Origin of the sequence: Sphingomonas sp. Leaf30 (genome assembly GCF_001422525.1) — a bacterium.
GTDB classification, from domain to species: Bacteria; Pseudomonadota; Alphaproteobacteria; order Sphingomonadales; family Sphingomonadaceae; genus Sphingomonas; species Sphingomonas aerolata.
Genome location: NZ_LMKZ01000018.1, coordinates 991,090 through 1,039,912, shown reverse-complemented (window position 1 = coordinate 1,039,912; position 48,823 = coordinate 991,090). Strand labels below are relative to the sequence as shown.

The following is a 48,823-nucleotide window of genomic DNA, read 5'->3' as shown; positions in this document are numbered from 1 at the left end:
CCTCAGTCTCCTCACGGAGCCTGAATCAGATCGCGCCTTTAACATCAATGGGTCCTGACCCTACTACGACTCCCGCTGCTGCGGATGGGAGGTTCGTAGCGTCCATCCGCGGTGACTTTCGAGGTATATCCAATGACGTCGATCCTTCGGGCAGCCGCGTGTGCGGCGGTGAGTATGGCTGCGCTCGTGGCAGGCGGCGGGGCAGCGCAGGCACAGGTACCGGTCGGTGCTGGTGGCCAGCTGCAGCAGATCCCGCCCGTGCCGCTGACCGATACGCCCGATCCCGAGCTCGGCCTGACGCGCAAGACGCCGGTCGCGATCCCGGCCGCGGGCGGACCCTCGGCCCGCGTGGATGCGATCCGCGTCACCGGCGCGACGTTGTTCCCCGAAGCGACGCTGGTCGCCGCAACGGGGTTCGCGCCTGGCGCGACGCTCGATCTCGCGGGCCTGAAGACGCTCGCGGCGCGGATCACCGACTATTATACCAGCCGAGGCTATTTCGTCGCGCAGGCCTATCTGCCCGCACAGGACGTGCAGAGCGGGACGGTGACGATCGCGGTCGTCGAGGGCCGCTTCGGCGCGGTCGGGCTGCGCAACGAATCCCGCCTCGCCGACAGCGTCGCGAACGGCATGCTCGACGGGCTCGAGGTCGGTGATCCGGTCGCGGTCGCGCCGATCGAACGCCGGCTGCTGATGCTGTCCGACCTGCCCGGCGTGCGCGTGCGCTCGACGCTGAGCCCCGGCACCGCGGTCGGCACGTCGGACCTGCTGGTCGACATCACCCCGGGCCGCAGCATCACGGGCAGCGTCGAGGCCGACAATGCGGGCAACCGCTATACCGGCGCCTACCGCGTCGGCGGGTCGGTCAACTGGAACAACCCGACCGGCTCGGGCGACGTGCTCGGCTTGCGCGCGCTGACGTCCTTCTCGGGGCTCGCCTATGGCCGCGCCTCCTATCAGGCGCCGATCGGCAAGGTCACGCTCGGCGTCGCCTATGCGCATCTCGACTATGAACTCGGCAAGGAATTCGACAGCCTCGACGGCAGCGGCAATGCCGAGATCGCCAGCGTTTATGCCAGCTATCCGCTGATCCGGTCGCGCGACAGCAACCTGTACGTGACGGTGGCGGGCGATGCGAAATGGTTCGACGACCGTTTCGGGATCGTCGACACGGTCACCTATCGCCGTGCGCAGGTCGTCACCGGCGGCCTCAGCGGCGACTCGTACGACACGCTGCTCGGCGGCGGCTGGAACGCCTATTCGCTGAGCGTCTCGGTCGGCACGCTCGATATTCGCGGCGCCTATGAGCGGTCGGTCGACGCGCTGACCGCGCGCACCGACGGTCGCTACGGCAAGATGCAGTTCAGCCTGGCGCGGCTGCAGACGATCAGCGGGCCGGTCTCGGTGTTCGGCTCGGTCCGCGGGCAGGTCGCGTTCAACAATCTCGACATCTCCGAGAAGATGGAGCTGGGCGGCGCCTATGCGGTGCGCGCCTATCCCGAGGGCGAGGCCTATGGCGATCAGGGCTATGTCGCAACCGCCGAGGCGCGGCTCGCACTGCCGCGGGTCATCCCGGGCGCGCTGCAGCTGTTCGCCTTCGTCGATGTCGGCGAGGTCGATTATGTGAAGCGACGCTATTTCGACGGATCGAACCATGCGGTGCGCAGCGCCTATGGCGCCGGCGCGACCTGGACCACGCCATACGACATCGTGCTGCGCGCGACCTATGCGCGCAAGCTGGGCAGCGCCGACGCGACCGCCGCCCCCGACCGGTCCGGCCGCGCCTGGTTCCAGATCGCCAAGAGCTTCTGACGCCCGCGCGCGCGCCAGCGACCAGCACCGACATTTCGCGGCCATCCGCCGCCACCCGAGGATACCGCCCATGACCCCGATCCCCGCATCGATCCGCCATCGCCCCGCCGCCGCCGCTCCCTCCACCGCACCGACGCGTCAGCGCCGCGGCGGGCTGTTCGGCACGACCGGGCTCGCGCGGTTCGCGTGGCTGATCGGCATCAGCCTTGCCGGCACGGTCGCCGCGCGCCCCGCCACGGCGCAGACGCTGCCGACCGGGGGCGAGGTGGCCGCGGGCCAGGCGAGCATCGCGACGCGCGGGCCGGCGATGACGGTCACCCAGACCAGCGACCGCGCGGTGCTGAACTGGCAGTCGTTCTCGATCGGCAAGGGGGCCAGCGTGACCTTCGACCAGCCGGGCACAAGCTCGGTCGCGCTCAACCGCGTGGTCGGATCGGATCCGTCGTCGATCCTCGGCAACCTGTCGTCCAACGGCAAGGTCTTCCTGGTCAACGGCAACGGCATCGTGTTCGGCAAGACCGCCAGCGTGAACGTCGGCGGGCTGGTCGCATCGACGCTGAACATCAGCGATGCGGATTTCATGGCCGGCCAGTCGCGCTTTGCCGGGACCAGCACCGCGGGCGTCCAGAATGACGGCACGATCACCGCCAAGGGCGGCTATGTCGCGCTGCTCGGCGCGCAGGTCGGCAACAGCGGCGTGATCCGCGCCAATTTCGGCACGGTCGTGCTGGCGGCGGGCGAGGCGATCACGCTCGACGTCGCGGGCGACGGGCTGCTCAACGTCGCGGTCGACAAGGGCGCGGTGGGCGCGCTGGTCCGCAACGGCGGGCTGATCCGCGCGGATGGCGGCAAGGTCGTGATGACCGCGCAGGGCGCAGGCGACCTGCTCCACACCGCGGTCAACAATAGCGGCATCATCGAGGCGCGGACGCTGCAGAACCGCAGCGGCACCATCCTGCTGCTCGGCGACATGCAGACCGGCACCACCAATCTCAGCGGCACGCTCGACGCGAGCGCACCGGTCGGCGGCAATGGGGGCTTCGTCGAGACGTCGGCGGCGACCGTCAACATCGCCGACGGTTCCAGGGTCTCGACGCTGGCCCGATCGGGCATGACCGGCACGTGGCTGATCGATCCGCAGGATTATGTGATCGGCGCAGGCGGCAACATCTCGGGCTCGACGCTGTCGGCGCAGCTCGTGACGACCAGCATCACGATCAGCACGCTGCCCACGGCGGGCGACACGACGACGGGCAATGGCGACATCTTCGTCAACGACGCGGTCGCCTGGACCGCGTCGGGCGTGCCGACGACGCTGACCTTGAACGCGTTTCGCGACGTCGTCATCAACGCGCCGATCAGCGCGACCAACGGCAACATCGTCGCCTGCTGCGGCCGCGACGTGAACGTCAACGCCGACCTGACGACGGTCAATGGCAGCATCCTGCTCAACGCCGGGCGCAACGTGAACGTCTATCATGCGATCACGACGACCGACGGCAACATCGCGCTGTGCGCGGGGCATGACGTGATGATCGACGCCGCCGTCACGCTGACGCGCGGCACGACGATCCCGGCGCAGAGCCTGGGCCTGCCGGTCGGACTGACGCTGATCGCAGGTGCGGACGGGACCGGGCCGGGCGTCAACGGCGGCACGATCGTGTTCTCCGCGCTGTCGCCGCCGACGACGGTGACCGCGGCGCCGGTGTCGATCAACTACAACCCGGTTTCGTATACGACGCCGACCGACTTCTCGAGCGAGTTCGTGCTGACCGAAGGTGCGGCGATCGCGCAGCGGATGCTGGTCTTCCCGTCCGCGCAGAAGGTCGCGGACGGCACCAATGCGGCGGTGCTGAGCGGGTTCAACGCCTCGGATACGTCGGGGCTGCCGAGTGGCGTCGCCCTGGTCGCGGGGACGGACGCGACGGCGACGTTCGACAGCGCGGACGCCGGAGCGGGGATCGGCGTCAGCTATAGCGGCTATACGCTGACCGGCGCGAACGCGGACCAATATGCGCTGGCCGGGTCCTGCTGCACCGCGGGCTTCCGGACTACGGGGACGATCACGGCGGCGCCTGCGCCGGCGCCTGCGCCTGCACCAGCTCCGGCTCCGGCTCCTGCACCAGCACCGGCTCCTGCCCCTGCTCCCGCACCAGCACCAGCACCTGCTCCTGCACCCGCTCCCGCACCTTCGCCAGCACCGGCACCGGCACCGGCACCCGCACCCACACCTGCTCCTTCCCCGGCTCCAGCCCCAGCGCCTGCGCCTGCGCCGGCTCCTGCACCGGCCCCTGCTCCCGCTCCAGCTCCAGCTCCAGCGCCAGCGCCAGCGCCAGCGCCAGCGCCAGCGCCGATCCTGACGCCGACGCCGACGCCGACACCGACACCGACGCCGGTGATCGTCACCGTCCTGCCGACCGCGACGCGGCCGTTCCTCGAGGTGCCACCAGCCCAGGTCCGGCGGCCGAACGTGCCGGTCGGGACGGTGGTCGACGGCGGCGTGAGCGTGCCGCCGGAGGGTCCGGGACCGTTCCCGATCCCCCCGGCCCCCGTGACGCCGGTCCCCGTGACGCCGCCGACCCAGTCGTCGCTGGGGGAACTGACGCAGCCCGTGCCGCGCACCCCCGTGGTCCCGGTCTATCCGCGCAAGCAGGCGCGCCACTGATATGGCAGGCTTCGGGTCGCGAGCAGCGCGGCACGGCGTGCTGGTCGCGGTCGCCCTGGCGGCTGGGGTCGCGTCCGCCGCCGTCGCGCAGCCAGTCGCGGCCGGCACATCGGCGACCGCGCGGTTCGGGACGGCCGCGGTCTCCAACGATGCCCGCGACACGGTCGACTGGGTGATGCGGTCGCGCGACAACCAGGCCTTGCCGTTCGTCGTGATCGACAAGGTGAACGCGGTGGTCTTCGCGTTCGATGGCGCGGGGGTGCTGCGCGGCACCGCGCCCGCGTTGCTCGGGCTCGCCCGCGGTGACGACAGCGTGCCGGGGATCGGCCAGCGCAAGCTCGCGACGATCACGCCGGCCGAGCGGACCACGCCCGCCGGACGGTTCCAGGCGTCGATCGGCGCTGATTTCGAGCAGGATATCCTGTGGATCGACTATGCCGCCGCGCTGTCGCTCCACCCTGTTATCGCCGGCCGCCGGATCGACGACCGCGCCGGCCGGCTGGCCTCGGCGACGCCGGGCGACAACCGGATCTCCTATGGCTGCGTCAACGTGCCCGCGCGCTTCTATGACGGGGTGATCAAGCCGTTGTTCACGGGCACCGTCGGGATCGTCTATATCCTGCCCGAGACCCGGCTGCTGCGCAGCGTCTTTGCGATGACGACGGCATCCTCAGCGCCGGACGCCGTGCCTCACTGACCCCAGGGGCGCTCGCGATACCATTTGGTCAGCACGTACTTGACCCCCTGCTCGACCGGCATGCCCTGGTGTACCGACCCCGGATTGGGCGCGCCATAGTCGTCCATGTTGTTCCAGATGACGAGGTTGCCTGCCTTGGGCGCGATGATCACGTCCGCTGTCGGAAAATTGGTCCGGCCTCCCGCCTCCGGTTCGTTCAGGAAGGTCATCGCCGACCAGGTCCGCTGTCCGCCGACCGCGACCTGATCCTGCCAGTAGAGCTGGCCGGTATCGAAGAAGTCGTGATGCGGCTTGAACTCCTGCCCGACCGCATAACGCTGGCCCTGCAGTGCCTCGCCGTAGCGCGGTTCCAGTCCGGTCAGCGCGTCCAGCCGGGTCTCGACCGCCGTCACCGCGTCGGGCCCGGCGTAGAGGTAACAGGTCTCGCTGGTCCGGTAGGCGGGACGCGGATCGTCGGCGACGACCGGCGACGGCACGCGATCCGCATCGATCAGTGCGATCAGCGTCGCGCACACGTCGAGCGGCAGGAAATCGCGAACGACGTACAGCTCGATACCGGATGCCGGAATGCGGACCGCGCCGGGATAGCACAGGATCTGCTCACGGACGTGTGCCGCGGACTCGGCGCGCGCGAGCGCCTCGACCGGGCCGTCGCGTCGGTCGGCGGCGGAAAGTGGCGATGCGGCGGACGGAACGGCGACCATGGGCACTCCAGACTGTCGGGCGCGTCGGTGGCGGACCGGCGGTCCGGCCCCGTGGCCAGACCATCACATAGATCAAGCCGTACATGCGCAAAAGCCGTTTCACCGCCGAATTCGGCCGCAATGCTCGATACTTGTCCGCGGAGAAGGCGAAATCCGGGTGCGACTTAATCGCGTGACGATCGTTGAGCCGCCAATCCCAAAGGAGACGAATGATGAGCAACGACACCGATGTGTCCGTCCTGAACGGCCTGATCAAGACGACCCTCGACAGCATGAAGGGCTATGAGGACGCGGCCAAGGACGCCGAGAGCACGCAGTATGCGACGATGTTCGCCGACTTCGCGCGCGATCGCGCCCAGGTCGCGACGAACCTGCAGGCGCAGGTCCGCGCACTCGGCAGCGAGCCCGAGATGGATTCGAGCATGCTCGCCGCAGCGCATCGCACCTTCATGGACCTGAAGCAGGCGCTGACCGGCAAGGACGACAAGGCGATCATCCTTGAGGTCGAGCGTGGCGAGGACCACATCAAGGCCAAGTATGAGGACGCGATGAAGGACGGCCAGCTGTCGCCCGCATCGCTCGACGCGGTCACCAAGGGCTATGCCTCGGTCCGCGAAGGCCATGACAAGATGAGCGCGCTCAAGCACAGCCTCACCTGATCCGAAGGGGCGACCGGTTTCGGCCGGTCGCCCCTTTTCCTGCGCGCTATCCTGCCGCCTTGCGCAGGATGCGCGACAGGTCCTCGACCGAATAGGGTTTGTGCAGCAGCTCGAACCCGTCCGTGCCATCCTGCGCCAGCACGTTGCTGTAGCCCGACGTCAGCACCACCGGCAGTCCGGGATGCGACGCCCGGATCGCCTTGGCCAGGTCGATGCCGTTCATGCCCGGCATCACGACATCCGAGAACACGATGTCGAAGCGCGCCGCGTCCTCGCCCAGCACCGCCAGCGCCTCCTGCGCATCCGCCGCCCAGACCGTCACATAACCAAGCTCGGCAAGCGACTGGGTCGTGAACGTGCCGACGTCCTTGTTGTCCTCGACCACCAGCACACAGGTGCCATGGCCGTCCGCCAGCCCCTCCGGGACCGCCCCCGGCAGGTTCGCGGTGCGCTCCTCCGCGCGCGGCAGATAGAGCGTGAAGACCGTGCCGCAGCCGACTTCGCTCTCTACGATGATGTCGCCATCGGACTGTTTGGCAAAGCCGAACACCTGGCTGAGCCCAAGGCCGGTGCCCTGCCCGACCCCCTTGGTCGTGAAGAACGGCTCGAAGATCCGCTCGAGCTTTTCGGGCGGGATGCCCGACCCGGTGTCGCGCATCGAGATCGCGACGAACTGCCCCTCGACCGCCGGATGCGAGCGCACCGCCGGGATCATCGTGGCGGTCCGCAGCGCGATGTCGATCCGCCCGGCGCCGTCCATCGCGTCGCGCGCATTGACCGCCATGTTGACCAGGGCGGTGTCGAGCTGGCTCGGGTCGACATTGGTGAAGCAGGGCGTGTCGGGCACGTCGATCGCGATCGTGATGCGCGATCCGGTCAGCGTGCCGAGCATGTCGGCGATGCTGCCCAGACTCTGGCCGACATCGATCACCTCGGGCTGGAGCGCCTGCCGCCGCGCGAAGGCGAGCAACTGCCCGGTCAGCTTGGCGGCGCGATCGGCGGTGTCCGAGATCGCGTCGATATAACGCTCTCGCCGTTCGGGCGGGAGGTCGGGGCGCTTGAGCAGGTCGGTCGCCGACCGGATCACGGTGAGCAGGTTGTTGAAGTCGTGCGCGACACCACCGGTCAGCTGGCCCACCGCCTCCATCTTCTGCGACTGGCGCAGCGCGTCCTCGGCGGTCTGCAGCTCGCTCGTCCGCGCGATGACCTGCTGCTCGAGCGAGGCAGCAAGGGCGGCGAGCGCCTGTTCGGTGCGACGGCGCTCGGTAGCGATGCGGGTCCGATCCGCGACCTCGCGCGCGAACGCGACCTCGTCCGCGCGCCAATGCCGCGCCCAGCCGCTGGCGAGATACAGCATCGCCACGATCCGGCCGTTTTCGGTGATCGGCATGTTGATGATCGCACGGGCCTGCAACGCCTCGAGCGCGGCGCTCGTCGCATAGGTCCGCGGATCGGTGCGCGCATCGGTCACGCAGACTTCCTCGCCGCGCTTGAGGTCGTCGATATAGGTGCCGAAGTCGCGCAGCCTGAACGTGCCCGAAAGCTGGTCGACCCCTGGCGCGGTCCAGTCGCTGTGCACCGTCACGGTCTCGGCGTCCGGATCGATCTCGCCATAGCCGGTCCGGCTGAGGTCGATCGTCCGGCCGATGATCTGGACGGCCTGATAGGAAATGTCGTCGGGGCAGTCGGTGTCGCGGAACATGTCCCCCAGCTCGACCAGCGCCGCGCGCATCATCTCGCCGCGGCGCTGGTCGGTGATGTCGGTCGACACGCCGGCGATCCGCAACGCCTCGCCGGTGGCTGAATAGAAGGGCTGTCCGCGCGATCCGATCCACCGCAATTCCCCGTCTTGGCGGTAGATGCGGTAGACGACCTCGTAATCGGTCCCCTCCTCGACGCAGCGCCGGACCTCGGCGACGCTCAGCGCGCGGTCGTCGGGATGGATCGCGGCCAGCCGGTCGTCATAGGAAAACGGCGCGTCCGTAGGCCGGCCGAAGATCTCCTTGCAGGTATCCGATGCGGTCAGCCGCTTCGTCGCGATCTCGAGGCTCCAGGTCCCGAACCGCGCCGCCTTGAGCGTGAAGGCAAGCTCGCGCTCATGCTCCTGTTGCTGCCGCAACCGGTCGGTCAGTTCCGCCATCAGCGAGGCGTTGCTGCTCTCGAGTCCCTTCAGCCGCTCACGCTCGAGCGTCACGTCGACCTGGCTGGCGAAGAAATAGGCGAGCACGCCATGCGTGTCGAAGACCGGCGCCATCAGCAGCCGGTTCCAGAACGTCTCACCGTCCCTGCGGTGGTTCTGGATCTCGATCTCGATCGATTCGACCCGGCGGACCGCGTCGCGGATCCGGTCGATCGTCGCGGGATCGGTTTCCGGCCCCTGGAGGAACCGGCAGTTGCGCCCGAGTATGTCCTCGCGCGGATAGCCGGTGAGCCGGCAGAACGCGTCGTTGGTGAACACGATCGGATTGTCCGGCAGGCGCGGATCCGTGATGATCATCGGCATCCGCGTCGCCCGCACCGCCGCGACGAACGGGTCGGTGCCAAGGTCCTGCCCGATCAGTTCGGCGGCGATTCGCTCGGCGTCGGCCGTCAACGGACGAGCGCCAGGGTCGGCGCGGTCGGGTGTATCGTTCAAGACCGTTTACTCGCCCTTTGCACTAAGTCGCTGATATCTAGGCTACGCGCAAAGACACCGCAACGCCGGGCTGGCGTGACGAATAATCGAGATCAATATGCGACGAAGGGCGGCCGCGTGGTGCGGCCGCCCCTCCCCTCATCAGCGCACCGAACCGCGGCGCACCATGTTGACGATCGCGAGCAGGATCACCGCACCGACCAGCGAGATCAGGATCGACTGGAGGTTGAGCGCGCCGTCCATGATCGACGCGCCACCGATGAGCGGCGTGATCAGGAAGCCTGCGAGCAACGCGCCGACGATGCCGACGACGATGTTGAGGAAAAAGCCCTGCTGTGCGTCGGTCCGCATGATCATGCTGGCGACCCAGCCGATGAGTCCGCCGACGACGAGAAGGATGATGAGGTTCATGATGAGGCTCCTGTTGATACTGGTACAGGCTGCTCAACGGACCGGGTGCGGCGAACGTTCAGTTCCGCCGCTTATAGTGCTTTGCGACATTGGTGCAGGGATACTAGTCCGGTTGGTAGGTCGGGTCTGACCGTGCCGGAACCGGTCGTGCGCTCCAGCGCTGAGGAGGCATGACCAGTACCCCCGGCAAGCCGCTGCATGCGCCCACCCTGCACCATCTCGAACAGCTCATGGCCGGATTGCTCGAAGGGGTGATCCTGATCGACCCGACCGGCGTGATCCTGAGCGCCAACCCCGCTGCGCTCAAGATGCACGGCGTCCGCGGCGTCGGCGAGCTGGGTGCGACCGCGGACGATTATGCCGCGCGGTTCGCCCTGCGCTACCGCGACGGGCGCAAGGTGCCGCGGCGCGAATATCCGCTGCTCCGGCTGCTCGCGGGCGAGAGCTTCCCCGACCTGATCGTCGAGGTCACGCCGCGCGACGCGGACGAACCATGCTGGGTCCATCAGGTCCGCGACATCGTCATGGACGAGGATGGCGGCGAGCCCGACTGCCTCGCGCTGGTGATCAGCGACGTGTCCGAGCGGTTCGACGCGGAGGACCGGTTCGAGGCGATGTTCCATGCCAATCCCGCCCCCGCGCTGATCATCCGCATCGCCGACCAGCGTTTCGTCCTGGTCAATCAGGGGTTTCTCGACCTGTCGGGCTATGACCGCGACGCGATCATCGGCAAGACGCTGTTCGATTTCGACTTTCTCGCCGATGTCGAGCGCAAGGCGTTCGTCAAGGCGTGTGTCGCGCGCGGCGAGGTCGTGCCACAGCTCGAGGCGGAGCTGCCGCTCGCGGGCGGCGACACCACGCTGGTCATCCTGGCGGGGCAGCCGATCGAGGTCGGCAACCGCGACTGCCTGTTGTTCACCTTCGCCGACCTCGAACCGCGTCGGCGCGCGGAACATGCGCTGAAGGCGAGCGAGCGGCATTTCGCCGCGGTCTTCGAGATGGCGCCGGTGGCGATGGTCGTGACCCAGACCGACGACAATCGCATCCTGCAGGTGAACGCGGCGTTCAAGACACTGACGGGCTATGACGATCGCGCGGTGATCGGCCGGGTCGCCGACGACCTGCAATTGTGGAATGATGCGGGCCAGCGCGAACAGCTGGAAACCGAGATCCGCGCGCAGGGCGGGTTCCGCGGACAGGACGTCCGCCTGCTCCACAAGAATGGCGAGGCGCTCGACTGTCTCGCCTCTGCCGAAAACATGCGGATCGACGGCGATGCCTGCGTGCTCTGGCTCTATCAGGATATTACCGCGCGGCGGCGCGGCGAGCTCGAGCTGGTCGAGGCGATCGAGGCGGTGATGAAGGACGCCAACTGGCTCGGCCGCTCAATCATGGACAAGCTGGCGACGCTGCGGAACCCGCGCCCCGGCGCCGCCTCGGACGCGCCGCTGCTCGATCTCAGCAAGCGCGAGCGCGAGGTGCTCGAGCTGATCTGCCAGGATCTCGACGATGCCGCGATCGCCGAGCGGCTCGAACTGTCACGCAACACGGTGCGCAACCATGTCGCGCGACTTTATGCCAAGATCGGCGTCAACCGGCGCAGCGCCGCGGTGGTCTGGGCGCATGAACGCGGGGTCGGCGCCTGAGACGGCGCGCGCCGCCCCGAAGGGCGGCGCGGCCGGAGGTCAGGCGGACTGCGGAATGATGCTGATCATCGCGTCCTCGCTCGGCTCCTTGGCGGGCTTGAGCTTGAGCGCCTGATCCGCGGTCACATGCCGCGTGCGCGTCGCCGGCTCGAGCGTCACGGTCTCGCCCGTCTCGAGCGACCGCTCGACCGCTGCCAGCACGCGCATGTCGAACAGGCCCTCCTGCCCGTCGGCTTCGGGATGACGGTCGTTGAGGATGCAGTCGGAGAAATACTGCGTCTCGTTGCCGAACTGCTCGACCGGATCGAAGGCATGCGTCTTCTCCTTGCCGTCCGCGGTCCGCTCGACATAGGTGATGCTCGTCGTCGGGCCGAACATGAAGGCAGGCGCGGCATGGATGCTCGCCTTCGTGCCGACCAGCTCGAACCCCTCGGACGAGGCGGTCGCATAGCTGACGGTGAACTGCGCGATACGATCGTCGGCGAACTTCAGCGTCACCGCGACGGTGTCGTGGAAGTTGAAGCCGCGACCCGGCGTCTTCGTCCCGACCGCATGCACCGCGATCGGCTCCTGCCCGAACAGGTTGCGCACCGCGTTCAGCGGATAGGTGCCCATGTCGGGGACGGGCCCGCCCCAATAGCCGTTATGCCCGCGCGAATTCTCCTCGCGGACATTCTGCATGAAGGTCGACGAGAAGGCGCGCAGGTCGCCGAATTCGCCCGCCCGTGCGCGCGTGATCATCTCGACCGTGCCGGGTTCGTGATGCAGCCGGTAGGCAATCATCAGCTTGGCGCCGCCCTTCTTCTCGGCGGCGATGATCTGCTCGGCCTCCGCGACGCTCGACGCCATCGGCTTTTCGAGCAGGACATGAATGCCCGCCTCGAGCGCGGGGACGGCATATTGCATATGGAGGAAATTGGGCGTCGCGATATAGACCGCGTCGATCTCGCCCGAGGCCAGCAGCTCGCCATATTGCGCATAGGAATAGGCCTTGAGCTTGTAGAGCTTGGCCAGCTTGTCCGCCTTGACCGGGTCGCCGGTGACCAGTGCGGTCATTTCCGAATTATTGGTCCGCGCGATGCCCGGCATGAACGCCTGCTGCGAAATCTGCCCGCCGCCGACGACGGCGTAGCGCACCTTCTTGGTAAGTCCGAACATGACAGTCTCCGTGGTTCAGGAAGGATGGAATGAGGCTGGCAACTCCGCGCGACGGGGTTTTGTTGCACTGCACCCTGCGCGACGGAGCCGGCGGGGAAGGTCGTTACGGACACGCACGGATTATCTGCCGACGCTCTTGGGCGAACCGCCAGCGCGCGCGTTATCCTGTCGGCCATTTGCGGTCAGAGGACTGATAGTGCTGAAGTTTCTAGTGGCCGAAAGCGAAACACCCGAACAGCGCGACGCCCGCCGCGAGCATGCGGGAAAGAGTTCGGGCGAGACCTATGCGGCGACGCTCGAACAGCTCCGGCCCGATGCGCAGATCACGATCGTCGCACCCGCGGACGACGACGCGCGCGTGCTCGCGGCGGGCGAGATCGGCGATTTCGACGCGGTGTTCGTCACCGGCTCGCCGCTCCACGTCTATGACGACTCGCCCGAGGTGCAGCGCCAGCTCGCCTTCATGCGCGCAGTGTTCGCATCGGGGACACCGTCCTTCGGCTCGTGCGCGGGGCTGCAGCTCGCGGTTGCCGCAGCAGGGGGCACGGTCCGCAAGATGCCGCAGACGATGGAGGCCGGGATCGCGCGCCGGATCACGCGGACGCAGGCGGGGCGCGATCACCCGCTGCTCGCCGGCCGCACCGACAGCTGGGATGCGCCCGCGATCCACGGCGACGAGGTCGAGCTTCTGCCCGACGATGCGACATTGCTCGCGAGCAACGCGGTCACCGCGATCCAGGCGGCCGAGATCCGGCATGACGGCGGGATTTTCTGGGGCGTGCAATATCATCCCGAACTGGCCCCGCGCGAAATCGCGATCGCGCTCCGCCGCCAGGCGAGCAGCCTGATCGAGGCGGGGCTCGCCGAGCGCGAGGCCGATGTCGAACAGCGCGCCGCGCAGCTCGATGCGCTGCACGACGATCCCGACCGCCGGTCGCTGCTCTGGCTGCTCGGCGTGGGCGACGATTTCGCGCAGGAGGCAGGTCGCCGGCTCGAACTCACCAATTTCCTGACGCATCTGGTCGAGCGGGGCGACTGACCCCTGCCCTTGCATTCTCACGCCGCGCCCACATCTGCCGTAGCGTAAGCGGCGCGATCTCCGGGGGATCGCGCGCCGAACGGGGAATGGGGCGGATGTACGATCAACTGGCCGAGAGCGTCATGCTCGAGAGCGACAATGGTGACGTGCGCGCGATCCTCGAAAAGGTCGCGGCGCTGACCGGCATGGGGTTCGTCGCGGTCGCGCGTGTCACCGACACGCGCTGGATCGCCTGCCAGGTGCTCGACCAGATCGATTTCGGCATGTCGCCGGGGGACGAGCTGCGGATATCGACGACGATCTGCGACGACATCCGCCAGTCGGGCAAGGCCGTCGTCATCGACGACGTGTCGACGAACGATCGCTGGCTGACGCACCCCGCGCCGTCGCTCTATGGCTTCAAAAGCTATGTCTCCTTCCCGATCACGCTCGCCGACGGATCGTTCTACGGCACGCTGTGCGCGATCGATCCGCGCCCGCGCCAGCTGAGCGGGCGCGAGACCGCCGCGGCGCTGGCGGGGTTCGCCGCGGAAGTTGGCGCGGTGCTGTCGCGGAGCGTGCCCGCGGGCTGAGCAGGCCGGATCACCGAAGACCGAGCCAGCGTCGCGCCGCCGTCCAGTCGCGCAGCACCAGCCGCTCGACGACCAGCACCAGCAGCATCGACACGCCGAACAGCGGCAGTGCGAGACCCAGCAGGATCAGCAGCACCACGAACCCCGCCGCAACGCGCGGTCGCGGCCGCGCGGGCGGTGCGCCGAGCGTGTCGGCGGGCCGACGCCGCCACCACAGCACCACGCTGCTGACCGACACCAGCGCCAGCCCGATCGCGGTCAGCAGCCCGAGCAGCTGGTTCGCCCAGCCGAACAGCTGTCCCTCATGCGCGGCGACGCCGTAACCGACGATCCGGTCGATCAGCCGGCGCTGCGCGAAATCCTTGCGCGTCAGGATCGCGCCCGTAGCGCCGTCGAGCGTCAGCTCGGTGCGCAGCGGCCGGTTCGCGGCATCGGACTTCGCGGTCCAGGGCTGGCCCATGCCCGTCGGCGGCGCGATCAGGACCGGCGGCGCGAGCGCGAGCGGGCGCAGTGTCGCGATCAGCCGGTCGAGCGGCACGTCCGAGACCGCGGGGTGCGCCATCGTCATCCCGCCATGTTCGGCATGAGCGCCCACCATCGCGCGGGTGCCGGCATCGGCGGCACCGCGCGCGCGAAGTTCCGCGGCCTGCCCCGCCGACCAGTCCTGCCTGACCACCCGCCCCTCGGCGACCGTCCGGATCGCCTTCAGGTAACTTCCCCAGCTCGCGGCCCAGGGCAGGCCCGATATGAGCAGTGCGAGTGCGAAGACCGATACCCAGAGCCCGGTGACGCCGTGCAGGTCGCGCCAGAACCGCCGCCCGCCCGCGCGCAGCCGCGGATAGACCACCCCCGCCAGCCCGCTGCCGCGCGGCCACCACAGGACCAGCCCCGACAGGATCATGACGATCGCCCAGGACGCGGCGAGCTCGACCAGATAGGAGCCGGGCGTGCCGATCAGCAATTCGCCGTGGAGGCGGAAGATGATCCGCATCAGCCGGCTGTCCTCGTCGACCGTGTGGAGGATCGCCAATGTGTGCGGATGGACATAGACGCGCGTCTCGGTGGTGCCGGCGCCGACGATCACCTGCACTGCCTCGTCGGGACGCTCGGGCAGTTGATAGCGGTGGAGCACCGATCCCGGCACCGCGCGCACCGCCGCCTCGGCCTGACGCGCCGCCGACGCGCGTGCGCCGTCCAGCGGGAGATGCGTATAGGGCCGATCGATCAGCGCCTCGATCTGCGGGCGGAACAGATAGATCGAGCCGGTGACCGACAGCCACAGCACGAACGGAAGGCAGAACAGCCCGGCATAGAAATGCCAGCGCCAGATCGTCGGATAGCCCGGCCAGCCACGGCCGGGACCGGGTCCGCCCGAACGTGCGGCGGCGGCAGAATGTGGAGTGGTCGCACGCATCAGAACCGCGCCTTCACGCCGGCATAGACGGTGCGCGGGACACCGGCATAGATCGACCCGGTCGCCGTCCGCAGCACCGCTTCCGGATTCTGCTGCCCGGTCGCCGCGTTCAGGCTGTTCGCGATCACCGAGGCCGAGCCGACATAGGTCGTGTCGAACAGGTTCTGCACCGAGGCGAACAGCCGCAATCTCGACCACACCCCCTCCCCCTTTAGCGGATCATAATGGAGGTTGAGATTGGCGAGCGTATAGCCCGCCACGCTGAGCAGATTGCCGTTGTCGATCGCATAGCGATCGCGGTGGGTCAGTTCGACGAACCCGCCCAGCCCCGCCACCGCGCCACCCGGCTGGTCATAGCCGAGCCGGACGTTGACGAAGGTCGGGATGACCCCGGGGATGCGGTTACCTGCGCGGTCGAACGTCGCCGACACCGCGCCCGACGTCAGCCGCTCGACGAATTCAATATAGTGATGGTCGTTATAGCTGTAGCTCGCATCGATCCGCGCGCCTGGCAGCAGCGCGGGCAGCGGCGTCCAGCTGAGCCCGAGCTCGACGCCGCGGTGGACCGAGCGTGGCGCGTTGGTGGTATAGGCGAGCAGGTTGACGCCCGCCGACTGGCTGACCTGTTCGTTGCGGAACCATTCGTAATAGCCCGTTACCTCCGCCTTCAGATTGGTCCCGAGCGCGACTTCGGCGCCGAGGTCGATCCCGGTGTTGCGCTGGGTCTTCAGCGTGACGTTGTTGCCCGGCACCCCCGCCGCGGTCACGAACAATGCGCCTGCCTGCGGGATGCCATAGCCGGTGCCGACGCGCGCATGCAGGCGGACCGCGTCGATCGCCTGCCAGACGAGCGAAGCCTCGGGCGCGACGTTCCAGAAATGGCGCTCGGCGGGGATCACGCTCAGCACCGGGTTCGCGCCGAGCGGATAGGCATAGCCGGTCTGGGTGACACCGATGATCGATCGCTCCGCGCCGATGCCGGCGATGAACTGGAGCCGCGACGTCAGGCTCAGCTCCTCGCGGGCGCGCGCGCCCAGGTTGCGGACGTCGCCGAATACCGTCTGCGTCGGCGCGCCGATCCCGTCGCGGCCCGCGGGCGTCTTGTTGAAGCTGTAGCTCTGGTTATCGAGGTAATTGTAGAACACGCCGACGAAGCTGGTCGCCGCCATCCCGAACAGCGTGCCGCGATGCGTGACGTCGCTGGTGATGTTGTAGCTGTCGAGCGTGCCCTTGAACGGCGTCGCGCTGGTCGGCTGGTTGACGACGCGGCTGTCGAACGTCGCCTGCGTCCGCCACGTCGCGGTCGTGCTCAGGTCATGTTCGTAGCGGGTGCCGATGATCGTCCGGCGATCGTTGCGCGCGAGGTCGGCCTCGGCCGCGGTCTGTGCGATCCGCGCGCCGTTGACGCCGTTGGCGAGCACCGAGATCGTCCCGCAGCCCGGCGCTGCGCCGACCCGCGTCGCGCAGCCGCGCTGATAGGGATTGGCGCGATACTGGTCGAGCGAGAGCCGCGTCGACAGCGCGAATTCGCCCTCGTTGTAGATGATCTTCGCGGTCAGCCGGTCGCGGTCCGAAATGGCGTAGGTCGCCAGCGCGTTGATCGTGCCCGTCTCGTAGCCGGTATGCCCGGTCGACCCGTTCGCGCGGACGAAACTGCCGAACAGCGCATAGTCGAAATCCGCGCCGGCATCGCCGATCGTCGCATAGACATTGGCATAGCCGTCGCTGCCCGTGTCGATGCCGATCTCGGCGCCGTCGATGTCGCGGCCGCGTCGGGTGCGGAAATGGACCGCGCCGCCGATCGCGTAATTGCCATAGCGTGCGGAGGACGGCCCGCGGACCACGTCGACCGCGCCGTAAGCATGCGGATCGGTCAGGTCGAACCGCGCCAGCCCGTCGGGCTGGGTGACGGGGAAGTCATCCTCGAACACCTGGATGTTGCGCGCGCCGAAGCTGTTGCGCGCGTTCGAGCCGCGGATCGACACGCCGACATCGCGCGGGCCGTTGCCCTGGATGACGACGACGCCGGGCGACAGCTTGACGATGTCGGCGATCGTCGTCGCGGGGGTGTTGCGGAACGCGGCGTCGTCGATCGTCGTGACGGTCTGCCCGGTCACGCGCGTCGTCAGCGACAGCGCGTTGCCGGTGACGATGATATCGTCGCCGGCGATCGCCACGGCGGCGGTACGCCGCGGCGCCTCCGCCGGGCGGCTCGGTTCGTCGAGGCGGCGCAGTTCGGCATCGATCGCGGCACGATCGCGCAGCAGCGCCGCGCGCCGGGCTGCGATATCGGCATCCTGGGTGGAAGGTAGAGGCGCAGCCGCGATCGGCGCGGCACAGGCGATCGCGGAGATCGCCGCCATGAGATGGCATCGGGACATGGGAATTCCTGGTCGGACGCGGCCGGGTCCCGTCGGGACCGGGTCGTATAGGGGTCGCGGGCAGCCGCCACCGGCCCGCACTTCGGCGGACAGGGCCGGCATCGCATCGGGTCACCACGCGGCCCGTTCGGGGCATCGCGCCGGCAACCGCTCAACCGCGGACCGGGGGACCTCGCAAGGGGGGGCGCAGAAACTCGGGGGCGCGGGCGACGACGGGGGTCGCGACGCGGAAGACGGTGGCGACGACGAACGCGATTGCCAGCGCGAGCAGCACCGGATCGGCCGCGGCAAGCCCCGCCGTCGTCAGGCCGGAAAAGGCGCAGGGCATCTCGCGGCCCGCATGCTGCGTTTTGTCGGAGTCATGCGTCATGCCCGGCATCGCCGCATGGACAGGTACCGGCGTCGCGGCCGAGACGGGCCCCGCCCCGGCACATAACTGGATCGTGAGAACGCCGTTCGCCACCACCGGCATAAACCCGCCGGGGACGAGGATCTTCATCGCCAGCGCGACCACGACCAGCCATGCGGCAAGCGCAGGATGATCGCGGAGCAGGCGGCGAAGCGGTGTCACGCGCCTGTCCTAGCGAGTCGGCACGGATCTGTCGCCGGTCGTCGCGCGGGTCGGGCCATCCGCCTGTCCCGCCGCTGGACTCCCTGCTTCCCGCGGCTCGGCGATCCGCGCGCAGACGCCGCCGGGCGGCGCGGCGCCTGTCCAGCTGAGCCGGTAGCGGACGAGCAGCCCGTCGTGATCGGACAGCTTCGGGCTGCCCGGCGCGCCATCGAACATCGCGCGAACCGCGACCGGCACGATCCGCACGCGCGTACCCTGCGCGAAGAACTGGAGATCCTGCGTGTCGAGCCACGGCGCGTCGCCGTCCCAGGACAGTGACACCGCACAGGCCGCGCGCGCCTGGCAATATTCGTGCACCAGCCCGAACGGGTGATGCAGGCGGAAATCGTCGAGCCGCGCGGGCGAGCGGCGCATGTTGAAATCGCCGCCCAGGATCATCGGCCGCGACGGGGTGCGGCGCGCGGCGAGAAACGCCTCGAGCTCGCGGGTCTGCGCGCGGTGCGCGGCGCGGTGCCGCGCGGGCGCGACCTTCGACGCCTTGCGCGCATTCATGTGCGTGTTGGTGATGTCGATTCCTTCGGGAACGCCGGGCACCGCGAGTGTCGCCAGCACCACGCCCTTGTTCGACAGACAGTCGAACCCTGCACAGGCCCGCCGCGAATAGGGATCGCGCGCAACGCCGGTGATCGCGAAGCGGCTGGCGATGACCAGTCCCGAACTCATCAGCCGCACGCCCAGCTCGCCCTTGGCCAGCTTGGCACGCCCGGGCAGCCGGTCGTCCTGCGAATAGACGCTGCGCCGCGTCCGTGACGGTCCGCTCGCGAGCGACGGATAGCCGGTGGCGACCACCCCGCGCACCGCCGTGCGCGAGAAGACCTCCTGGAACAGCACCACGTCGGGCGCGGTCCCGGCCGCGCGCAGATCGCGCAGGGTCTGCCCGATCGCCGCGAGATCGCGCCCGCGCCCCGACCGCGCGGGCCATTGCAGCCCCTCGATATTATAGGTCAGCACGTCGATCGTGGTGCTGCGTTCGCCCGATGCCGAGACCTGGATCGCAGGCGGCCCGCGGCCATCGCCGACGTCGACGCCGCCACAGGGCAGCGTCCGGAACCGCGGCAAGCTGCCGCATCCTGCGAGGCCGAGCGTGAGCGCGACCCCCAGCAGGATGCGGCCTGAAATCACCTACCAGCTCAGCCCGGCGCGGGCGTAGAGATAGCGGCCGTTGAAGCCGAACGGCGAATAATAGGGAAAGCCGATCACGCCGGTCGTGTTGTTCTGCGTGATGGTCGCATCGGGATAGACGTCGAACAGGTTGCTGACGCCCAGCCCGAGCTGCGCCCCCCTGGTCGCCTGATAGCGCAGTTCGACATCGGTGATGACGTGCTTGCCGCTGTGCACGTCCGCGGCGGGCGTCGTCCCCGGCTGGTTGACGTCGCCATAATAGGTGACGCGGGCGAGCGCGCCGAGCTGGTCGAGCGACCAGTCGATCGAGCCGGTGACCTTCTCGCCCGGCGTGCCGTCCTCCAGCGTCAGGATCCGGCTGCGCGCGAACAGCGTCGGTGCGGGATCGAGCGTCGAGGTCGAGGTCGGGACGCGGGTCACCTTGCCGTCGTTGATGTTGCCCGCCACCGTCAGGTCGAAATTGCCCGCCGCCACGGTCCGCACGCGGTAATGCGCGACCGCGTCGATGCCCCTGGTGGTCGAGGCGAGCCCGTTGATGAAGAACCGCGCTGCCGTTGCACCCGATCCGGCAAGCAGCCCGGCGATCTGCGCGTTGACCGCGGGGGACTGGGTCGTCGACGTGGTGATGTTTTCCGACAGTCCGATCTGGTTGCGGATGTGGATGCGATAGGCGTCGACGGTCAGGTCGAACCCGCCGAACCGCAGCACGGTCCCGAGCGACAGGTTGGTTGATTTCTCGGGCTCGAGCGGCAGCCCGCCGAGCCGCGCCGCGACCGGGCTGACCGAGGGGAAGGTGCCGGTCTGGATCGGCGCGCCATTCTGGATCACGGTCGAGATCGAGGTGAAATATTGCTGTTGCAGTGCCGGCGCGCGGAAGCCGGTCGAGGCCGTGCCGCGCACCGCGATCCACGGTGCGACGTCATAGCGTGCGGAGATCTTGCCGGTCCCGGTCGAGCCGAAGTCCGAATAATCCTCGCCGCGCCCCGCCAGCCCGATCAGCAGCGCATCGGTCACCTGCGCCTCGAGATCGAGATAGGCGCTGAAGTTGCGGCGATTGCGGTCGACGACATTGTCGGTCGAGAAGCCGCCAAAGCCCTGCGCCCCCACCGCCGCGCCCGCGACCGCGCCCGTCACGGGCGTGGTGTAGGACGCGCGTTCGCCCGCCTGGATCTCGAAACTCTCGCGCCGCGCCTCGAGCCCGAAGGCGACGTTGAGCCCCTGCAGCACGTCGAGCTTGCGGTTGACGTCGAGCCCGGCGACCAGCTGGCCATAGATCAGCGCGCCGTCGGAAAAGTCCTGCGGCGTCGCGGCGCCATAGGCATAGTTGGCGGAATTGAGCGTGCGGAAGCCGATCTTGTTGCGGCCATAGCTGACGTTCAGGTCGACGCTCCAGTCCGCGACCTCGCCCTTGATCCCGACCGCCGAATTGATGTCGCGCGACTTGGTGTTGATCAGCGGCAGGAAACCGTCGGGATAGCCGGCCAGCGCGGTCGTCGCGCTCGCCAGCCGCGGGAAGGCCGCGCTGCGCGTGTCGCGGTCCTGATAGCCGAACCAGCCATAGAGGCCCCAGCTGCCCGTCAGCGTCGTGCCGGCATTGGCGAAGACGCTATATTGCTCGACCTGCGGATCACCGAAGCGTCCGGTGACGCGGGTCGGAGTGACGCGCGGATCGAAATCGGCGCGGTTGGTCGCCTGGCGGTTCAGATATTCGCCCGACAGCGTCAGGAACCCGTCCTCGCCAAAGCCCAGCCCCTGCCAGCCCGAGACCGTCACGGCATGCTCGCCGGTCGTGCTGCGGCTGCCGCGCGCGGTATCGATGTCGGTGTTGTAGAAGCCGTAATTGACCGTCGCGCCGCCGCCCGAACGGGCTTCGCGCAGCCGCAGGTTGACGACGCCCGCGATCGCATCCGACCCATATTGCGCCGATGCACCGTCACGCAGCACCTCGATCCGGTCGAGCGCGACGGTCGGGATGGTGTTCAGATCGACCGCCGCCGAACCGCGGCCGACCGAACCGCCGATGTTGAGCAGCGCCGCGGTATGCCCGCGCACGCCGTTGATCAGCACCAGCGTCTGATCGGGCGACAGGCCGCGCAGCGTCGCGGGGCGGATCGCATCGGTGCCGTCGACCGCGGACGCCCGCGGGAAGTCGATCGACGGGGCGATCGCCGACAGCGCGGCGCCGAGCTCGGTCGTGCCCTGGCGCTGGAGCGACGCGCTGCTCAGCACGTCGACCGGCGACACGCTGTCGAGCCGCGACCGGCCGACCGCGCGCGTCCCCGTGACGATGATCTCGTCCTGCGCGACCGGCGCTGCGCCGTCAGGCTCCGCGGCGGCGGGTGCATCCTGCACGGTCTCCGCAGGCGCAGGCGCGACCTGCGCGTCGGCCTGCGCCGCGGCGAAGGCGAGGGTAGAGGCGGCCAGCGCCAGCGCGGTACGATAGGCAGTCATGTCGAAGTCCCTGTTGGCGATCGTTCTGTGACGATCTTTCGCGTGCACGAAGATGCACAACGCATTCACCCGGCCCGATAGGTCCCAAGCGACTGTGCGATAAGTGAAAAGAATGCGCGACCGGATGCGCGGGCTGCAACGGGGCATCACGGCCGCGACATCGAACCGTCACCGTAACGACGCGGCCACGTCACGGATCTGGTTAATGGATCCCCCCGAGGCTGCGCGGTCGCGGCCAAGGGGACGCTTCATGAACCATCTCTCCACCTTGCTCACGGGCGTCGCCACGGTCACGCTCGGGATCGGCCTTGCGGTCACGGCACCCGCCGCCGCGCAGACCGCGGGCGATCCCGCGACGCTACCGGTCGCGACGCCCGCCGCCGACGCGCCGCCGGGTGACGAGATCGTGGTGCTCGGCTTTGGCGAGAGCCGCCAGGTGCAGAGCGTGACCGCCGCCGATCTCTCGCGGCTGACGCCGGGGTCGAGCCCCTTGAAGGCGATCGAGAAGCTGCCGGGCGTCAATTTCCAGGCCGCCGATCCGTTCGGCGCCTATGAATGGGCGGTCCGGATCTCGCTGCGCGGGTTCAACCAGAACCAGCTTGGCTTCACGCTCGACGGCGTGCCGCTCGGCGACATGAGCTATGGCAACGTCAACGGCCTGCACATCAGCCGCGCGATCATTTCGGAAAACGTCGCGCGGACCGACGTGGCGCAGGGCGCAGGCGCGCTCGGCACCGCTTCGACCAGCAATCTTGGCGGTACGATCGAGTTCTTCAGCGACAAACCGCGCGACACGCTGAACGTCACCGGCGGCGGCACCTATGGCTCGAACGACACCTATCGCGGCTTCGCGCGGATCGACAGCGGCGATCTCGGCGGCGGGCTGAAGGGCTATCTGAGCTACGGCTTTCTCACCACCGACAAGTGGAAGGGCGCGGGCGTCCAGCGCCAGCACCAGGCGAACGGCAAGATCGTCAAGGATCTGGGCAGCCTCGGCAGCCTGTCGGCGTTCCTCAACTTCTCCGACCGGAGGGAGCAGGATTACCAGGATCTGAGCTACGACATCATCCGCCGCCGTGGGCTCGGCAACGACAACATCGCCGACAATTATCCGCTCGCGCTGCAGATTGCGAAAGTCGCGCAGAACCAGGCGGCAGCAGCGGCCGGCGCGGCGCAGCCCTGGGCGGGCGTCGGCACCGCGTTTCCCGCCGGGATCGGCACCGTCGACGACGTCTATTTCGACGCCGCGGGCGTCCGTCGCGATTATCTGGGCGGGGTGACGTTCGACGCCAACCTCACCCCCGGGCTGACGCTCAGGACCACCGGCTATTATCACGACAACAAGGGCCAGGGATCGTGGATCACGCCCTATTCGCCGACCCCGGCCGGCGCCGCCAATGCCGATGGCACGCCGATCGCCGCCGCCAGCCCGCTCGGCTTCCGCACCACCGAATATGCGATCAAGCGCGGCGGGGCACTCAGCAACCTGGCCTATGAAACGGGCGCGAACACGCTCGAACTCGGCGGCTGGTATGAAAGCAATAGCTTCACCCAGGCACGCCGCTTCTACAGCATGACCGATACCGCGACGCCGAACCGCGACGTGCTGAAGTTCCAGGACAATCCCTATGCGACGCAGTGGGACGGCAAATACACCACCGACACGATCCAGTATCATGTCGGCGACACGCTCCGCCTCGCCGACGACCGGCTGACCCTCAATGCCGGGTGGAAGGGCTTCACCGTCACCAACCGTGCGATCATGCTGCCCGCGACGACCTCGCCGCTCGCGGTCGGGCGGATCTCCGCCAAGGACTGGTTCCAGCCGCAGGCCGGGCTGCTGTTCAAGCTCGCGCCGGGCACCGAGCTGTTCGCGGACTATAAGGAAAACGTCCGCGCCTATGTCTCCTCGGCGACGACCGGGCCGTTCTCGACCACGCAGGCCGGGTTCAACGCGATCCGCGAGCGGCTGAAGCCCGAACGGTCGAAGACCGCGGAGGGCGGGCTGCGCTTCCGCCAGGGCCCGGTTCAGGCCTCGGCGGTCGGCTATTATATCGACTTCTCGAACCGGCTGCTCGGCTTTGCCAATGGCGCGGGGATCATCGGCAACCCGGCGACGCTCAACAATGTCGGCAGCGTCCGGACCTATGGCGCGGAGGTCGCGCTGACCTACCGGGTGTTCACCCCGCTGTCGCTGTTCGCGAGCTATTCGTACAACAACTCACAATATGCCGACGACGTACTCGACGCGCGCGGCGCCGTGCTGGTCGCGACCGACGGCAAGACCGCGGTCGACAGCCCCGAACACATGGTCAAGGGCGAGATCGTGTTCGAACAGTCGGGCGTCACCGCACGCGTCGGCGCGGACTATATGAGCAAGCGCTACTTCACCTATCTGAACGACCAGTCGGTGCCGGGCCGCGTGCTCGTCGACGCGAGCATCGGCTACCGCTTCGAGGGGGACGGCCCGCTTCACGGCGTGTCGATCGAGGGCAGCGTCACCAACCTGACCGACAAGGGCTATATCTCGACGATCGGCTCGAACGGCTTCACCGCGAGCGGCGACAACCAGACGCTGCTGGCCGGTGCACCGCGCCAGGTGTTCGTGTCGCTGAAGAAGGGGTTCTGACGCACGGGCCGGATCGGGACTTGGGCGCCCCGATCCGGCCTTTGCCATCAGAACGCCGCGGACAGCCCCGCGAACGCGGTCACGCTGTCGCGGTCGTCGCGCAGCGCATAGCCCGCGACGCCCGCGCGCAGCGACAGCGCGCCCGCGACCTGTCCGTCGACCCCCATCGCATAGCTCATATAATTGCGATCGGCGCGTTCGACGCTGCTGGTGAAGCGGATCGGCGCGCCGGTCGGGGTCATCGTCAGGGTGCGGGGATCGTCGTCGAACTCGCGCTCATAGCCTGCCCGCACGAACACGCGGACCGGCTCGCCCGGCAGCGACCGCACGACCGCGCCGAACCGGCCGGTCAGGCTCTCGATCTGCTGCCGCCCGAACGCCGCCGCGGTCGACAGCCCGCCCGCCTCGGCATAGCCCGCCAGCCGGACGCGGTCATATTGCACGGCCAGATCGGGCCCGAAGGCGAGACCCCCGGTGCTGACCAGGTCGAGCGCGCCCGTGATCCGGCCCGCGACGTAACTGCCGTCGGTTTCGCCGTCATGCGTGCGGATCGTCGGCCCGAGCTGCACGCTGCGCTGAATCTGGCGATAGTCGATCTCGCCATAGCTGCCGTCCGCCAGCAGCCGGACCGGCCCCAGCTCGCCGCGCGCATAGCCGCTCGCGGACCAGGCGCGCGGCTTGTAGCGTCCCGCGCCGTTCTGGAAATCGCCCGTCCCGTCCGAATAGGCGCCCGCGATCCCGACGCCCGAGGCCGCGCCGATCGCGAGGTCCGCGCCCAGCGTCCCGCTGAAGCCCCGCTCGGTGATGCCGACGCGCTGCGCCGAGTTGCCACTCGCGTAATAATGATAGGCCGCCCCGCCGAACACCGACAGCGCGCGACCGTCACGCTGCGACCCGCCGCGTTCGGGCCCCTCGAGCAGATCACGTTGCGCGCGGAACATCGCCTGCGCGGCATAGCCGAGCCCCGCGATCTGCTCGGGCGCCTGGACGAGGCTGGCGATCGCCTGCCCCTGGATCCGCTGCGTGATGCCCGCGGGGTGGACGCTGTCGGCGAGGATATAGGTCTCGTTCGCATTGGGCGTGACCAGGGTCGCGCGCGTGCAGGCGAGCGACGAGGGCACGGTGCAGGCGACCCCGGTGGTGTTGGTGTAGCCATAGGTCGCCGGGCTCGTCACCAGTTCGTTGAACAGCCGGTCGGTATCGAAATACAGCGCGTTGACGTTCGCCGCCGCGAGCGCTGCCGCATAGGTCCGGTTGAACAGCGCGAGCCCCGCCGCGCCGCCGGTCTGCACCGCGAGCGTCACGATCCGCTGCGCGCCTGCGCTTTGCAGCCGGCTGACCTGCGTGGCGAGCTCGGTCGCGGCGGTGGTCAGGATCGCATTGTTGGTGCCGCCCCCGGCCAGGAACGCGAAATAGTCGTTGCCGCCGCCCTGCACATAGACGAGGTCGCGCGGCCCGAACGTGCCACCCGCGCCGAGGAAGTTGGTGATCTGCGTCGTGATCGGAATCGATAGCGCGTTCGCCGCGGTCACGCGCGCACCGCCGACCGCATAGTTGGTCCCGCCCTGGCCATAGACCGGGGTCAGCGGCAGCCCGAGCCGCGCCGCGACAACTTCGGGGGCGACCGGATCGGGGTTGGTCGTGAAACTGCCCGCGTCGCGCGGCAGCCGCGGGTCGAGCGTCAGATAATAGCCCCCGTCGGCCAGGCTGTCGCCGAACACGACCATGCGGTTGACCGGTGCGGCGGCGGCGGTCGCACCACTCGCGGTCTGGGCCACTGCGGGGGATGCGATCGCCAGGGTCGTGCCCAGCATCGCCGCGACGGCGGACGTCGTTTTCATAGATCCTCTCCTGTGCGGCAAGGGGTCGTTGCCCCCTGCTCTGGCACTGTCGTGGATCTGTCACATTGTGACGTCAAGCCGTCTCGCGCGGGGTATCAGCCGTCGAGCTGTGCGCGGGTCGTCGCGCCGACGCGCATCCCGGTCACGCTGACCACGAGCGTCTCCATCTGCGCCTCGACGAACCCCGCGGCAAGAAACGCGCGGATCTCGGTCATCGGCAGCGCGAAGCCGCGCCGCCACGCATAGACCGCCATCCGCCGCAACGCCTCGAGCCGCGGATCGGCGAGCTGCGACCGGCTGCCCAGCCCGAACAGTCCGCCCATCGCGCGCGACACCGCGCCGGGGCTGGCAAGACTGCGCAGCGTGTCGCGCTTGGCGAGCGCGATGACGCTCCATTCGAGCGCGGAAAAGCCCGCCGTCTCGTCGGCCGCGTCGCCAGCGAGATCGACCACCAGATCGGCGGCCAGATCCGCGGCGAGGTTCGCGGCCGGATTTACCGGCGCGGCGGCTGCAACTCGCGCGGTGTTGCGTGTGCCACAGGGTGCGGCGAAATGCGTGTCGAGGTCGAGATAGGCCATGAATATCCCCTTTCGGATCGGGCAGCACCGGACCTGCGTCGATGGAGGGTCCATCGGCACGGCATGGGGCAGCGCGGGTGCGGTCGTGGTGACAGTGTCGTTCCGACGTCGGAGCAACCTTCGATACCGAGCGGTATACAAACCGATCGACCCGAACGTCAACAGCCTTCTGTACCGGTCGGTAGTTTTTTATGCGTCGGGGTTCCCCGCCGCCCCGCCGAGAGAAATCTACTGAGCGACATCAATTTCCCGGGTGGCTGACGACGAGCCGTCGCTGTGTTGCGACGAACCGCCCGGCGCCCACCGGCTCCCCGCCAGACTGACGCGTTGGGACAGCATCATTGGACAGGAGAACGGACATGTCGCAGTCCCCTACCGACCATACCGACGACGCGCCCCCGACGACCTGGAAGAAGGGCGACCCGATCGCCGCCGAGGGCCTGCCGACCACGACCGGGGACAGCATCGTCGGCCGCACGGTGACGATCAATCGCCCGGCGGCCGAGCTGTTCGCCTATTTCCGCGACTTCACCAACCTGCCGCGCTTCATGGAGAATGTCGTGTCGATCACCCCGATCGACGCCACGCGGTCGCACTGGGTGGTCAAGGCGCCAGCGGGTCGCACGGTCGAATGGGACGCGGTCGTGACCGACGAGACGCCCGACCGGGTGATCGCCTGGACCTCCGAACCCGGCGCCGATGTCGCGAACAGCGGCCGGGTCGAGTTCCGCGACGCCGGCGCGCGCGGCACCATCGTCACCGCGACGATCGTCTATGATCCGCCCGCCGGCATCGTCGGCAAGATTGTCGCCAAGATGTTCCAGCGCGAACCCGCGATCCAGGCGCGTCGCGACCTGCGCCGGTTCAAGCAACTGACGGAGACGGGCGAGATCGCGACCGGCTCCTTCACCCGCAAACAGCATGACGAGGAGTTCGCCTGATGCGCGCATTGGCATGGCATGGCCGCCACGACGTCCGCGTCGACACGGTCGACGATCCCGAGATCCTCAACCCGCGCGACTGCATCATCAAGGTGACGTCGACCGCGATCTGCGGCTCCGACCTGCATCTCTATGACGGCTATATCCCGACGATGCAGGCGGGCGACATTCTCGGCCACGAATTCATGGGCGAGGTCGTCGAGACCGGTCCCAAGTCGACGCTGAAGAAGGGGCAGCGCGTCGTTGTGCCGTTCACGATCGCGTGCGGCAGCTGCTATCACTGCGGCAAGCATCAATATTCGGCCTGCGACAACGGGCTGCCCGCGGACAATCAGGACATCGCGCAGGAGCTGTACGGCCAGCCGATGAGCGGTCTGTTCGGCTATAGCCACATGACCGGCGGCTATGCGGGCGGCCAGGCGGAATATGTCCGCGTGCCGTTCAGCGATGTCGGCCCGATCGTCATCCCCGACGGTATCGAGGACGACAAGGTGCTGTTCCTCTCCGACATCCTGCCGACCGGCTGGCAGGCGGCGGAGAATGCGCAGATCGAGCCCGGCGACACCGTCGCGGTCTGGGGCTGCGGCCCGGTCGGGCTGTTCGCGGTGCAGTCGGCGTTCCTGATGGGCGCCGAGCGCGTCATCGCGATCGACCATTTCCCCAAGCGCCTCGCGCTCGCCAAACGGTTCGGTGCGGAGACGATCAACTTCGAGGAAAGCGCGGTCTATGAGGCGCTGATGGCGATGACCGGCGGGATCGGTCCCGATGCGGTGATCGACAGCGTCGGGCTGGAGGCGCACGGCTTCTTCGTCGACAACGTCATCGACCAGATCAAGAAGTCGACCTTCCTCGGCACCGACCGCGCACACGCGATCCGCCAGGCCATCATCGCCTGCCGCAAGGGCGGCCGCGTCTCGATGCCCGCGGTCTATGGCGGGCTCGTCGACAAATTCCCGCTCGGCGCGTTCATGGAGAAGGGGCTGACGCTCAAGACCGGCCAGACGCACGTCCAGCATTACATGCCCGCGCTGCTCAACGCGATCCTCGAGGAGAAGATCGACACGACCTTCCTCATCTCGCACCGCATGGATCTCGAGGAGGCGCCGCAGGGCTACAAGATGTTCCACGACGATCAGAACGAAGTGACCAAGGTCGTGCTCAAGCCCGGCTTCAACTGAGAGGATATCGACCCATGGCTACAGCATCACCACACGGCAAATTCGCGGTCATCACCGGCGCCTCGACGGGCATCGGCTTCGAACTCGCGACGATCGCGGCGCAGGACGGCTACGACATCCTCGTCGTCGCGGACGAGGCGCTGATCGAGGCGGCGGCGGCCGACTTTCGCCAGTTCGGGACCACGGTAACGGCGCTCGAGGCCGACCTGTCGACCACCGACGGCGTCGACGCGCTGCTCGCGGCGACCAACGGGCGCCAGATCGACATATTGTGCGCCAACGCCGGCCGCGGGCTGGGACACGGTTTCCTCGACCAGAGCGTCGCCGACTGGCGCGCGGTGATCGACACCAACATCACGGGCACGCTGTATCTCGTACAGAAGGTGCTGCCCGCGATGGTCGCGCGCAACGACGGCAAGCTGCTCGTGACCGGGTCGGTTGCGGGCTATATCCCCGGCGCGTTCCAGGCGGTGTATAACGGGTCGAAGGCGTTCATCGACAGCTTCACCGAAGCGCTCCGCAACGAGATCAAGGATGCGGACGGCGTCACGCTGACCACGCTGATGCCGGGGCCGGTCGACACCGAATTCTTCGACCGCGCCGACATGAACGACACCGATGTCGGCACTGATCCCAACAAGCGCTCGCCCGCCGATGTCGCGCGCGATGGCTGGGACGCGCTGATGGCGGGCAAGGGCTCGGTGTTCTCGGGCTGGATGACCAAGCTGCAGGGCGTGATCGCCAATGTCGTACCCGGCTCGGTCCTCGCCGAGCAGCATCGCAAGATGGCCGAACCCGGCAGCGCGAAGGACTGATCGCCACCTGACAGAACGCGGCGGGCTTCGGTCAGCCGCGTCGTTTGCCACGATAAAGATCGGCATGGTAGGTCGGCGACACAGTCAGGAGCCCCTATCGTGCCCGATCAGCCGCCATCGTCCGACACCGTCCCCCCGCCGCTCCCGCTCGACGAGCAGCTCTGTTTCTCGCTCTACGCCGCGACGATCGCGATCAACCGCGCGTACAAGCCGATGCTCGACCGGCTCGGCATCACCTATCCGCAGTTCCTCGTGCTCCAGACGCTGCACGAGGCGGAGGATGGCCGGACGATCGGCGCGATCGCCGAACGGCTCGCGCTCGAACCCAGCACGATCACGCCGCTCGCCAAACGGCTGGAGGCCGCGGGGCTGGTCACGCGCCTGCGCAACCCGGCGGACGAGCGGCAGATGCATGTCCGCCTCACCCCGGCGGGCCGGACCTGCTGGGCGGGTACCGGCTGCCTCGGGCCGATGATCGTCGACCGCAGCGGGATGACACCCGACCGGCTGCGCGCGCTCAACGCCGAGGTCACCGCGCTGCGCCGCGCGCTCGGCGATCCGGATAGCGCAGGACGCTAGCTGGCGCCGCCGCCGGACCTGCCGACGTGCAATACCGACGATGCTTTCCCATATAGGTCAGGCACCTGACACGATCGGGGCACGAACGGAGACGAAGCATGGCAGGCGGCTGGACGCGCGATGGCGCGGTGCAGGATCAGATCGACGATACCGTGATGGATGCGGTGATGGCGGCGCGTGCGCGGATGCCGGTCGGCGAGAGCGAGGAACAGTGCATCGCTTGCGGCGACGACATTCCGGAAGGCCGGCGCCAGGCCGTGCCGGGCGTACGGACGTGCATCGCCTGCCAGAGCGGTCGCGATCGGCCCGCGGCCTCGCTGTTCAACCGGCGCGGCAGCAAGGACAGCCAGCTTCGCTGATGCGGAGGGTGTTGGGGGATCGCGTGCCGCTTGGGTCGGCGCTAGAGGTGACGCCATGCTGACGACGACCGCGCTGCAACCGCTGGCCCATGACCTTGACGAGACCGCGCCCGATTTCGTCGTGATCGACGTCGAGACAGCCTGCGCGCGCGTCAGCAGCATCTGTCAGGTCGGGATCGTCGGCTTCCGGAACGGTGCCGAGGTCTTCGCCTATGAGACGCTGGTCGATCCGCGCGACGAGTTCCACGCGTTCAACACGCGGATCCACGGCATCGCCGCGCATCATGTCGTCGGCCAGCCGAGCTTCGCGGACATCCATGCGACGGTGACCGCGCATCTGTCGGGGCGAACGACGGTCGCACACTCCTACTTCGACAAGGGCGCGCTCGCCGCCGCGTGCCGCGTGCACGATCGCCCGGCGATCGAGACGACCTGGCTCGACAGCGTGCGCGTCGCCAAGCGTGCCTGGCCCGATCTGGCGAACCACAAGCTCGGGCAGCTCGCGCGCTATCTCGGGATCGAGCATCGCCACCACGACGCGCTGAGCGATGCGCGCGCGGCGGGCTGGGTGATCGTCAAGGCGATCGACCATACCGGCCTGACGCTCGCCGACTGGCTCGCCCCGCCGCGCGTCGCCGGCCCCTCCCCCGCCGCGGCGCTCGACGGGCCCCTGCGCGGCGAACGGATCGCGCTGCTCGGCCAGCCGCGCGACGGGCCGCTCGCGCACCGTGTCGCCGCGCTCGGCGCGCGGGTGATGACCTCGGTCGGCGCGACGACGACGATCCTGCTCGTCGCCGGCCCCGACCCGCAGGCGCGCGCGTTGCGGACGCATCCCACCCGGTTGAAGGCGGAGGCCTATCGCCGCGACGGTGGCGCTATCCGGATCCTGGGCGAGGCCGACCTGGACGCGCTGCTTCACCGGGTCTGACGTCGGGACGTGCCGGGGATCGGGTAAAGCTTCCGACATCGGATGCGGCTGTTTGCCCGGCTCGGCCGTTGGGGGCGCGAACATCAGGAGTTTGACTATGAAGGCCATGACGCTGCGATCGCCCGCGGGGCTCGACATGCTGCAGAGCGAAGACCGTGCGGATCCGGGCGTGCCGGGCGCGGGAATGATCCGTGTCGCGCTGCACGGCAGTTCGCTCAACTACCATGATCTGGGCGTCGTCACCGGCCGGATGCCGACCGAGGACGGGCGCATCCCGCTGTCCGACGGCGCAGGCGTGGTCGAGAGCATCGGCGACGGCGTGACCGAATTCGCGGTCGGCGATCAGGTCGTGTCGTGCTTCTTCCCCGACTGGCAGACCGGCACGCCGACGATCGGGAATTTCTCGCGGACGCCCGGCGACGGCATCGACGGCTTCGCTCAGGCGCATGTCGTCCTGCCCGCGACCGCGTTCACGCACACGCCCAAGGGCTATGACGCGGTCGAGGCGGCGACGATCACCACCGCCGGGCTGACCGCGTGGCGCGCGCTCGTCGTCGACGGCAAGCTGAAGGCGGGCGACACCGTGCTGCTGCTCGGCACCGGCGGCGTCTCGATCTGGGCGTTGCAGATCGCCAAGGCGATGGGAGCGCGGGTCGCGATCACCTCGTCATCGGATGAGAAGCTCGACCGTGCGCGCGCGCTCGGCGCCGACTTCACGCTCAACTATCGCGACGAGTCCGACTGGGGGCGCAAGGTCGTCGACTGGACCGGCGGGCGCGGCGTCGATCATGTCGTGGAGGTCGGCGGCCCGGGCACGCTGGCGCAGTCGATCACCGCGGTCCGTGTCGGCGGGCACATCTCGCTGATCGGCGTGCTGACCGGTAACAGCGGCGAGGTCCCGACCGCCGCGCTGATGGGCAAGCAGGCGCGGCTCCAAGGCCTGATCGTCGGCAGTCGTCAGGAACAGCAGGACTTCGTCCGCGCGATCGATGCGACCGGGATCAAGCCGGTGGTCGACCGCCGCTTCCCGCTCGACCATCTCGCCGAGGCGTTCGCGCTGCAGGAGAGCGGCGCGCATTTCGGCAAGATCGGCATCGAATGGTAAGCGCAGCGATTGGGTAATTACCCCCGGCGCGGCGGGATCGCTGCCGCGCCGGTTCGCCGCGGCGGGCGGTAGTCGAGCGCGCCGTGGTCCGCGCTCGGATACCGGACCTTGGACGGCCGCCCCTCCCCGCGCATCCGCCGATCCGCCTCGTCCCAGCCGGGCAGGTTCGCGGTCTCGGTGGTCCAGTGGGCGATGCTCGCCTCGTCACACCAGTGCATCAGCTTCGGCATCGCCTTCAGATGCGACCCGTCGGTAATATAGCGCTTCATGTCCGCGGCATCGCGCCAGACCGTCATCGTCCAGAAGGTCAGTGCACGGTCGCGCAGGATGGCCCCGGTAAGATACCCGTCGGCACGCCGCACCTGCGCGGTGGTCCTGAGCGCATCGAGCGCGAACAGCGGCACGAACCGCAGCGCGCGCAACCGAAGCCGGGTGATGCTGACAAAGGCCATGCGCGACACCTACGCCTGCCCGCATCGCCCAGCAACTGCGCGATCGGGCCTGCGCGGCGGAGCGATGCGCGTGCTGGTTCGTTCGACCCGCATATCCCCCCCTAAACTCCACGCAGGACACGAGATTATGAGCGATCCCCGCAGCAGCGCCCCCACGTCCTTTCCGAACGAACCGCAGCAGCCGAGCCCCGGTCTCGAGGTCGAGATGCGCAACAAGCCCGATCACGGCGAGGACAGCTATGTCGGCAAGGGGCTGCTGAAAGACCGCGTCGCGCTGATCACCGGCGGCGATTCGGGCATCGGTCGCGCGGTCGCGATCGCCTATGCGCGCGAAGGCGCCGACGTCGCGATCTCCTATCTCGCCGAGGAACAGGCCGATGCCGACGAGACCAAGGCCTGGGTTGAGAAGGCCGGCCGCCGCTGCATCCAGCTGCCCGGCGACATTCGCGACCGCGATCACTGCGCGGCGCTGGTCGAGCGGACCGTCGCGGATCTCGGCAAGCTCGACATCCTCGTCAACAACGCCGCCGCGCAGACGACCAACGAAGGGCTCGACGGGATCGACGACGACGAGATGCAGGATGCGTTCTCTGCCAATGTCTTCGCGATGATCCGCCTCGCCAAGGCCGCGGTGCCGCACATGAAGCCGGGCGCCGCGATCGTGAATTCGACCAGCGTGCAGGCGAAGATCGCGACAGAGAACATGATCGTCTATTCGACCACCAAGGGCGCGATCGCGAGCCTGACGATCGGACTGTCCAACCTGCTCGCCCCCAAGGGCATCCGCGTCAACTGCGTCGCGCCCGGCCCCGTCTGCACGCCGATCCAGCCGATCGCCAAGGGCGGCGACGAGCTCGAGACGCTCGGCCAGAACACGCCGCTCGGCCGCGCGGGCCAGCCGGGCGAGCTCGCCCCGGCCTATGTCCTGCTCGCCTCCGACGAGGGCAGCTACATGTCGGGCGCGCTGCTGCCGGTGACGGGCGGCATGCCGATGCTGTGAGCGTCCGCCCCGCGCTGCACTTTGTCGGGTTTCACGGCGACGAATACAGCGCCGCGCTGCGCATCTTCGGCCCGCCGGATTTCATCCATATCGGATGGGACCGGTGGGCCCGGCAGGAGGTGATGCCGGGCGACATCGCCGTCTTCGCGCGCGGCACCGCCGACGACGAACCGTCATTCTACAGCGTCCCCGATCTTCGCGAGCGCTGACGCTGCTCCCCCGATTTCTCCAGAACAAAGATCCTTCCATGTCAGACCCCAGCGTCACGACCGACTATTCCGCGCGCGATTCGCGGATCGCGATCAACACCTTCACGACGGTGCTGCGCCGTCCGCAGGTCCCGCATGAGGTCTTCGCGACCTATTGGCGCGACGTGCACGGACCGCTCTGCTCGCGCGTTCCGGGGCTTGGCTGGTACGTCCAGATGCATCTCGATCGCGCGCAGGACGCGCATCTCTGGCCGGCGATCGACGGGATCGCGCCGTTCGACGACTATGTGCTCGATGGCGGGGTCGAAATCGGCTTTGCCAGCGCTGCGGATCAAGAGATTTTCAACGCCGCCTGCCCGATCCTGTTCGCCGACGAACAGAACATGTTCGCCGCGACCGTCGCCTATGCGCTGCCGCAGGGGTCGCGGACGCTGGTCGATCGGATCGCCAACCCGGTGCCCAATGGCGGGGAGAGCATCGACCGGCTGCACGTCCATTTCGGGATCGGCGACACCGATGCCGCCGGGTTTGCGGACTTCATGACGCAGTTCGCCGAGACGCTCGCCGCCGACCCCGCGGTGCTGAAGCTGCGGCTGCATCTGCCCGAGCGCTACGACAATGCGGACCCCGCGCCGCCCGCGCCCGACGTCGCGCACACCGTGCCCCCCGAGCGTGAACAGGTCGCGATCCTCGAATTCGCTTTCGAGACACCGATGACCCGCCGCCGCTTCTTCGCCTCGGACCGCTTCACCGCCACGATCGACGGACAAAAGGCACATATCGGCCATGTCGCGGCGTTCGCGGTCAGCGGCGTCTACACCTATGTCCGTGACGGCGAACTGACCGTCGCGGGCCTCCGCGGCAGCCGTCCCGCGCAGCTGATCGAGCGGCTGGGCGCCGCCAACCAGGTACAGGACGACGTCCGCAAGCTGCTGCTGACCGGGGCGCTCTGACCCCGCTCAATCAGTGCGCCAGAAAGACGGGGATCGGGCTGCTGGTCAGCATGGTCCGCGTCACCCCGCCGAACAGCGCCTCGGTAAAGCGCAGATGCCCGAACCCGCCCATCACGACATAGCCATATTGCCCGCTCGCGGCGGCGGCGAGCAGCTGTTTGGGCGCGCCGCCGGGCTGGACCTCGATCCGGCGGATGACGGGGTGGATGTCGTAGCGCGACAGATAGGTGGCGGCGTCCTCGATCGGCGACGCCATCGCCCCGTCGTCGACCGAGAACAGCGTGACCTGGTCGGCGAGCCTGAGCATCGGCACCGCCGCGCGCAGCGCCGCCGCGGCGCAGGGCGACCCGTCCCACGCGACCAGTGCGGTCGCCAGGTCGATCCCCCTGGACTCGCCCGGCACCGCGAGCACCGGCTTGCCCGACTTGACGATCAGCTCGCTCGCAGTGCGGCGCATGTCGATCACCGACGGGTTTTCGAGCCGGCGGTTGAGGACGATGACGTCGGCGAGCGCCGCGGCGCGGACGATGCACGCCGCCGCCTCCCCGGTCGCATCGACCCAGTTCCACGCGACATCCTCGCGCGCGAACCGAGCCTCTAGCGTCACCTTGTTGGCACGCTCGCGCGTAGTTTCGTCGGCCAGCACCGCCGCCATCGCATAGCCGGCCTCGCTATAGTCGTTGCCCAGGATCGGCGGGATATAGGTCACGTCGAGACAGGTGATATGCCCCGTGAGCGCACGCCCGAGATCGAGCGCGGCCTGGAGCCGGGCCTCCTGGCCCTCGTCGTCATGCGCCAGCACCAGAATGTTTTTCATCGGACGCCTTTCGGGTTGGATACAGCGCTATTGCTAGGCTGCCCGGCGCGCACGCGTTATTGCGGTTTATACGGATCCGCCGCGGGGCGCGGGGTCGCTGGCCGATCGGTGAATTCGCGCTCGACGATCGTGATGCGCGCGACCATCGCGACGAAGAACGCGGTCGACCAGCCGAGCAGGATCACGCCATTGGCGCCCTCGATCGCGCCGACGATCCGCCACGATTCCCCGAGCAGCACGTCGCCATACCCGATCGTCGTGTAGGTCGAGGTCGAGAAATACAGCGCGGTGCCGAAATCGGCGAATGCGCCCGTCCCGCTGTACAGCAGCGCATAGGCCCAGATCTCGATCCCGTGGACGACGAACAGCGCGGTCGCGGCGCCGATGATCCCGATCACGTCATGCCAGCGCCGCCGCACCCCGGTCCTGCGCCCCTGCCGCCGGATCACCAGCAACAGCCCGGCCAGCCCGGCAAGATGGACCAGGATGGTGGCCAGCACCATGCCCGTCGCCACCGCGAGCTGGACGAAGAGGTTCATCGCTCCAGCCTAAAGCGGCCGCCTGTGCTTTCCCATGCGGGTATCTACCTAGACCGGCCCCGGTGCAGGCGGGATGACCACTGTACGCCGATGGCCGCGCGGCGTAGAACCGGGCGACCGGGGAGACAGCAGATGACGGCACGACGCGATGGCGCACGGCGGTACAATTTGGGCGCGATCGCGTTCCACTGGATCATCGCAGCGCTGGTCTTCATCCAGCTCTATGTCGGCTGGACCTTTGCCGACATGCCGCGCGGCGACCTGCGCAGCGGCTGGTTCGACTGGCACAAGACGCTCGGCTTCACGATCCTGCTGCTCAGCATCGCCCGGCTGATCTGGCGGATCGCCAATCCGCCGCCGCCCTTCCCCGCTGCACTCCAGACCTGGGAACGCGTGCTCGCCCGCGCCAACCATGCGCTGTTCTACGTCATCCTGATCGGCCTGCCCGCGACCGGGTGGATGTATCTGTCGACGGGCAAGCCCGCGCTGACCAGCAGCAGCACCTCGCTCATCGGCGGCTTGAGCTGGCCGTTCATCCCCGGCCTGCCGCGCGGTGCGCATGAGGGGTTTGAAGAGGCGCACGGCCTGCTCGTCTGGCTGACCTGCGCGCTGCTCGTCCTGCATGTCGGCGCCGCGTTGAAGCATCAGTTCGTCGACCGTATCGGCAACCGGATGCTGCCGTCGGGGGCGGGGGGCGACAGCTGACCGCCGCCCCGCCGCCTCAGCGACGCGGCATCCGCGCCGCGGTCGCCTCGATCTCGACGAGGTAATTGGGGCCGGCGAGTGCTGCGACCTGCACCGTCGACCGCGCGACCGTATTGGGGTTGTCGGCGCTCCCGAAGAACTGCTTGAAGCCGTCGTTCATGCCGGCAAAGTCCATCTTGCCGTCGCCGCGCTTCGGGTCGGCGGTGACGAACACCGTCAGCTTGTAGACATCGGCCATCGTATAGCCATGCTCGGCCAGGATCGCCTTGATCTTCGTGAAGACGCTGACCGTCTGCGTCCTGGTGTCGCCGAACGACTCGACGCCGGTGACCGGTTTCGACGGATCGATCGGCACGGCGAGCTGTCCCGACAACACCAGCGTCTCCGCACCCGCGGGGATCGTCACGCTCTGCAGGATCAGCGACGGCCCCGGCCCGGGATTGGCGTGGCGGACGATCTGCGCGGTTGCCGGCGTCGCGAGCATCGCCGCCGCGGCGATGCTCGCCCCCAGACCGGCACGGGTCAATGTACGCGAGACGCGGTTCACGATCGGTCGCACTGGCATGGTCGTCTCTCCCAAAAATTCGGTGGTCCCGCGCGTCAGGACGCGTCGGGCGTGTGAAGCGCCTTGGTCATCGGCACGAACGGAACCGCGATCCCGTCCGCGTCGACGGTGATCCCGGGCTCCGCGACGAAGCCGTGGCTTTCGTAGAAGGGAACCCCCGACAACGTCGCCATCAGCGCAAGCTTGTCGAAGCCCGCCTTCCGCGCGGCAGCCTCGCTCGCCGCCATGATCGCCGATCCCACCCCGCGCCGCGCAAAGCCCGGGGCGGTGAACATCGCACGGATCCGCGCCGCATCCTGCCCCGGTACCAGCAGCGCGGCGGACCGGTCGGCATAGCGATCGCCACCGAACAGCGTGGCGAAGCGGCTCCACCCGCCGCACCCCGCCAGCGCGCCGTCGATCTCCGCGACGAGGTAGCTGCCGTCGTCGACCAGATCGGTATCGACCCCGAAGATCGTCCGGATCGCACTCGCCAGCGCGTCGGGCGCGTAGAAGCCCTGCCCCAAAGTTGCCGCCGACGTCGCGATCAGCTGCTCCAGCGCGGGGACATCCTCCCGCCGTGCCGCCCGGATCGTCACCCCGCCCGTCGTCGTCCCGCTCATTATCACGCCGATCACGCCGCCACCCGGTCCGGCCGCGCACCCAGATCAGCCCGCTGCAGCCCCGCGATCGCGGCGATCGCGTGATGCGCGGACTGGACCGCGCCCTCCTGCCATCCCGGCGTCTGGCTCAGCGCGGCGCTGGCAAAGACGGTGCGGCCCGCGGGCTGGCACAACAGACGATAGCCTTCGGTATCGATATCACCCTCCTGATGTCCCGCCATCCCGACGAACCAGTTCGGCCACGGCCCCAGGCTGTACGGGATCTTGTTCCAGTTGACCGCGACGCCGTTGATCAGGTCCTTGCCATGCCCCGGGTGCAGCCGTTCGACCGCGGCGCGCGCCCGCTCGACCTGGTCGGCGATCGGCAGCTTCGCAAAGCCTTCCGCCCGCTCGCCAGAGGTATAGCAGGCCAGCAGCATCCCGCGCGGACTGAACAGCCCCGCGCTCGGATACCAGATCAGCGACGTCTCGCCGCCGACGAACGAGATGCCGCCATAGATCTGGTCCTGTTCCCAGAAGCGCGGCGAATCGAACGCGACCTTGTTCGAATGGTCGTACACCACGCCCGCAATCGCCTGCGCGACGGGCTTGGCGAAGTCGCAGTCGACCTTGGCGAGCACCGGAAAGGGGATGGTGCAGACCGAGAAATCGGCGCGCGCGATCCGGCCCGCGCCCGTCTTCGTATCGCGCCAGGCGATCTCGACGCCATCGGGGCGGTTACGGATCCGCGTCACGTCCGCGCCGCGCACTACCTTGCGCCTCAGCGCGCGCTCGAACCCCGCCGGGATCCGGTCCATCCCGCCGACCGGCTGGAACATCGTCGCCTGCATGTAGACATTGTCCTCGAACAGCATCGCCGGCAGCTGTTCGTTGGCGAGCAGCCGGTCGAGCGGCATCGGCGCGGGCGGTCGCGCGAAGACGCCGACGCCGGCGTCCGGAAACGCCTGGAACCCCGATCGCAACGTCCCTGCGAAATGCCCCGTCGCATCCAGATCGCCGTACGTCTTGAGAAACGGCAGCAGCGCCTGCTTGTCCGCCGCGCTGAGACTCTGGTCGAGCGCGCCCTGGTTCACCGCCTTCATCAGCAGTTCGGCGACATGCCCGCGCGTGTCGTTGATCGCGGTGCGCATCCGCACCTTGTCGCCCTTCTGCCCCATCAGGAACGCGCTGCGGCTCGAATTGATCTCGACCTCGAGCGGGACGCCGAGCTTGCCGCAATAGCCTAGGATGCGGTGGTGGAAGCTCGGCAGCCGCGCCGGCCCGGCGTTGAAATAGGCGCCGTCGGAGAAGCGCGCGACCTGGTCCGCCTCGCCGTCCATCACGATCCGGTCGCCGTCGCGGACCGTCCAGTTGCGCCCGCCGACCCGGTCGCGCGCCTCCAGCACGGTGACGTCGAACCCCGCCTGCTGCAGTTCATAGGCGGCGACCAGCCCGGCGATCCCCGCCCCCAGCACGATCACCGACCGCCCCTTGCCAAAGCCGGCGGGCAGATCGGGCATCGGCGCCGCCGCCGCGACATTGCCCGCGATCCCCAGCGCCTCCATCGCCCCGAAGGTCGCGGCCGCGCCGCCCGCCATGCCGATATGCTGTAGGATCGATCGCCGCGTGATCATCTGTGAGTCCGCCCCGTTTGCGCGGCCTCGACCGCGCGTCCCCTGGAAAGTCGCTCACCTTCGCGTCGTCCGTCCTGTTGGCTCGGATCCGCGGCACACTCCCCCGGCGACCGGCGCGTTGCTCGCACCAGCTCGTTATCGTCCGTCCCTGCGTTTTGTTATGACCGCATGACACCCCAATTGAATCGATCGCGCAAGCAGTTTTTGTCCTGTTTCGCGCGCATCCCGGTGCTATTGTTACGCGCAAGGAGATTGCGGTATTCCAATCCATCGAACCGCCGCCGCGCGGTGCCGGTCCGTACATCATGCACGGCGCAGGCCGGGGCAATCGGCAGAGCCCGCGGCAACCCGCACCCGCCATCCCGCGTTAAGCCCGCGCACATGATCAAGGTCGCCAGCTATAATATCCACAAGGGCATCGGTCTCGACCGCCGCCGGAACCCCGAACGCGTGGTCGAGGTACTGCGCGAGATCGACGCCGACGTCATCGCGCTGCAGGAGGCGGATCGCCGGTTCGGCACGCGCGCCTGCGTGCTGCCCTATCACCTGCTCGAGGAGCATAGCGACTGGAAGCCGATCCCCGTCAGCCTCAACGCGCTGAGCATGGGGTGGCACGGCAATGTCGTGCTGGTGCGCAAGTCCGCGGTGATCGTCGACAGCGAGGCGATCCACCTGCCCTCGCTCGAGCCGCGCGGCGCAGTGATGGCCGACGTGCGGACCGCAGGCGGGATGATCCGCGTCGTCGGCATGCATCTCGATCTGTCGGGGCTGTGGCGACGGCGTCAGGCGGCGGCGGTGCTCGCGCATGTCGACGCCTGTGCGACCCGCCACCCTACCGTGCTGATGGGCGACCTCAACGAATGGAGCGCGGGCTCGGGCTGCCTGCGCGACTTCGGCCGCGACTTCGCGTTCGCCGATACCGGGGCGAGCTTCCATTCGCGCCGCGCGATCGCCAGGCTCGACCGGATCATGGCGTCGCGCGACCTGCGCATCGCCAGCTGCGGCGTGCACAGCAGCGCCGCGGCGCGCAAGGCATCGGATCACCTGCCGATCTGGGCGACGCTGGAGCCCGCATGATCCGGACCGGCGTCGTCAGCTATCATCATTGCCCGGTCGGGGGCTGAGCGGGTGCGCGAGAAAGAACTTCGCCTCGCACTAGTCTGCTATGGCGGGATCAGCCTGGCCGTCTACATGCACGGCATTACCAAGGAGATCTGGCATCTCGTCCGCGCCAGCCACGGCCATCATGCCGGTGGCGACCGCGGCACCGGCAGCCAGGCAGTGTACCGCGACCTGCTCGACGAGATCGGGGCGCAGGGCGCGCTCAAGGTCCGCGTGCTCGCCGACATCATCGCCGGCGCCAGCGCGGGCGGGATCAACGGCATCTTCCTCGCCCAGGCGATCGCGACCGGGCAGAGCCTCGATCCGCTCACCGATCTCTGGCTGAGCTCGGCCGATGTCGAGGCGCTGATCGATCCCCATGCCGCGCCGCATTCGCGCTTCTCGAAGGCCTGGGCGCTGCCGCTCGCCTGGATGGCGGCGGGGCGCAGCGCGGACAAGGTCCAGACGCTCGACGACACGACGCGCGAGGAGGTGAAGGCCAAGCTGTCGCATTTCGTCCGCTCGCGCTGGTTCGAGCCCCCGTTCGGCGGCGCGACCTTTACCGGGCTGCTGCTCGACGCGTTCGACGCGATGGCCGCCAGCGAACGCAGGCCCCGCCTGTTGCCGCCGGGCCAGCCGCTCGACCTGTTCGTGACGGTGACCGATTTCACCGGCCATCCCGAGCGGCTCAAACTCAATTCGCCCCCCGAGGTGGTCGAGACCGAGCACCGCGTCGTCGTCGACTTTTCCGATCATGGCGCGCCGACCGACAGCCTGGCGGGCATCCCCGAACTCGCCTTTGCCGCACGCGCGACGTCTAGCTTTCCCGGTGCGTTCCCGCCGTTCATGGTCGCCGAGTTGGACGGCGTGCTCGCCGATCGCAAGACGTCCTGGGCGTCGCGCGATGCGTTCCTCAAGCGTATCCTGCCCCGCCAGTCGGCGACCAACGGCGCGGATCAGGTCGTGCTGATCGACGGGTCGGTGCTCGCCAACGCGCCGTTCCGCCCCGCGATCGACGCGCTGAAGGAACGCCCCGCGCGCCGCCAGATCGACCGCCGCTTCGTCTATATCGATCCGTCACCGGGAATGAAGTTCCGCCTCCCGCCACAGAATGGCACGCCGGGCTTCTTCCAGACGATCATCGGCGCGATCAGCGAATTGCCGCGCCAGCAGCCGATCCGCGACAATCTCGACGCGATCGCCGCGCGCTCGGCACAGATCGACCGGATGCGCGCGATCATCGATGCGATCCGCCCCGATGTCGAGGCGGAGGTCGAGCAGCTGTTCGGCCATACGCTGTTCCTCAACAGCCCGACCGCGGCGCGGCTCGCCAACTGGCGTGCGCGTGCGCAGAAAGCGGCGGCGGCGAGCGCCGGCTATGGTTATGCCGCCTATGGCCATCTGAAGGTCGCGGGCGTGGTCGAGACGCTGACCTCGCTGCTGTTCCACGCCGGCGGCGAACCCGGGCCGCAGCGCTGGGACCGGATCCGCGCGGCGATCGCGACCGCGGTGACGCAGAGCGGCGCCGAGGAGATCGGCGCGGCGCATGGCGGCGGCGCGAGCCCCGCGACGATCGCCTTCCTGCGACGCTTCGATCTCGGCTTCCGGATCCGCCGATTGCGCCTGATGGCACGCCGCCTGACGGTGCTCGAAGCCGAGGTCGAGGAGGTGGCGCTCGCGCCGATCCGCGATGCGATCTACGCGTCGCTGTCGGACTATCTCGAATGCCAGCGGACCGATGCGCATGCCGCGCTGCGCCGCGAGGTCCGCACGCTGCGCGACGACGCGATGCCGCTGCTCGACGCGCTCGCCACCTCGCTCGACCTCAACCGCCGCGACGCCGAGACCGATGTGCGGCTCGCGGAGGCGTTCGTCGCGCTCGACCGGCCGGTGCGCCGCTCGATGCTGCTCGCCTATCTCGGCTTCCCCTATTTCGACACCGCGACGCTGCCGCTGCTGCAGGGTGAAGGACTCGACGAATTCGATCCGATCAAGGTCGACCGGATCGCCCCCGACGACGCGGTCGCGATTCGCTCGGGCGGGGCGGAGGCGACGCTGAAAGGGATCCAATTCAACAGCTTCGGCGCGTTCTTCAGCCGTGCCTACCGCGAGAACGACTATCTCTGGGGCCGGCTGCACGGTGCCGAGCGCATGATCGACATCACCGTCTCGACGCTCCCCCCGTCGGTGCGGATGAAGCCCGGCCGCGTCGCCGCGATCAAGCGCGCCGCGTTCCTCGCCATCCTCGACGAGGAGGAGGAACGGCTGACCGCGGTGCCCGGCCTGTTCGCGGATCTCCGGCGCGAGATCGGCTGAAACGCACCGTCCGTGACCGCCGGCCCGGTCCGGAACAGGTTAAGTTGGCGCAAGGCTGGCCAAAAGCGGACGGCGGCTTTACCCCCGGGCGGATGCAAGGGGATAAGTCATGCAGTTCCTGAAGATCCTGTTCTGGTGCCTGCTGGCGTTCATCGCCGCAGTCTTCACCATCGCCAACTGGGCGACCGTGCCGATCCGGCTCTGGGGCGGCCTGATCGCCGACGTGAATCTGCCGATGCTGTTGCTGGTCACGTTCCTGATCGGGTTCCTGCCGACCTTGCTCTACAATCTTGCGATGCGCTGGCGCCTGCGTCAGCGGCTCGCGACCGCGGAGCGGACGATCCTCGACCTGCGTGCCGCGCATGCTGTGCCGCCGGTGGCCTATCCGACGCCGTCCTATCCGACCCCGTCCTATTCCGAGGAGCCGGCCATCGCGCCGACCATCCCGCCCGCCGCCGCGCCGACCGCGGTCCCGCCGGGAGTCGCATGATGAGCAGCCCGATCTATGTCGCGATCGACACCCCCGATCTGGCCCGCGCGAAGGCGATCGCCGGGCGCGTCCGTCACCATGTCGGCGGGATCAAGCTTGGCCTCGAATTCTTCTGCGCGCACGGTCAGCCCGGCGTGCATGCGATGGCCGAGTTCGAGCTGCCGATCTTCCTCGACCTCAAGCTCCACGACATTCCCAATACCGTCGCCAAGGCGGTGCAGGCGCTCGGCGGGCTCGCCCCGGCGATCCTGACCGTTCATGCCAGCGGCGGCCGCGCGATGCTCGAGGATGCGAAGGCCGCCGCGCCGGTCGGGACCAAGGTCATCGCGGTGACGATGCTCACCAGCCTCGATGCCGCCGATCTCACCGCCACCGGCATCACCGGCAGCGCGCACGACCATGTCGCACGGCTGACCGAACTGGCGCGCGACTCCGGGGTCGACGGCATCGTCTGCTCGGGCGCCGAAGTCGCCGCGGCCAAGGCGATCTGGCCCAGGGGGTTCTTCGTCGTGCCCGGCGTCCGCCTGCCCGATGGCCATGTCGGCGACCAGAAGCGCGTCGTCACCCCGCGCGCGGCGCTCGACGCCGGCGCCTCGATCCTCGTGGTCGGTCGCCCGATCACCCAGGCCGAAGACCCCGACACCGCCGCCCGCGCGATCGCCGCGACGCTCTGACCCCCACCGTCCACCGTCATCCCGACGATCTACCCCCGTCATCCTGACGATGTACCCCCGTCATCCTGACGAAAGTCAGGATCCAGAGTAACGCACGCTGGCGGCAATGGCTCTGGATCCTGACTTTCGTCAGGATGACGGAGAATGTGGGAATGCACAGGCCGCCGGGATCTAAGGAACACCATGACTACCGCCAAGATCTGCGGCCTCTCGACCCCCGCGACGCTCGACGCCGCGATCCGGCACGGGGCGAGCCATGTCGGCTTCGTCTTCTTCCCCGCCTCGCCGCGCCACGTAACCTTCGACAAGGCCGCCGAACTCGCCGCGCGCGTGCCCGGCCATGTCGCCAAGGTCGGCGTGTTCGTCGATCCGGAAGACGAGATGCTCGAACAGGCGATCGCATCCGCGGCGCTCGACGTGCTGCAGCTCCACAAGGTCACGCCCGCACGCGCGGCCGCGATCCGCGCGCGGTTCGGGATCGAGCTATGGGTCGCCGTCGCGGTGCGCACGCGCGGGGATCTAGACGGCGCGCATCAGTTTGCGGGCGTCGCCGATCGCATCCTCTACGACGCGAAAACCCCCGATTCGGCCGCGCTGCCCGGCGGGATGGGACTGCGCTTCGACTGGGACCTGCTCGACGGGTTCCGGCATCCGCTGCGCTGGGCGCTGTCGGGCGGGCTCGACCCGGCGAATGTCGCCGAGGCGATCCGGCGGACCGGCGCCGAGCTGGTCGACGTGTCGTCGGGGGTGGAGAGCGAACCCGGCACGAAGGACGACGCCAGGATCGCGGCGTTTCTGAAGGCGGTCGCTGCGCTCTAGCACCACCCCGGCGAAGGCCGGGGCCCAGCTGGGGACGGTGCATTGCCGGGTCCTGCCCGTCACCACGACCTTCCCGACTGGACCCCGGCCTTCGCCGGGGTGGTGCGTATCGGAAACGCTAGGGGTGACAGCGTTTTCCGAAATGCTAAAGCGCTCCGCATGAACGCTCCCAATTCCTACCGCGCCCAGCCCGACGAACGCGGCCATTTCGGCGATTTCGGCGGCCGTTACGTCGCCGAGACGCTGATGCCGCTCGTCCTCGAACTCGACGAGGCGTATCGCGCCGCCAAGGCCGACCCTGCGTTCAAGGCGCAGTTCGACGACCTGCTCGAACATTATGTCGGCCGCCCCAGCCCGCTCTATTACGCCGAACGGCTGACCGAGGCTTTGCGCGAATCCGCAGAACCCGGCATGGGTGCGCAGATCTGGTTCAAGCGCGACGAGCTGAACCACACCGGCGCGCACAAGATCAACAACTGCATCGGCCAGATCCTGCTCGCGATCCGGATGGGCAAGACGCGGATCATCGCGGAAACCGGCGCGGGCCAGCACGGCGTCGCGACCGCGACCGTCTGCGCGCGCTTCGGCCTCCCTTGCGTGATCTACATGGGTGCCAAGGACGTCGAGCGTCAGGCGCCCAACGTGTTCCGCATGAAGCTGCTCGGCGCCGAGGTCCGCCCCGTCACCAGCGGCGCGCACACGCTGAAGGACGCGATGAACGAGGGGATGCGCGACTGGGTCGCGAACGTCCACGACACCTTCTACATCATCGGCACCGCCGCCGGCCCGCACCCCTATCCGGAGATGGTCCGCGATTTCCAGTCGGTGATCGGCACCGAGGCGCGCGCGCAGATGCTCGACCGCGTCGGCCGCCTGCCCGACCTGCTCGTCGCCGCGATCGGTGGCGGATCGAACGCGATCGGGCTGTTCCACCCGTTCCTCGACGATGCCGATGTCGCGATGCTCGGCGTCGAGGCGGCGGGCCACGGGCTCGACAAGCAGCATGCGGCGAGCCTCGCGGGCGGCTTCCCCGGCGTGCTCCACGGTAACAAGACCTATCTGCTGCAGGACGAGGACGGCCAGATCACCGAGGCGCATTCGATCTCGGCAGGGCTCGACTATCCGGGCATCGGCCCCGAGCATGCCTGGCTGCGCGACATCGGCCGCGTCGACTATGACAGCGCGACCGACCAGGAGGCGCTCGACGCGTTCCAGCTGCTCTGCCGGACCGAGGGCATCATCCCCGCGCTCGAACCATCGCATGCCATCGCCACAGTGACCAAGAAGGCGCGCACGATGCGGCAGGACCAGATCATCCTCGCCAATCTGTGCGGCCGCGGCGACAAGGACATCTTCACCGTCGCCGAAGCGCTCGGGGTGGCGATTTGAGCCGCCTCGCCGCCACCTTCGCGCGCACCGCAGCCGAGAACCGCGCCGCGCTCGTCGCGTTCGTCACCGCGGGCGATCCCTCGACCGCCGCGACGCCGGCGATCCTCGACGCGCTCGTCGCGGGCGGCGCGGATGCGATCGAGCTCGGCATGCCGTTCACCGATCCGATGGCCGACGGTCCCGCGATTCAGGCCGCCAACATCCGCAGCCTCGCACAGGGGACGCGCACCGCGGACATCCTCGCGATCGCCACCGCCTTCCGCGCGCGCCATCCCGCGACGCCGCTGGTGCTGATGGGCTACGGCAACCCGATGCTGCGGCGCGGCGCGGACTGGTTTGCGCAGGCCGCCGCGGCTGCGGGCGTCGACGGCGTGATCTGCGTCGATGTGCCGCCTGAGGAGGATGATGCGCTTGGGCCCCAGCTGCGCGCCGCCGGGATCGACCTGATCCGCCTCGCCACGCCCACGACCGACGCGGCCCGGCTGCCGACCGTACTCGATGGTGCAAGCGGGTTCCTGTATTACGTCTCGGTCGCGGGCATCACCGGGCTGCAACAGGCGCAGCAATCCTCGATCGAGGACGCGGTCGCGCGGCTGAAGGCGCAGACCGACATCCCGGTCGCGGTCGGCTTCGGCATCCGCACGCCCGAGCAGGCGGCGAACGTCGCGCGCGTCGCCGACGGCGTCGTGGTCGGCTCGGCGATCGTCGAGCTGGTCGCGCAGCACGGCACCGCTGCGGCGGAGCCCGTCCGCGCCTATATCACGTCTCTCGCCGATGCCGTCGCGTCGGCCCGAAAGGAAATTCGCATGGAGATCGGGGCATGAGCTGGCTCAACAGCGTCCGCAACGTCCTGCCGTTCGTCGCCAAGCGCGAGACGCCCGAAAACCTCTGGCACAAGTGCAAGGGCTGCGGGCAGATGGTCTTCACCAAGGAGCTGGAAGAAAATCTCCACGTCTGCCCGAAATGCGACCATCACGACCGCATCGGGCCGAAGATCCGCTTCGCGCAGCTGTTCGACGAAGGCAGCTGCAGCGAGCTGCCCGCGCCGCCGGTGCCCGAGGATCCGCTCAAGTTCCGCGACCAGAAGCGCTACACCGATCGCCTGAAGGCCGCACGGACCGACAACAGCGAGCGTGACGCGCTCGTCAATGCCCGCGGCGCGATCGACGGCCACCGCGTCGTCGTCGGCGTGCAGGATTTCGGCTTCATGGGCGGGTCGATGGGCCTCGCGGTCGGCGAAGCGTTCGTCCGCGGCGTCGAGGCCGCGATCGAGGACCGCGTGCCCTATGTGATCTTCACCGCCAGCGGGGGCGCACGCATGCAGGAGGGTATCCTCAGCCTGATGCAGATGCCGCGCAGCACCGTCGCGATCCAGATGCTCCACGACGCCGGCCTGCCCTATATCGTCGTGCTGACCGATCCGACTTCGGGCGGCGTGATGGCGGCCTATGCGATGCTCGGCGACGTCCAGATCGCCGAACCCAAGGCGACGCTGGCCTTCACCGGCCGCCGCGTGATCGAGAGCACGATCCGCGAGAAGCTGCCCGAGGATTTCCAGACGTCGGAATATTATCTCGAACACGGGATGATCGACATGGTCGTCCACCGGAAAGACCTGCGCGAACAGCT

Annotated in this window: 44 protein-coding genes; 27 read left to right on the top strand and 17 right to left on the bottom strand. The window is 68.6% G+C overall.

The features are described 5' to 3' along the window. Nucleotides 1–174: 174 nt before the first annotated feature. The 3 genes from ASE89_RS18610 to ASE89_RS18600 all read left to right on the top strand — a co-directional run bounded on the left by ASE89_RS18610 (nt 175) and on the right by ASE89_RS18600 (nt 5,174). On the top strand, nt 175–1,812 hold the full coding sequence (locus tag ASE89_RS18610; protein WP_056680623.1) for a ShlB/FhaC/HecB family hemolysin secretion/activation protein: 1,638 nt from the start codon (nt 175–177) through the stop codon (nt 1,810–1,812). A 70-nt stretch (nt 1,813–1,882) separates the two neighbouring features. After that, nucleotides 1,883–4,477 carry a two-partner secretion domain-containing protein gene (locus ASE89_RS18605; RefSeq protein WP_056680621.1) on the top strand — a complete coding sequence of 865 codons (2,595 nt, stop codon included), beginning with the start codon at nt 1,883–1,885 and terminating at the stop codon, nt 4,475–4,477. Nucleotide 4,478: 1 nt separating this feature from the next. Next, nucleotides 4,479–5,174, top strand: coding sequence for a L,D-transpeptidase (locus ASE89_RS18600; RefSeq protein ID WP_082451697.1), 696 nt, complete (start codon nt 4,479–4,481; stop codon nt 5,172–5,174). Here ASE89_RS18600 and ASE89_RS18595 read toward each other — a convergent pair. Next, nucleotides 5,168–5,878, bottom strand: a complete 711-nt coding sequence (locus tag ASE89_RS18595) for a prolyl hydroxylase family protein (protein ID WP_082451695.1) — start codon at nt 5,876–5,878, stop codon at nt 5,168–5,170. The two genes, ASE89_RS18600 and ASE89_RS18595, sit on opposite strands and share 7 nt — an antisense overlap. A 212-nt stretch (nt 5,879–6,090) precedes the next feature. Between ASE89_RS18595 and ASE89_RS18590 the strand changes: the two genes are divergently transcribed. Then, on the top strand, nt 6,091–6,537 hold the full coding sequence (locus tag ASE89_RS18590) for a PA2169 family four-helix-bundle protein (RefSeq protein WP_234387285.1): 447 nt from the start codon (nt 6,091–6,093) through the stop codon (nt 6,535–6,537). A gap of 46 nt (nt 6,538–6,583) precedes the next feature. Here the strand turns inward: ASE89_RS18590 and ASE89_RS18585 are convergent, their stop codons facing one another. Together ASE89_RS18585 and ASE89_RS18580 are read right to left on the bottom strand one after the other, a co-directional pair. Next, nucleotides 6,584–9,130: a PAS domain-containing protein gene (locus ASE89_RS18585; protein ID WP_156363541.1), complete on the bottom strand. Its 2,547-nt coding sequence runs from the start codon at nt 9,128–9,130 to the stop codon at nt 6,584–6,586. A gap of 183 nt (nt 9,131–9,313) precedes the next feature. After that, nucleotides 9,314–9,583 (bottom strand): GlsB/YeaQ/YmgE family stress response membrane protein, encoded by a 270-nt coding sequence (locus tag ASE89_RS18580; protein WP_056680615.1) that lies wholly within the window; start codon nt 9,581–9,583, stop codon nt 9,314–9,316. 170 nt (nt 9,584–9,753) lie between these two features. On the opposite strand from ASE89_RS18580, the gene ASE89_RS18575 reads away from it, so the two are divergent. Continuing rightward, nucleotides 9,754–11,229: a helix-turn-helix transcriptional regulator gene (locus ASE89_RS18575; RefSeq protein ID WP_056680612.1), complete on the top strand. Its 1,476-nt coding sequence runs from the start codon at nt 9,754–9,756 to the stop codon at nt 11,227–11,229. Nucleotides 11,230–11,268: 39 nt separating this feature from the next. Here ASE89_RS18575 and ASE89_RS18570 read toward each other — a convergent pair whose 3' ends face one another. Then, nucleotides 11,269–12,387 (bottom strand): Gfo/Idh/MocA family protein, encoded by a 1,119-nt coding sequence (locus ASE89_RS18570; protein WP_056680609.1) that lies wholly within the window; start codon nt 12,385–12,387, stop codon nt 11,269–11,271. A 196-nt stretch (nt 12,388–12,583) separates the two neighbouring features. On the opposite strand from ASE89_RS18570, the gene ASE89_RS18565 reads away from it, so the two are divergent. Together ASE89_RS18565 and ASE89_RS18560 are read left to right on the top strand one after the other, a co-directional pair. Beyond that, nucleotides 12,584–13,426 carry a type 1 glutamine amidotransferase gene (locus ASE89_RS18565; protein ID WP_056680605.1) on the top strand — a complete coding sequence of 281 codons (843 nt, stop codon included), beginning with the start codon at nt 12,584–12,586 and terminating at the stop codon, nt 13,424–13,426. Between the two features lie 95 nt (nt 13,427–13,521). Next, the gene (locus ASE89_RS18560) at nt 13,522–13,998 is read left to right on the top strand and encodes a GAF domain-containing protein (protein WP_056680602.1); all 477 of its coding nucleotides are present in this window, start codon (nt 13,522–13,524) and stop codon (nt 13,996–13,998) included. Nucleotides 13,999–14,008: 10 nt separating this feature from the next. On the opposite strand, the gene ASE89_RS18555 is transcribed toward ASE89_RS18560, so the two are convergent. The 5 genes from ASE89_RS18555 to ASE89_RS18535 form a co-directional block, all read right to left on the bottom strand. After that, nucleotides 14,009–15,412: a PepSY-associated TM helix domain-containing protein gene (locus tag ASE89_RS18555; protein ID WP_082451693.1), complete on the bottom strand. Its 1,404-nt coding sequence runs from the start codon at nt 15,410–15,412 to the stop codon at nt 14,009–14,011. Next, nucleotides 15,412–17,793, bottom strand: a complete 2,382-nt coding sequence (locus ASE89_RS18550; RefSeq protein ID WP_056680599.1) for a TonB-dependent receptor family protein — start codon at nt 17,791–17,793, stop codon at nt 15,412–15,414. The genes ASE89_RS18555 and ASE89_RS18550 overlap by 1 nt, the downstream gene beginning before the upstream one ends. Before the next feature lie 151 nt (nt 17,794–17,944). After that, nucleotides 17,945–18,364, bottom strand: a complete 420-nt coding sequence (locus tag ASE89_RS18545; protein ID WP_056680596.1) for a DUF2946 family protein — start codon at nt 18,362–18,364, stop codon at nt 17,945–17,947. Nucleotides 18,365–18,373: 9 nt separating this feature from the next. After that, a complete protein-coding gene (locus tag ASE89_RS18540) occupies nt 18,374–19,546 on the bottom strand; it encodes an endonuclease/exonuclease/phosphatase family protein (RefSeq protein ID WP_156363539.1) in 1,173 nt (390 codons plus the stop codon). After that, nucleotides 19,547–21,997, bottom strand: coding sequence for a TonB-dependent receptor plug domain-containing protein (locus ASE89_RS18535; protein WP_056680589.1), 2,451 nt, complete (start codon nt 21,995–21,997; stop codon nt 19,547–19,549). 250 nt (nt 21,998–22,247) lie between these two features. Here ASE89_RS18535 and ASE89_RS18530 point away from each other — a divergent pair, with 250 nt between their 5' ends. Further along, entirely contained in the window at nt 22,248–24,626 is a 2,379-nt protein-coding gene (locus ASE89_RS18530; protein WP_056680586.1) for a TonB-dependent receptor, read from the top strand. A gap of 47 nt (nt 24,627–24,673) precedes the next feature. On the opposite strand, the gene ASE89_RS18525 is transcribed toward ASE89_RS18530, so the two are convergent. Both ASE89_RS18525 and ASE89_RS18520 read right to left on the bottom strand, forming a co-directional pair. Continuing rightward, nucleotides 24,674–26,467: an autotransporter domain-containing protein gene (locus ASE89_RS18525; RefSeq protein WP_056680583.1), complete on the bottom strand. Its 1,794-nt coding sequence runs from the start codon at nt 26,465–26,467 to the stop codon at nt 24,674–24,676. A 95-nt stretch (nt 26,468–26,562) separates the two neighbouring features. Further along, a complete protein-coding gene (locus tag ASE89_RS18520) occupies nt 26,563–27,045 on the bottom strand; it encodes a hypothetical protein (protein WP_082451691.1) in 483 nt (160 codons plus the stop codon). A 359-nt stretch (nt 27,046–27,404) separates the two neighbouring features. Between ASE89_RS18520 and ASE89_RS18515 the strand changes: the two genes are divergently transcribed. The 7 genes from ASE89_RS18515 (at nt 27,405) to ASE89_RS18485 (ending at nt 32,950) form a co-directional block, all read left to right on the top strand. Further along, nucleotides 27,405–27,986, top strand: coding sequence for an SRPBCC family protein (locus ASE89_RS18515; RefSeq protein ID WP_056680582.1), 582 nt, complete (start codon nt 27,405–27,407; stop codon nt 27,984–27,986). After that, entirely contained in the window at nt 27,986–29,164 is a 1,179-nt protein-coding gene (locus ASE89_RS18510) for a zinc-dependent alcohol dehydrogenase (RefSeq protein ID WP_037530290.1), read from the top strand. Before ASE89_RS18515 ends, ASE89_RS18510 begins: the two co-directional genes overlap by 1 nt. A gap of 14 nt (nt 29,165–29,178) precedes the next feature. Further along, on the top strand, nt 29,179–29,979 hold the full coding sequence (locus ASE89_RS18505) for an SDR family NAD(P)-dependent oxidoreductase (RefSeq protein WP_031395992.1): 801 nt from the start codon (nt 29,179–29,181) through the stop codon (nt 29,977–29,979). Between the two features lie 99 nt (nt 29,980–30,078). Beyond that, nucleotides 30,079–30,558: a MarR family winged helix-turn-helix transcriptional regulator gene (locus ASE89_RS18500; RefSeq protein WP_056680579.1), complete on the top strand. Its 480-nt coding sequence runs from the start codon at nt 30,079–30,081 to the stop codon at nt 30,556–30,558. A 98-nt stretch (nt 30,559–30,656) separates the two neighbouring features. Next, complete coding sequence (locus tag ASE89_RS18495; protein WP_031439716.1) at nt 30,657–30,917, top strand: DksA/TraR family C4-type zinc finger protein; 261 nt, start codon at nt 30,657–30,659, stop codon at nt 30,915–30,917. Nucleotides 30,918–30,972: 55 nt separating this feature from the next. Next, on the top strand, nt 30,973–31,845 hold the full coding sequence (locus ASE89_RS18490; RefSeq protein WP_056680575.1) for an exonuclease domain-containing protein: 873 nt from the start codon (nt 30,973–30,975) through the stop codon (nt 31,843–31,845). Between the two features lie 97 nt (nt 31,846–31,942). After that, the gene (locus ASE89_RS18485; RefSeq protein ID WP_056680571.1) at nt 31,943–32,950 is read left to right on the top strand and encodes a zinc-dependent alcohol dehydrogenase family protein; all 1,008 of its coding nucleotides are present in this window, start codon (nt 31,943–31,945) and stop codon (nt 32,948–32,950) included. Between the two features lie 17 nt (nt 32,951–32,967). Here the strand turns inward: ASE89_RS18485 and ASE89_RS18480 are convergent, their stop codons facing one another. Further along, nucleotides 32,968–33,402 carry a DUF3291 domain-containing protein gene (locus tag ASE89_RS18480; RefSeq protein ID WP_056680568.1) on the bottom strand — a complete coding sequence of 145 codons (435 nt, stop codon included), beginning with the start codon at nt 33,400–33,402 and terminating at the stop codon, nt 32,968–32,970. A gap of 127 nt (nt 33,403–33,529) precedes the next feature. On the opposite strand from ASE89_RS18480, the gene ASE89_RS18475 reads away from it, so the two are divergent. The 3 genes from ASE89_RS18475 to ASE89_RS18465 are packed head-to-tail and all read left to right on the top strand — an operon-like array spanning nt 33,530 to nt 35,564. Beyond that, a complete protein-coding gene (locus ASE89_RS18475; protein WP_056680566.1) occupies nt 33,530–34,402 on the top strand; it encodes an SDR family oxidoreductase in 873 nt (290 codons plus the stop codon). Further along, nucleotides 34,399–34,611, top strand: a complete 213-nt coding sequence (locus ASE89_RS18470; protein ID WP_056680563.1) for a hypothetical protein — start codon at nt 34,399–34,401, stop codon at nt 34,609–34,611. The genes ASE89_RS18475 and ASE89_RS18470 overlap by 4 nt, the downstream gene beginning before the upstream one ends. Before the next feature lie 38 nt (nt 34,612–34,649). After that, nucleotides 34,650–35,564 (top strand): hypothetical protein, encoded by a 915-nt coding sequence (locus tag ASE89_RS18465; RefSeq protein WP_056680560.1) that lies wholly within the window; start codon nt 34,650–34,652, stop codon nt 35,562–35,564. Between the two features lie 10 nt (nt 35,565–35,574). Here ASE89_RS18465 and ASE89_RS18460 read toward each other — a convergent pair whose 3' ends face one another. Both ASE89_RS18460 and ASE89_RS18455 read right to left on the bottom strand, forming a co-directional pair. Beyond that, nucleotides 35,575–36,381, bottom strand: a complete 807-nt coding sequence (locus tag ASE89_RS18460; protein ID WP_056680557.1) for a universal stress protein — start codon at nt 36,379–36,381, stop codon at nt 35,575–35,577. Nucleotides 36,382–36,437: 56 nt separating this feature from the next. Beyond that, nucleotides 36,438–36,920, bottom strand: coding sequence for a potassium channel family protein (locus ASE89_RS18455; RefSeq protein WP_056680554.1), 483 nt, complete (start codon nt 36,918–36,920; stop codon nt 36,438–36,440). A gap of 132 nt (nt 36,921–37,052) precedes the next feature. Here ASE89_RS18455 and ASE89_RS18450 point away from each other — a divergent pair, with 132 nt between their 5' ends. Continuing rightward, entirely contained in the window at nt 37,053–37,625 is a 573-nt protein-coding gene (locus ASE89_RS18450) for a cytochrome b (RefSeq protein WP_168427714.1), read from the top strand. A gap of 16 nt (nt 37,626–37,641) precedes the next feature. Here the strand turns inward: ASE89_RS18450 and ASE89_RS18445 are convergent, their stop codons facing one another. The 3 genes from ASE89_RS18445 to ASE89_RS18435 are packed head-to-tail and all read right to left on the bottom strand — an operon-like array spanning nt 37,642 to nt 40,405. Further along, the gene (locus ASE89_RS18445) at nt 37,642–38,190 is read right to left on the bottom strand and encodes a RidA family protein (protein WP_082451689.1); all 549 of its coding nucleotides are present in this window, start codon (nt 38,188–38,190) and stop codon (nt 37,642–37,644) included. 35 nt (nt 38,191–38,225) lie between these two features. Further along, nucleotides 38,226–38,807: a GNAT family N-acetyltransferase gene (locus ASE89_RS18440; RefSeq protein WP_236701859.1), complete on the bottom strand. Its 582-nt coding sequence runs from the start codon at nt 38,805–38,807 to the stop codon at nt 38,226–38,228. Beyond that, on the bottom strand, nt 38,804–40,405 hold the full coding sequence (locus tag ASE89_RS18435) for a flavin monoamine oxidase family protein (RefSeq protein ID WP_274602375.1): 1,602 nt from the start codon (nt 40,403–40,405) through the stop codon (nt 38,804–38,806). Before ASE89_RS18435 ends, ASE89_RS18440 begins: the two co-directional genes overlap by 4 nt. A 381-nt stretch (nt 40,406–40,786) precedes the next feature. Here ASE89_RS18435 and ASE89_RS18430 point away from each other — a divergent pair, with 381 nt between their 5' ends. The 8 genes from ASE89_RS18430 to accD form a co-directional block, all read left to right on the top strand. Then, a complete protein-coding gene (locus ASE89_RS18430) occupies nt 40,787–41,482 on the top strand; it encodes an endonuclease/exonuclease/phosphatase family protein (protein ID WP_056680547.1) in 696 nt (231 codons plus the stop codon). A 51-nt stretch (nt 41,483–41,533) separates the two neighbouring features. Then, a complete protein-coding gene (locus ASE89_RS18425; protein WP_056680545.1) occupies nt 41,534–43,822 on the top strand; it encodes a patatin-like protein in 2,289 nt (762 codons plus the stop codon). Between the two features lie 109 nt (nt 43,823–43,931). Then, nucleotides 43,932–44,312 carry a LapA family protein gene (locus ASE89_RS18420; protein ID WP_056680542.1) on the top strand — a complete coding sequence of 127 codons (381 nt, stop codon included), beginning with the start codon at nt 43,932–43,934 and terminating at the stop codon, nt 44,310–44,312. Further along, the gene (pyrF, locus tag ASE89_RS18415) at nt 44,312–44,986 is read left to right on the top strand and encodes an orotidine-5'-phosphate decarboxylase (RefSeq protein WP_056680539.1); all 675 of its coding nucleotides are present in this window, start codon (nt 44,312–44,314) and stop codon (nt 44,984–44,986) included. Before ASE89_RS18420 ends, pyrF begins: the two co-directional genes overlap by 1 nt. Before the next feature lie 183 nt (nt 44,987–45,169). Continuing rightward, nucleotides 45,170–45,805, top strand: a complete 636-nt coding sequence (locus ASE89_RS18410; RefSeq protein ID WP_056680536.1) for a phosphoribosylanthranilate isomerase — start codon at nt 45,170–45,172, stop codon at nt 45,803–45,805. Nucleotides 45,806–45,964: 159 nt separating this feature from the next. Continuing rightward, the gene (gene trpB / locus ASE89_RS18405) at nt 45,965–47,194 is read left to right on the top strand and encodes a tryptophan synthase subunit beta (RefSeq protein WP_031441224.1); all 1,230 of its coding nucleotides are present in this window, start codon (nt 45,965–45,967) and stop codon (nt 47,192–47,194) included. Beyond that, on the top strand, nt 47,191–48,018 hold the full coding sequence (gene trpA / locus ASE89_RS18400) for a tryptophan synthase subunit alpha (RefSeq protein WP_056680534.1): 828 nt from the start codon (nt 47,191–47,193) through the stop codon (nt 48,016–48,018). The genes trpB and trpA overlap by 4 nt, the downstream gene beginning before the upstream one ends. Then, nucleotides 48,015–48,823: acetyl-CoA carboxylase, carboxyltransferase subunit beta (accD, locus tag ASE89_RS18395; protein WP_056680946.1), on the top strand; the 809-nt coding region annotated here is incomplete at its 3' end. The genes trpA and accD, both read left to right, overlap by 4 nt.

Excerpts from the sequence above, each read along its gene's own strand:
- ASE89_RS18530 (WP_056680586.1), top strand. The coding sequence starts at position 22,248 with ATGAACCATCTCTCCACCTTGCTCACGGGCGTCGCCACGGTCACGCTC.
- ASE89_RS18445 (WP_082451689.1), bottom strand. The coding sequence starts at position 38,190 with ATGCCAGTGCGACCGATCGTGAACCGCGTCTCGCGTACATTGACCCGT.
- ASE89_RS18460 (WP_056680557.1), bottom strand. The coding sequence starts at position 36,381 with ATGAAAAACATTCTGGTGCTGGCGCATGACGACGAGGGCCAGGAGGCC.
- ASE89_RS18485 (WP_056680571.1), top strand. The coding sequence starts at position 31,943 with ATGAAGGCCATGACGCTGCGATCGCCCGCGGGGCTCGACATGCTGCAG.
- ASE89_RS18455 (WP_056680554.1), bottom strand. The coding sequence starts at position 36,920 with ATGAACCTCTTCGTCCAGCTCGCGGTGGCGACGGGCATGGTGCTGGCC.
- pyrF (WP_056680539.1), top strand. The coding sequence starts at position 44,312 with ATGAGCAGCCCGATCTATGTCGCGATCGACACCCCCGATCTGGCCCGC.
- ASE89_RS18525 (WP_056680583.1), bottom strand. The coding sequence starts at position 26,467 with ATGAAAACGACGTCCGCCGTCGCGGCGATGCTGGGCACGACCCTGGCG.
- ASE89_RS18515 (WP_056680582.1), top strand. The coding sequence starts at position 27,405 with ATGTCGCAGTCCCCTACCGACCATACCGACGACGCGCCCCCGACGACC.
- ASE89_RS18610 (WP_056680623.1), top strand. The coding sequence starts at position 175 with ATGGCTGCGCTCGTGGCAGGCGGCGGGGCAGCGCAGGCACAGGTACCG.
- trpB (WP_031441224.1), top strand. The coding sequence starts at position 45,965 with ATGAACGCTCCCAATTCCTACCGCGCCCAGCCCGACGAACGCGGCCAT.
- ASE89_RS18430 (WP_056680547.1), top strand. The coding sequence starts at position 40,787 with ATGATCAAGGTCGCCAGCTATAATATCCACAAGGGCATCGGTCTCGAC.
- ASE89_RS18520 (WP_082451691.1), bottom strand. The coding sequence starts at position 27,045 with ATGGCCTATCTCGACCTCGACACGCATTTCGCCGCACCCTGTGGCACA.
- ASE89_RS18590 (WP_234387285.1), top strand. The coding sequence starts at position 6,091 with ATGAGCAACGACACCGATGTGTCCGTCCTGAACGGCCTGATCAAGACG.
- ASE89_RS18600 (WP_082451697.1), top strand. The coding sequence starts at position 4,479 with ATGGCAGGCTTCGGGTCGCGAGCAGCGCGGCACGGCGTGCTGGTCGCG.
- ASE89_RS18550 (WP_056680599.1), bottom strand. The coding sequence starts at position 17,793 with ATGTCCCGATGCCATCTCATGGCGGCGATCTCCGCGATCGCCTGTGCC.
- ASE89_RS18450 (WP_168427714.1), top strand. The coding sequence starts at position 37,053 with ATGACGGCACGACGCGATGGCGCACGGCGGTACAATTTGGGCGCGATC.
- ASE89_RS18505 (WP_031395992.1), top strand. The coding sequence starts at position 29,179 with ATGGCTACAGCATCACCACACGGCAAATTCGCGGTCATCACCGGCGCC.
- ASE89_RS18605 (WP_056680621.1), top strand. The coding sequence starts at position 1,883 with ATGACCCCGATCCCCGCATCGATCCGCCATCGCCCCGCCGCCGCCGCT.
- ASE89_RS18570 (WP_056680609.1), bottom strand. The coding sequence starts at position 12,387 with ATGTTCGGACTTACCAAGAAGGTGCGCTACGCCGTCGTCGGCGGCGGG.
- ASE89_RS18560 (WP_056680602.1), top strand. The coding sequence starts at position 13,522 with ATGTACGATCAACTGGCCGAGAGCGTCATGCTCGAGAGCGACAATGGT.
- ASE89_RS18435 (WP_274602375.1), bottom strand. The coding sequence starts at position 40,405 with ATGATCACGCGGCGATCGATCCTACAGCATATCGGCATGGCGGGCGGC.
- ASE89_RS18580 (WP_056680615.1), bottom strand. The coding sequence starts at position 9,583 with ATGAACCTCATCATCCTTCTCGTCGTCGGCGGACTCATCGGCTGGGTC.
- ASE89_RS18465 (WP_056680560.1), top strand. The coding sequence starts at position 34,650 with ATGTCAGACCCCAGCGTCACGACCGACTATTCCGCGCGCGATTCGCGG.
- ASE89_RS18410 (WP_056680536.1), top strand. The coding sequence starts at position 45,170 with ATGACTACCGCCAAGATCTGCGGCCTCTCGACCCCCGCGACGCTCGAC.
- ASE89_RS18555 (WP_082451693.1), bottom strand. The coding sequence starts at position 15,412 with ATGCGTGCGACCACTCCACATTCTGCCGCCGCCGCACGTTCGGGCGGA.
- ASE89_RS18475 (WP_056680566.1), top strand. The coding sequence starts at position 33,530 with ATGAGCGATCCCCGCAGCAGCGCCCCCACGTCCTTTCCGAACGAACCG.
- ASE89_RS18535 (WP_056680589.1), bottom strand. The coding sequence starts at position 21,997 with ATGACTGCCTATCGTACCGCGCTGGCGCTGGCCGCCTCTACCCTCGCC.
- ASE89_RS18480 (WP_056680568.1), bottom strand. The coding sequence starts at position 33,402 with ATGGCCTTTGTCAGCATCACCCGGCTTCGGTTGCGCGCGCTGCGGTTC.
- ASE89_RS18575 (WP_056680612.1), top strand. The coding sequence starts at position 9,754 with ATGACCAGTACCCCCGGCAAGCCGCTGCATGCGCCCACCCTGCACCAT.
- ASE89_RS18495 (WP_031439716.1), top strand. The coding sequence starts at position 30,657 with ATGGCAGGCGGCTGGACGCGCGATGGCGCGGTGCAGGATCAGATCGAC.
- ASE89_RS18420 (WP_056680542.1), top strand. The coding sequence starts at position 43,932 with ATGCAGTTCCTGAAGATCCTGTTCTGGTGCCTGCTGGCGTTCATCGCC.
- ASE89_RS18490 (WP_056680575.1), top strand. The coding sequence starts at position 30,973 with ATGCTGACGACGACCGCGCTGCAACCGCTGGCCCATGACCTTGACGAG.
- ASE89_RS18595 (WP_082451695.1), bottom strand. The coding sequence starts at position 5,878 with ATGGTCGCCGTTCCGTCCGCCGCATCGCCACTTTCCGCCGCCGACCGA.
- ASE89_RS18510 (WP_037530290.1), top strand. The coding sequence starts at position 27,986 with ATGCGCGCATTGGCATGGCATGGCCGCCACGACGTCCGCGTCGACACG.